General features: G+C 68.0%; 68 protein-coding genes and 1 tRNA gene (2 of these 69 cut by a window edge). 53 read left to right on the forward strand and 16 right to left on the reverse strand.

The features are described from left to right. The 7 genes in view from ACYVBS_RS13630 to ACYVBS_RS13660 are tightly spaced (at most 17 nt apart) and all read right to left on the reverse strand, a layout consistent with a single transcriptional unit that may run on beyond the window. Positions 1-523 carry the 5' portion of a hypothetical protein gene (locus tag ACYVBS_RS13630; RefSeq protein ID WP_460824273.1) on the reverse strand. It extends 170 nt beyond the left edge of the window, so the window shows 523 of its 693 coding nt (coding positions 1-523); the start codon lies at positions 521-523; the stop codon falls past the left edge of the window. Then, the gene (locus ACYVBS_RS13635) at positions 520-945 is read right to left on the reverse strand and encodes a DUF6378 domain-containing protein (protein WP_460824274.1); all 426 of its coding nucleotides are present in this window, start codon (positions 943-945) and stop codon (positions 520-522) included. The genes ACYVBS_RS13630 and ACYVBS_RS13635 overlap by 4 nt, the downstream gene beginning before the upstream one ends. Then, on the reverse strand, positions 945-1,202 hold the full coding sequence (locus ACYVBS_RS13640; RefSeq protein WP_460824275.1) for a hypothetical protein: 258 nt from the start codon (positions 1,200-1,202) through the stop codon (positions 945-947). Before ACYVBS_RS13640 ends, ACYVBS_RS13635 begins: the two co-directional genes overlap by 1 nt. Further along, positions 1,199-1,474, reverse strand: a complete 276-nt coding sequence (locus ACYVBS_RS13645) for a hypothetical protein (RefSeq protein WP_460824276.1) — start codon at positions 1,472-1,474, stop codon at positions 1,199-1,201. Before ACYVBS_RS13645 ends, ACYVBS_RS13640 begins: the two co-directional genes overlap by 4 nt. Positions 1,475-1,491: 17 nt before the next feature. Further along, positions 1,492-1,770 (reverse strand): hypothetical protein, encoded by a 279-nt coding sequence (locus tag ACYVBS_RS13650; RefSeq protein ID WP_460824277.1) that lies wholly within the window; start codon positions 1,768-1,770, stop codon positions 1,492-1,494. A 2-nt stretch (positions 1,771-1,772) separates the two neighbouring features. Beyond that, positions 1,773-1,967, reverse strand: a complete 195-nt coding sequence (locus ACYVBS_RS13655; RefSeq protein ID WP_460824278.1) for a hypothetical protein — start codon at positions 1,965-1,967, stop codon at positions 1,773-1,775. Beyond that, entirely contained in the window at positions 1,964-2,245 is a 282-nt protein-coding gene (locus ACYVBS_RS13660; RefSeq protein WP_460824279.1) for a hypothetical protein, read from the reverse strand. Before ACYVBS_RS13660 ends, ACYVBS_RS13655 begins: the two co-directional genes overlap by 4 nt. Positions 2,246-2,553: 308 nt before the next feature. Between ACYVBS_RS13660 and ACYVBS_RS13665 the strand changes: the two genes are divergently transcribed. Then, entirely contained in the window at positions 2,554-2,817 is a 264-nt protein-coding gene (locus ACYVBS_RS13665; RefSeq protein ID WP_460824280.1) for a superinfection immunity protein, read from the forward strand. Positions 2,818-2,832: 15 nt separating this feature from the next. Here the strand turns inward: ACYVBS_RS13665 and ACYVBS_RS13670 are convergent, their stop codons facing one another. After that, on the reverse strand, positions 2,833-3,534 hold the full coding sequence (locus ACYVBS_RS13670) for a S24 family peptidase (RefSeq protein WP_460824281.1): 702 nt from the start codon (positions 3,532-3,534) through the stop codon (positions 2,833-2,835). A 341-nt stretch (positions 3,535-3,875) separates the two neighbouring features. Then, positions 3,876-4,169, reverse strand: coding sequence for a hypothetical protein (locus ACYVBS_RS13675; RefSeq protein WP_460824282.1), 294 nt, complete (start codon positions 4,167-4,169; stop codon positions 3,876-3,878). Positions 4,170-4,253: 84 nt separating this feature from the next. Between ACYVBS_RS13675 and ACYVBS_RS13680 the strand changes: the two genes are divergently transcribed. The 34 genes from ACYVBS_RS13680 (at position 4,254) to ACYVBS_RS13845 (ending at position 31,114) form a co-directional block, all read left to right on the forward strand. Continuing rightward, the gene (locus ACYVBS_RS13680; protein WP_460824283.1) at positions 4,254-4,487 is read left to right on the forward strand and encodes a hypothetical protein; all 234 of its coding nucleotides are present in this window, start codon (positions 4,254-4,256) and stop codon (positions 4,485-4,487) included. Further along, positions 4,484-5,074, forward strand: coding sequence for a hypothetical protein (locus ACYVBS_RS13685; RefSeq protein ID WP_460824284.1), 591 nt, complete (start codon positions 4,484-4,486; stop codon positions 5,072-5,074). Before ACYVBS_RS13680 ends, ACYVBS_RS13685 begins: the two co-directional genes overlap by 4 nt. Then, the gene (locus tag ACYVBS_RS13690; RefSeq protein ID WP_460824285.1) at positions 5,067-5,273 is read left to right on the forward strand and encodes a hypothetical protein; all 207 of its coding nucleotides are present in this window, start codon (positions 5,067-5,069) and stop codon (positions 5,271-5,273) included. Before ACYVBS_RS13685 ends, ACYVBS_RS13690 begins: the two co-directional genes overlap by 8 nt. Further along, a complete protein-coding gene (locus ACYVBS_RS13695; RefSeq protein ID WP_460824286.1) occupies positions 5,263-5,493 on the forward strand; it encodes a TraR/DksA C4-type zinc finger protein in 231 nt (76 codons plus the stop codon). Before ACYVBS_RS13690 ends, ACYVBS_RS13695 begins: the two co-directional genes overlap by 11 nt. Continuing rightward, positions 5,493-5,720 carry a hypothetical protein gene (locus ACYVBS_RS13700; protein WP_460824287.1) on the forward strand — a complete coding sequence of 76 codons (228 nt, stop codon included), beginning with the start codon at positions 5,493-5,495 and terminating at the stop codon, positions 5,718-5,720. Before ACYVBS_RS13695 ends, ACYVBS_RS13700 begins: the two co-directional genes overlap by 1 nt. After that, positions 5,717-5,929, forward strand: a complete 213-nt coding sequence (locus tag ACYVBS_RS13705) for a hypothetical protein (protein ID WP_460824288.1) — start codon at positions 5,717-5,719, stop codon at positions 5,927-5,929. Before ACYVBS_RS13700 ends, ACYVBS_RS13705 begins: the two co-directional genes overlap by 4 nt. Further along, complete coding sequence (locus ACYVBS_RS13710; protein WP_460824289.1) at positions 5,926-6,975, forward strand: CHC2 zinc finger domain-containing protein; 1,050 nt, start codon at positions 5,926-5,928, stop codon at positions 6,973-6,975. Before ACYVBS_RS13705 ends, ACYVBS_RS13710 begins: the two co-directional genes overlap by 4 nt. A 5-nt stretch (positions 6,976-6,980) precedes the next feature. Continuing rightward, positions 6,981-8,369: a virulence-associated E family protein gene (locus tag ACYVBS_RS13715; protein ID WP_460824290.1), complete on the forward strand. Its 1,389-nt coding sequence runs from the start codon at positions 6,981-6,983 to the stop codon at positions 8,367-8,369. Positions 8,370-8,726: 357 nt separating this feature from the next. Further along, positions 8,727-9,290 (forward strand): hypothetical protein, encoded by a 564-nt coding sequence (locus tag ACYVBS_RS13720; RefSeq protein ID WP_460824291.1) that lies wholly within the window; start codon positions 8,727-8,729, stop codon positions 9,288-9,290. After that, positions 9,287-11,377 carry a phage terminase large subunit family protein gene (locus tag ACYVBS_RS13725; RefSeq protein WP_460824292.1) on the forward strand — a complete coding sequence of 697 codons (2,091 nt, stop codon included), beginning with the start codon at positions 9,287-9,289 and terminating at the stop codon, positions 11,375-11,377. The genes ACYVBS_RS13720 and ACYVBS_RS13725 overlap by 4 nt, the downstream gene beginning before the upstream one ends. Then, positions 11,362-11,688, forward strand: coding sequence for a hypothetical protein (locus tag ACYVBS_RS13730; RefSeq protein ID WP_460824293.1), 327 nt, complete (start codon positions 11,362-11,364; stop codon positions 11,686-11,688). The genes ACYVBS_RS13725 and ACYVBS_RS13730 overlap by 16 nt, the downstream gene beginning before the upstream one ends. Before the next feature lie 123 nt (positions 11,689-11,811). Next, positions 11,812-12,027, forward strand: a complete 216-nt coding sequence (locus ACYVBS_RS13735; protein WP_460824295.1) for a primosomal replication protein PriB/PriC domain protein — start codon at positions 11,812-11,814, stop codon at positions 12,025-12,027. A 74-nt stretch (positions 12,028-12,101) separates the two neighbouring features. Beyond that, positions 12,102-13,562, forward strand: coding sequence for a phage portal protein (locus ACYVBS_RS13740; protein WP_460824296.1), 1,461 nt, complete (start codon positions 12,102-12,104; stop codon positions 13,560-13,562). Next, the gene (locus ACYVBS_RS13745) at positions 13,559-15,778 is read left to right on the forward strand and encodes a ClpP-like prohead protease/major capsid protein fusion protein (RefSeq protein ID WP_460824297.1); all 2,220 of its coding nucleotides are present in this window, start codon (positions 13,559-13,561) and stop codon (positions 15,776-15,778) included. Before ACYVBS_RS13740 ends, ACYVBS_RS13745 begins: the two co-directional genes overlap by 4 nt. Before the next feature lie 80 nt (positions 15,779-15,858). Then, positions 15,859-16,185: a DUF2190 family protein gene (locus tag ACYVBS_RS13750; protein ID WP_460824298.1), complete on the forward strand. Its 327-nt coding sequence runs from the start codon at positions 15,859-15,861 to the stop codon at positions 16,183-16,185. Between the two features lie 3 nt (positions 16,186-16,188). Then, positions 16,189-16,602: a M15 family metallopeptidase gene (locus ACYVBS_RS13755; protein WP_460824299.1), complete on the forward strand. Its 414-nt coding sequence runs from the start codon at positions 16,189-16,191 to the stop codon at positions 16,600-16,602. Continuing rightward, entirely contained in the window at positions 16,602-16,967 is a 366-nt protein-coding gene (locus ACYVBS_RS13760) for a hypothetical protein (RefSeq protein ID WP_460824301.1), read from the forward strand. The genes ACYVBS_RS13755 and ACYVBS_RS13760 overlap by 1 nt, the downstream gene beginning before the upstream one ends. Continuing rightward, positions 16,967-17,251: a hypothetical protein gene (locus ACYVBS_RS13765; RefSeq protein WP_460824302.1), complete on the forward strand. Its 285-nt coding sequence runs from the start codon at positions 16,967-16,969 to the stop codon at positions 17,249-17,251. The genes ACYVBS_RS13760 and ACYVBS_RS13765 overlap by 1 nt, the downstream gene beginning before the upstream one ends. A gap of 11 nt (positions 17,252-17,262) precedes the next feature. Continuing rightward, on the forward strand, positions 17,263-17,676 hold the full coding sequence (locus tag ACYVBS_RS13770; RefSeq protein ID WP_460824303.1) for a hypothetical protein: 414 nt from the start codon (positions 17,263-17,265) through the stop codon (positions 17,674-17,676). Continuing rightward, positions 17,664-17,957, forward strand: a complete 294-nt coding sequence (locus ACYVBS_RS13775) for a hypothetical protein (protein WP_460824304.1) — start codon at positions 17,664-17,666, stop codon at positions 17,955-17,957. The genes ACYVBS_RS13770 and ACYVBS_RS13775 overlap by 13 nt, the downstream gene beginning before the upstream one ends. Next, entirely contained in the window at positions 17,954-18,253 is a 300-nt protein-coding gene (locus ACYVBS_RS13780; RefSeq protein WP_460824305.1) for a head-tail joining protein, read from the forward strand. The genes ACYVBS_RS13775 and ACYVBS_RS13780 overlap by 4 nt, the downstream gene beginning before the upstream one ends. Continuing rightward, positions 18,246-18,662 carry a hypothetical protein gene (locus ACYVBS_RS13785; protein WP_460824306.1) on the forward strand — a complete coding sequence of 139 codons (417 nt, stop codon included), beginning with the start codon at positions 18,246-18,248 and terminating at the stop codon, positions 18,660-18,662. Before ACYVBS_RS13780 ends, ACYVBS_RS13785 begins: the two co-directional genes overlap by 8 nt. Then, positions 18,659-19,309: a hypothetical protein gene (locus tag ACYVBS_RS13790; protein WP_460824307.1), complete on the forward strand. Its 651-nt coding sequence runs from the start codon at positions 18,659-18,661 to the stop codon at positions 19,307-19,309. The genes ACYVBS_RS13785 and ACYVBS_RS13790 overlap by 4 nt, the downstream gene beginning before the upstream one ends. Continuing rightward, positions 19,306-19,506 carry a hypothetical protein gene (locus ACYVBS_RS13795; RefSeq protein WP_460824308.1) on the forward strand — a complete coding sequence of 67 codons (201 nt, stop codon included), beginning with the start codon at positions 19,306-19,308 and terminating at the stop codon, positions 19,504-19,506. The genes ACYVBS_RS13790 and ACYVBS_RS13795 overlap by 4 nt, the downstream gene beginning before the upstream one ends. Before the next feature lie 50 nt (positions 19,507-19,556). Next, positions 19,557-20,315 carry a phage tail tube protein gene (locus tag ACYVBS_RS13800; protein ID WP_460824309.1) on the forward strand — a complete coding sequence of 253 codons (759 nt, stop codon included), beginning with the start codon at positions 19,557-19,559 and terminating at the stop codon, positions 20,313-20,315. Between the two features lie 4 nt (positions 20,316-20,319). Next, on the forward strand, positions 20,320-20,835 hold the full coding sequence (locus ACYVBS_RS13805) for a DUF6631 family protein (RefSeq protein ID WP_460824311.1): 516 nt from the start codon (positions 20,320-20,322) through the stop codon (positions 20,833-20,835). A 127-nt stretch (positions 20,836-20,962) separates the two neighbouring features. Beyond that, positions 20,963-23,527 (forward strand): hypothetical protein, encoded by a 2,565-nt coding sequence (locus tag ACYVBS_RS13810; protein WP_460824312.1) that lies wholly within the window; start codon positions 20,963-20,965, stop codon positions 23,525-23,527. 3 nt (positions 23,528-23,530) lie between these two features. Next, positions 23,531-24,730, forward strand: a complete 1,200-nt coding sequence (locus tag ACYVBS_RS13815) for a hypothetical protein (RefSeq protein ID WP_460824313.1) — start codon at positions 23,531-23,533, stop codon at positions 24,728-24,730. Next, on the forward strand, positions 24,723-25,577 hold the full coding sequence (locus tag ACYVBS_RS13820; protein ID WP_460824314.1) for a phage BR0599 family protein: 855 nt from the start codon (positions 24,723-24,725) through the stop codon (positions 25,575-25,577). The genes ACYVBS_RS13815 and ACYVBS_RS13820 overlap by 8 nt, the downstream gene beginning before the upstream one ends. After that, positions 25,568-25,996: a hypothetical protein gene (locus ACYVBS_RS13825; protein WP_460824315.1), complete on the forward strand. Its 429-nt coding sequence runs from the start codon at positions 25,568-25,570 to the stop codon at positions 25,994-25,996. The genes ACYVBS_RS13820 and ACYVBS_RS13825 overlap by 10 nt, the downstream gene beginning before the upstream one ends. Next, positions 25,993-26,232, forward strand: coding sequence for a hypothetical protein (locus ACYVBS_RS13830; protein ID WP_460824316.1), 240 nt, complete (start codon positions 25,993-25,995; stop codon positions 26,230-26,232). The genes ACYVBS_RS13825 and ACYVBS_RS13830 overlap by 4 nt, the downstream gene beginning before the upstream one ends. Further along, the gene (locus ACYVBS_RS13835; protein ID WP_460824317.1) at positions 26,222-28,828 is read left to right on the forward strand and encodes a phage tail protein; all 2,607 of its coding nucleotides are present in this window, start codon (positions 26,222-26,224) and stop codon (positions 28,826-28,828) included. Before ACYVBS_RS13830 ends, ACYVBS_RS13835 begins: the two co-directional genes overlap by 11 nt. Before the next feature lie 4 nt (positions 28,829-28,832). Next, positions 28,833-30,482, forward strand: coding sequence for a hypothetical protein (locus ACYVBS_RS13840; RefSeq protein ID WP_460824318.1), 1,650 nt, complete (start codon positions 28,833-28,835; stop codon positions 30,480-30,482). Next, entirely contained in the window at positions 30,482-31,114 is a 633-nt protein-coding gene (locus tag ACYVBS_RS13845) for an SPRY domain-containing protein (RefSeq protein WP_460824319.1), read from the forward strand. The genes ACYVBS_RS13840 and ACYVBS_RS13845 overlap by 1 nt, the downstream gene beginning before the upstream one ends. 3 nt (positions 31,115-31,117) lie before the next feature. Here ACYVBS_RS13845 and ACYVBS_RS13850 read toward each other — a convergent pair whose 3' ends face one another. Both ACYVBS_RS13850 and ACYVBS_RS13855 read right to left on the reverse strand, forming a co-directional pair. Further along, positions 31,118-31,831: a class I SAM-dependent methyltransferase gene (locus tag ACYVBS_RS13850; protein ID WP_460824320.1), complete on the reverse strand. Its 714-nt coding sequence runs from the start codon at positions 31,829-31,831 to the stop codon at positions 31,118-31,120. Between the two features lie 473 nt (positions 31,832-32,304). Beyond that, on the reverse strand, positions 32,305-33,390 hold the full coding sequence (locus ACYVBS_RS13855) for a tyrosine-type recombinase/integrase (protein WP_460824321.1): 1,086 nt from the start codon (positions 33,388-33,390) through the stop codon (positions 32,305-32,307). A 93-nt stretch (positions 33,391-33,483) separates the two neighbouring features. Between ACYVBS_RS13855 and dusA the strand changes: the two genes are divergently transcribed. The 5 genes from dusA (at position 33,484) to ACYVBS_RS13880 (ending at position 38,259) form a co-directional block, all read left to right on the forward strand. Then, positions 33,484-34,500, forward strand: a complete 1,017-nt coding sequence (gene dusA, locus ACYVBS_RS13860) for a tRNA dihydrouridine(20/20a) synthase DusA (protein WP_460824322.1) — start codon at positions 33,484-33,486, stop codon at positions 34,498-34,500. A 55-nt stretch (positions 34,501-34,555) separates the two neighbouring features. Next, positions 34,556-35,494: an arginine deiminase-related protein gene (locus ACYVBS_RS13865; protein ID WP_460824324.1), complete on the forward strand. Its 939-nt coding sequence runs from the start codon at positions 34,556-34,558 to the stop codon at positions 35,492-35,494. 168 nt (positions 35,495-35,662) lie between these two features. Beyond that, entirely contained in the window at positions 35,663-36,031 is a 369-nt protein-coding gene (locus tag ACYVBS_RS13870; protein WP_460824325.1) for a PepSY domain-containing protein, read from the forward strand. Between the two features lie 85 nt (positions 36,032-36,116). Further along, complete coding sequence (locus ACYVBS_RS13875; protein WP_460824326.1) at positions 36,117-36,800, forward strand: response regulator transcription factor; 684 nt, start codon at positions 36,117-36,119, stop codon at positions 36,798-36,800. 67 nt (positions 36,801-36,867) lie between these two features. Further along, positions 36,868-38,259 (forward strand): ATP-binding protein, encoded by a 1,392-nt coding sequence (locus ACYVBS_RS13880; RefSeq protein WP_460824327.1) that lies wholly within the window; start codon positions 36,868-36,870, stop codon positions 38,257-38,259. 187 nt (positions 38,260-38,446) lie between these two features. Here the strand turns inward: ACYVBS_RS13880 and ACYVBS_RS13885 are convergent, their stop codons facing one another. Together ACYVBS_RS13885 and ACYVBS_RS13890 are read right to left on the reverse strand one after the other, a co-directional pair. Next, a complete protein-coding gene (locus ACYVBS_RS13885; protein WP_460824329.1) occupies positions 38,447-39,196 on the reverse strand; it encodes a M90 family metallopeptidase in 750 nt (249 codons plus the stop codon). 40 nt (positions 39,197-39,236) lie between these two features. Next, positions 39,237-39,485 carry a hypothetical protein gene (locus ACYVBS_RS13890; protein ID WP_460824330.1) on the reverse strand — a complete coding sequence of 83 codons (249 nt, stop codon included), beginning with the start codon at positions 39,483-39,485 and terminating at the stop codon, positions 39,237-39,239. A gap of 100 nt (positions 39,486-39,585) precedes the next feature. On the opposite strand from ACYVBS_RS13890, the gene ACYVBS_RS13895 reads away from it, so the two are divergent. The 10 genes from ACYVBS_RS13895 (at position 39,586) to ACYVBS_RS13940 (ending at position 46,885) form a co-directional block, all read left to right on the forward strand. After that, positions 39,586-41,457, forward strand: a complete 1,872-nt coding sequence (locus tag ACYVBS_RS13895) for a DegV family protein (RefSeq protein ID WP_460824331.1) — start codon at positions 39,586-39,588, stop codon at positions 41,455-41,457. 21 nt (positions 41,458-41,478) lie between these two features. Beyond that, positions 41,479-42,141 (forward strand): glycerol-3-phosphate 1-O-acyltransferase PlsY, encoded by a 663-nt coding sequence (plsY, locus tag ACYVBS_RS13900; RefSeq protein WP_460824332.1) that lies wholly within the window; start codon positions 41,479-41,481, stop codon positions 42,139-42,141. Continuing rightward, on the forward strand, positions 42,141-43,130 hold the full coding sequence (locus ACYVBS_RS13905) for a biotin--[acetyl-CoA-carboxylase] ligase (protein ID WP_460824334.1): 990 nt from the start codon (positions 42,141-42,143) through the stop codon (positions 43,128-43,130). The genes plsY and ACYVBS_RS13905 overlap by 1 nt, the downstream gene beginning before the upstream one ends. A gap of 10 nt (positions 43,131-43,140) precedes the next feature. After that, positions 43,141-43,887, forward strand: coding sequence for a type III pantothenate kinase (locus ACYVBS_RS13910; protein WP_460824335.1), 747 nt, complete (start codon positions 43,141-43,143; stop codon positions 43,885-43,887). A gap of 27 nt (positions 43,888-43,914) precedes the next feature. After that, positions 43,915-44,661: an SPOR domain-containing protein gene (locus tag ACYVBS_RS13915; RefSeq protein WP_460824336.1), complete on the forward strand. Its 747-nt coding sequence runs from the start codon at positions 43,915-43,917 to the stop codon at positions 44,659-44,661. A gap of 39 nt (positions 44,662-44,700) precedes the next feature. After that, positions 44,701-44,776, forward strand: a tRNA-Thr gene (locus tag ACYVBS_RS13920). 43 nt (positions 44,777-44,819) lie between these two features. Continuing rightward, positions 44,820-45,743 (forward strand): arginase, encoded by a 924-nt coding sequence (rocF, locus tag ACYVBS_RS13925; protein ID WP_460824338.1) that lies wholly within the window; start codon positions 44,820-44,822, stop codon positions 45,741-45,743. A 38-nt stretch (positions 45,744-45,781) separates the two neighbouring features. Further along, positions 45,782-45,916: an entericidin A/B family lipoprotein gene (locus ACYVBS_RS13930; RefSeq protein ID WP_460824339.1), complete on the forward strand. Its 135-nt coding sequence runs from the start codon at positions 45,782-45,784 to the stop codon at positions 45,914-45,916. A gap of 305 nt (positions 45,917-46,221) precedes the next feature. Then, positions 46,222-46,374 (forward strand): entericidin A/B family lipoprotein, encoded by a 153-nt coding sequence (locus ACYVBS_RS13935; RefSeq protein ID WP_460824341.1) that lies wholly within the window; start codon positions 46,222-46,224, stop codon positions 46,372-46,374. A 310-nt stretch (positions 46,375-46,684) separates the two neighbouring features. Then, positions 46,685-46,885, forward strand: coding sequence for a CsbD family protein (locus ACYVBS_RS13940; protein ID WP_460824342.1), 201 nt, complete (start codon positions 46,685-46,687; stop codon positions 46,883-46,885). A 161-nt stretch (positions 46,886-47,046) separates the two neighbouring features. On the opposite strand, the gene ACYVBS_RS13945 is transcribed toward ACYVBS_RS13940, so the two are convergent. Continuing rightward, the gene (locus tag ACYVBS_RS13945; RefSeq protein WP_460824343.1) at positions 47,047-47,826 is read right to left on the reverse strand and encodes a hypothetical protein; all 780 of its coding nucleotides are present in this window, start codon (positions 47,824-47,826) and stop codon (positions 47,047-47,049) included. 107 nt (positions 47,827-47,933) lie between these two features. On the opposite strand from ACYVBS_RS13945, the gene ACYVBS_RS13950 reads away from it, so the two are divergent. Together ACYVBS_RS13950 and ACYVBS_RS13955 are read left to right on the forward strand one after the other, a co-directional pair. Next, entirely contained in the window at positions 47,934-49,265 is a 1,332-nt protein-coding gene (locus tag ACYVBS_RS13950; protein ID WP_460824344.1) for a tryptophan--tRNA ligase, read from the forward strand. A gap of 124 nt (positions 49,266-49,389) precedes the next feature. Next, positions 49,390-50,355, forward strand: a complete 966-nt coding sequence (locus tag ACYVBS_RS13955) for an MBL fold metallo-hydrolase (RefSeq protein ID WP_460824346.1) — start codon at positions 49,390-49,392, stop codon at positions 50,353-50,355. Positions 50,356-50,497: 142 nt separating this feature from the next. On the opposite strand, the gene ACYVBS_RS13960 is transcribed toward ACYVBS_RS13955, so the two are convergent. Next, positions 50,498-50,884: a VOC family protein gene (locus tag ACYVBS_RS13960; protein WP_460824347.1), complete on the reverse strand. Its 387-nt coding sequence runs from the start codon at positions 50,882-50,884 to the stop codon at positions 50,498-50,500. A gap of 10 nt (positions 50,885-50,894) precedes the next feature. Beyond that, positions 50,895-51,539, reverse strand: coding sequence for an HTH-type transcriptional repressor FabR (gene fabR / locus ACYVBS_RS13965; RefSeq protein WP_460824348.1), 645 nt, complete (start codon positions 51,537-51,539; stop codon positions 50,895-50,897). 94 nt (positions 51,540-51,633) lie between these two features. Between fabR and ACYVBS_RS13970 the strand changes: the two genes are divergently transcribed. Further along, positions 51,634-52,396 carry the 5' portion of a ferredoxin reductase gene (locus ACYVBS_RS13970; protein WP_460824349.1) on the forward strand. The gene runs 344 nt beyond the window's last position, so 763 of the gene's 1,107 nt are visible here — the first part of the coding sequence; it begins with the start codon at positions 51,634-51,636; its stop codon lies off the right edge, out of view.

A 52,396-nucleotide genomic window follows, 5' to 3' on the forward strand; every position in this document is an offset into this window, starting at 1 on the left:
CCTCGAAGGCCGCCACGTCGGCAGCCAGCGCCTCACGCATCGGCCGGCGCGCTTCCACTTCGTTGCGCATGTAGCAGCTGTTTAGCCCCGTCCGGCGCGGCTGCGGTTCGGCGTGACGCCCGACTGCCGCCTTGATGGCCGCGGTGCGGTCCCCCAGCACGGCCGCAACCGCCCGGCGCTTCCGGCTGTCGTCGCGCTTGATGTGGGTCGCCACCGCCACCGGGTCGGCATAGCCCGAGCTGGGGCGCTTGCGGCGAGCCTTGCCGCCCGGCACCTGGTTGGCCGCCACGCGCCCATCCACTAGCGCGGTGGCCGTGGCCCTGAAGTGCGTCACGCCCTCGCGCACCACGCGCACCACCTTGCCCTGCTTCTCCAGCGTGCTCAGCGTGCCGGTCATGTTGTTGGGCTTGCAGCCCGGCTCCAGCGCCACGATCAGCCCGCGTAGGGTCACGCCCTTGGGGTGCTTGGCCAGGTGCTCGTGCACGCGTTGGGAGCGGCCGTTGTAGCGTTCGTGCATGGTCATGCCTTCGCCCGCTCCGCCGCTTCGCCGGCCAGCGCCGCGTACGCGGCGCGGTCGGTGTGATCGTCCAGGTGGTGCCCGCCGGCCGTGGCCCGCGCCAGCTTCAGCAGCTCCATGAAGTGCCAGCCTTGCACCTCGGTCAGCGCGTGCCCGGTGATCGCGTTGAAGGCGGTCACGCAGCGGCCCATGGACCGCTCACCCTGCGGGCAGTCGCGCAGCGCAGCGCGGTTGTCGATGGCTTGGGCGGCGTCGCGCAGAATGGCCGGCGCGGTGACTGTGTCGAAGCGGTTGGCGTCGCGGATCTCTTCCATTTGCTCGTCGGTGAGGAATTCGTCGGGGTTGCGTTCCACGTAGGCGCTACCGTGGTGCATGTGGACGGGCTCCACGGGCTTGGGGCGTGGGTAGATGGGCGCGGTGTCGGCCATCAAATGGCCCTCCCGTGCACGTGCCAGAACAGGTCGGCCAGCTCACGCGGGATGTCCGCGAGGCTCTTCGCCGCCAGATAGGCGCGCTCGATGATGTAGTCCTCGCGCTGGCCGGTCGGTGCTCGGCCAACGCCCAGGCGGTCCCGCAGCTTATGCAGGTCGGCCTCGTCGGCGCTCTTGATGATGGTCTCGATGTCCACGTCGACGTCGGCATCGATGTAGACGCGCTCGGACACGCTCACTGTGATGGTGCTCACGCCGCACCAGCCTTCGCCGCCTCAGCGTCGACCAGCTGCTCAGCCGCCGCCACGCCCTTCGCCGTCAGCGAAATGGCCGTGGGGAACATCGGCTGGTCAAACGCGACCAGTCCGTCGCATTCCAGCGTGTTCGCCATGCGCGACGTCACCACGCCGGCCTCAGGCTGGCCCTTGCGGCCAAAGCCGCCGCGCACGCGCACTAGCTCACCGCCGGGCGCGTTGATGGCGAGGCACAGCGCCTCGCGGTACTTCGGTGTCAGAGGGGTGCTCATGCGATCCTCGGGCGGACTCAAGCCGCGTTGATGGTGGCCAGCGCCGCACGCACACGGCCCAGGGCGGAAAGGGGGATGCGGGTGTGCGCATCGCGCCAGCGCAGCTCAGCGATGGCACGGCTGATGTGCGGCACCGTGGCCACGCCGCAGCGCGTGCACTCCACGTGCCAGTTGCTGGGGCAGGGCAGGCCCACCCGGTGGCCCGTGGGCGCGCCACGGGTCTCCACCAGCTGCGGGCGATGCTTCGGGGCGCACACCGGCACGTCGGCCGGCAGAGGACGGCTGATCTGGAACATGCTCAGGACTCCGTGGTGCCGTGCAGGCGCGTGCGGCCGGTGCGGCGCAGGATGGCCGCGCGGATCTCGTCGGCCGTGCGCGTGCACGGGCGGGTTTCGTCGTTCACCGGCACCTGCCCCGGCGCGAACCCGCGCGGGTCGGCCGGGTCACGCGGCGCCGGGATGGTGGCGAGGTTGGGCAGCTGGTCCAGCTTCACGCCGCGCCACCGTGCGCATAGCGCTCCGACAGCGGCTTGCCGGCCACGTCACGGCAGCCCTGGTGGATGGCCCAGCCGCTGGAAGCGCCCCGGTCCAGTTCGCCGAAGGCGACGGCCAACGCATGGCGGCGGCGCTCATCAGTGGCGCCCAGCACGCGGGCCCGCTCATTGATGGCGCTGCGCACCGTGCACAGCAGCTGCGGCCTGGGCAGGCGGACGATCGTCGCGGCTTGGGCCGCGGCGCTGGTCTGGGAGTGGCCTCGGGTGAATCCGAACATGGATGCGCCTCCGTGTGATCAGGAGGGCGGCCGGGCCAGCGCAGGGGAGGACGCTGGCCCGGCTTACCGCTGGCCGGTCCAGGGGAGGAGACCGGGGCGGGTGCCCTGCCGGCAAGGGAGAGCCGGCGAGGGGTATAGTTAGGCATGCCTTATGCGCCTGTCAATAGGCGCGCCTAATTTTCTGGTGGGGGTGGAAGTAGATGCACCTTCCGGGTAAGGTCCGGAGTCTGAGTAGCGGGGACTGCTGCCAGGCTCAATGCACGTCGCCGGTGCTTCGGGGAGCGCGGCGCACTTCTGGACGGGTCTAGATGGATGGCATTTCGATTGTCGCGCTGCTGATGGTTATCGCAGCGGTGTTTCTGTATCTGCTGCCATGGGTTGTCGCTGCACAGAGAGGACGCGAAGGACACGTTCTCATCGGCGTCCTCAACATCCTGCTGGGCTGGACGGTTCTAGGCTGGCTCGCACTGCTCATCATCGCCTTCACCGGCGAGAGCGAGGGGCGTAAGCATCAGCGCGACGAAGAACTGCGATTGCTGCGCCAGATGGCAGCAAAGAATCAGGAATCCTGATGCCGTGCGGCGGCGTCAGCCGCCTTGCCGGTAGACGAATTGTCCCTTGATCTGCAGCAGGTCCGCTTGGTGGGGCAGTACCCGCTCCTCTGGGTAGCGGCTCTTATCCGGGTTCAAGCTCTCTAGTACCCAGCTGCCTTCAATATCTCGGCGCATGCGCTTGATCTTCAGCCCATCAGGGTGCGAGATCAGGAAGATCGCGCCTGATTTCGGCTCAGTCTTCGACTTGTCGAAGATCACGATGTCCCCATCCACGATGTAGTCGGCCATGCTGTCGCCGTCCGCGAATACCGCGAACAGGTCATCTGGCCGGACCTTGTAGCGCGCGAACCAGCTAGGTTCCTTGATGAGCGGGGGTCGGTCCTCAAGTTCCCAGGTAAGTGCGCCGCCGCCGCAAGAGCCTCGCGCGTCGACCAGATCGATCGCGACCCCAGTCGAGTACTCGCCGCCCGCCTCGCGCACGGCGTAGGCGGGCTGGGACGCGGTTCCGCTTGGACGCATGGGACCGCGGCCGGTGTCTAGCCATGTGGGATTGACGTTCAGCGCACTGGCGACGGCCAACAGGCTCTTCCCGCGCAGGGACTTGGTCTGACCAGAAAACCAATCGCTTACAGACGGCGGCTTCACACCGGCGAGGCGCGCCAGATCGGCCTGACTGGGTGGGTTCGCCATCGCCGCTAGGGCCGATTCAAGGCGCTCTTTTAGGGTCGTTGCCATTAGGACAGCCTAATTTTCATGAAGGTAGGTTTGCCTATTGCAATTGCCGTTAGGTGTGCCTATCCTCTGCTTCCATATGAACGACTCCGAGATCATCGACCGCCTCGGCGGCACGGTCCAAGTAGCCCGGCTCTGCCGGGTTCGCCCGCCGTCTGTGAGCGAATGGCGGACGCGTGGAATCCCAGCAGCACGCCGTCAGTTCCTTGAGCTGCTGCGCCCTGATGCGTTCAAGGATCCCGAACCCGCGCGCCGAACCACGGCCGCGCCCAAGGGGGGCGACGCGGCCCAGACAGCTGAAGTTCCGGTTCAACCGATAGACGAGGCCGCCTGAGATGCGCCTATCAGTGTTGGCCCTCGATCTCCCGCCGAGCCGCCTCTGCCCCGAAGGCGGTAAGTGCCTCGGTGTCGACGTTTCGGCCAGTGGCGTTGCACCAGGCGACAAATTCGCCGGAACGCACCTTTGCCTTGATGGCCCGGAAGCCTTGGTCACGCAGGCGTTTGAGGTTTTGCTCCGCTGCGGCTTCCCATTCGCCGAACGTCCGGTGCCAGCTTCGGTTGGGAAGGACGGCCTTGAATGACTCGTAGTCGTCGGCTTCAAACCACGGGTGGCCAACGGCCTGAATCTGTTGCTGCATTGCCGGTCTCCGGTGTTGTTGGGTGGGTTGCACTCCCAGCCTACACCGGGGCCCGGCACCCACTCGTGCGGGAGGCCGCCTGACATGGCCTCACCGGGGGAGCGGGCGCTGCACATCGTTGTCATCCTTGGCTGGCTGGTCACGTGGGCCCTGGTGCTGCACGTGGTGGCCGGCATCGTCCGGGCGCACCGCGAACAGCACGGCCACAACACCCAGCGCACCGGCCTCCACGTGGAAGGCCCGAAGGCTGGTCATCTGCAAGCGCGTTCTCGTCTCCATGGCCGCGACTGTGCCGGGCAGCGTGGGGTGCGCGCATGAAGGCTGCGACGCAATTCCTGCCACTTCGCTCACAGGTGATCTACCGCCACACGCGCACCATGCTCGACCAGTCGGCGCTGTGTGTGCGCAAGTTCGCCATGCGTGTGGCCGAGCAGTACATGCAACAGGTCGCGCCCGACCAGCGCCAGTGCAAGTTCCGCTGGGGCGTCACGCTCGATGACCTGGTCAAGGCCGAGGTCCACAACGCGCAGATCCTCAGCCGCTATATGGACGGCACCGTCAAGGTGCTGCCCGCTGACCTCGAGGATGCGTGGGTCTGCGCGCTGCCCGAGCCCTACCGCAGCGAGTGCGAGCGCGACCTTGCACGCCGCCGCGGCACGCTGGCCGTCAAGCTGGCCGCCCCCGGTGAAGCCGGGCAGGCCGTGAGCCTGGGCCAGCTGATGATGCAGGTGGGCGAGCTGTGCGAAGCCCTCGCCCCGGCACTGGCCGATGGCCAGATCACCGATGCCGACCTGCCGCACGCCCGCCGCATCCTCAACGAATCCGATGACGTGATCGCCGCAGTGCTCGCGCTGCGCCGCCAGATCACCGACCTGCTGCCCGAGGGTGAGCGCCGCAATGGCTGAGCGCGCCACCGCATGGGTCAGCAAACCGAGCGCCACGTGGCGAGTGCTCATCCGCACCGCCTTCGCCATCGCGCACCAATTTCCACACCGCCTGCCCACGGTCGAAGAGCTGCAGGACGCGCACGGCATGTCGCGCGCCACGGCCTACCGCTGGCTAGCGGATTTGAAGCAGGCAAGGGGAGGGAGCCATGCCGGATGAGCTGGATCGTCTGCAGGACATGACCGAGCGCCACATGGTCGACGCGCTCAAGCACCACGCCGAGCGGCCGCAGCGCCCGGGCCTGACACACTGCGAGATGATGGACTGCGGCGAGCCAATCAGCGCACAGCGTCAGCAGATGGGCGCCCGCCTGTGCGTGACCTGCCAGACGGCAGAGGAAGCACAGGCAGCCCACTTCCGTACCTGGAGCCGCCGGTGATGGCCGCGCGTCCGCGCCTGCCGCAGGGTGTGCGTGCAAGCGATCGCCCCGCGTGCCCCAACGCCCACGCGCAGGCCGGCCTTGCCCGCGCACGTGCGGCGCTACTGACCACCGACCCCGCCGTCGTCACCGACCTCGATGCGATGGCGCAGCGCGAGCAGTGGCGTCGCGACGATGAGGCGCGCCGCACTGCCCAGCGTGAGCTGGCGTTGGAGGTTGGCCGGTGAGCGCCAGCCGTTGCATGCACCACGCGCTGCGCATCGCCGCCACGCCCGTCGACTCGTGGCCTGAGCAGATCAAGACCATCCCGGAAGCGTGCTCATGCCCGGAGTATTGCGGCCAGCCGCACGGCTGCCGTGAGCGCAATGCCGACTACCTGCGGATGCAGTGGCGAATCAAGCGCACGCGCCAGCAGGCAAAGGCGGGGGGGGCATGACGCAGACCAGCTTCAACGTCGAATCCATCAAGGCCGGCGCCGATCTGGTGGCGGTCGTCGGCCGGTATGTGCAGCTCAAGCGCGCCGGCAAGGAATTCACCGGCCTGTGCCCGTTCCATAACGAGAGCTCGCCCAGCTTCACCGTGATCCAGGCCAAGGGCTTCGTGCACTGCTTCGGCTGCGGCGCCCACCATGACGTCATCGGCTTCGTCCAGGCCATCACCGGCTGCGACTTCGTCGAGGCCTGTCGCCAGTTGGGCGGCGGCGACTTTTCCACGGCCCGCGCCGATGTGCGCCAGGACGTGGAAGAGCCCCTCGATGTCACGTGGGTGCCGCTGATGCCTGTCCCCGACGATGCGCCAGACCTGATGGGCGGCGGTGAGTGGACCGTTCCGATCTGGAACGTGAAGCGCGGCAAGCTGCGGCGCATGAAGCCCTCGCGCGTCGACGCCTACCGCGACGCGCAGGGCCGTCTGCTGGGCTACGTCCTGCGCGCTGACATCGTCGACCGCGACACCGGAAAGGTGACCAAGTGGACGCCGCAGGTCACGTGGTGCGTGGGCCCGGATGGCAAGCGCCAGTGGTGCCTGCAGCACTTCCAGACGCCGCGCCCACTGATGGGGCTCGATGCGCTGGCCGATAAGCCGGCTGCTCCCGTCCTGGTGGTGGAGGGCGAAAAGTGCCGCGCGGCTGGCGCTGGCGCGTGGCAGCAATACGCGGTGGTCACGTGGCCGGGTGGCAGCAACGGCATCGGCAAGGTCGACTGGTCGCCCCTCGAAGGCCGCGACGTGGTGCTGTGGCCGGATGCGGACGCCGCAGGCGCGAAAGCGATGCTGGGCTGGAGCAATGACGCGGGCATGTACACGCCGGGCGTGGCGCAGCTCGCAGCGCGCGTGGGTGCGCGTTCGATTCGCATGATCGACACAGCTGGTCGTCCCAAGGGCTGGGACGTGGCCGATGCCCTGCAGGTCGACGGGTGGACAGCGCGACAACTGGCGGCATGGGCCGCCAACCGTGTCATCGACGTCACGGTAATGCGGGGATGAGCCAAGTGAGCCGAAAGGGGATCACCGTCATTGACGGCGGCAAGAAAGGCACCACGCCACCGGGTGGCGGGGCCGATACGGATGAGTGGAAAGGCAAGCTCACGCGCAACCGCGACGGCTACGTCGAGGGCACGCTGCACAACATGATGCTGATCATGGAGCACGACGACCGGCTGGCCGGCCTGTGGTGGCTCAATGAATCCAGCAACCAGGTGGTGCTCAGCCGCGACCCGCCGTGGAAAGGCGGCAACCGCGAAGAGTTCACCGACTCAGACAGCTGCGAGCTTGCGGCTTGGCTGCAGGACCCCGACACGTACTGGGCGAAATGCAGCGACGACACCGTACTGAAGGCCGTAATCGCCGTCGCGCGGCGCCACCGCCGGCACCCCATCCGCGAATACCTCAGCGCCCTGAAGTGGGACGGCACGCCCCGCGTGGAGCGCATGCTGGTCGACCTCTTCGGAGCGCCCGACAACGCCTACAGCCGGCGCGCAGCGCTGTGCTTCGCGGTAAGTGCCGTGGCCAGAATCCTGTGGTTTGATCCCAAGCAGCCGTTCGTCGGCGCCCAGGTCGACTTCATGCTGGTGTTGGAAGGTGAGCAGGGCAAGCGCAAGTCCAGCGCCCTGCGCGCCCTGTTCGGCAGCAACTGGTTCGTCGAAACGTCCGAGTCGCCAAGCGGCAAGGACTTCTATCAGGTGATCCAAGGCTGCTGGGGCGTCGAGATCGGCGAGATGGACAGCTTCAGCAAGGCGGACGTTACCAGCGTCAAGACCGCCATCACCCGTCGTGTCGACAAGTTCCGTGCCCCGTATGACCGCGTCCCGCGCTCCTACCGCCGCGAATGCGTGTTCTCCGGCACGACCAACGAGCACCAGTACTTGCGCGACCCCACGGGCGGCAGGCGCTTCCTGCCGGTGCGCTCAGACGGTGAAGTCCAGATTGCTCAGATCGAGGCCCTGCGCGAACAGCTATGGGCCGAAGCGGTGCACCTGTTCGGTGAGGGCTTCGAGTGGTGGGAGTTGCCCGCCGAGGCGGCTGAGGAGCAGGCCGCTCGCTACATCGGCGACAGCTGGGAGGGCCGGGTGGAGCGCTGGCTCGACTTCAAGATGGATGAAGACAAGTACCCGTCGAGGCTGAAGTTCAACGCGGGTGGACCGGAGTGGGCCACCACTGACGAGATCCTCACCTATGCCATTGGCGCCGATCCGACCAAGCACGGCAGGCCAGAGCAGATGCGCATTGCCGCGATCATGAAGACCCTGGGGTGGGAGAGCCATCGACGGCGGTGGCCGGGCGGTGGCAGGGAGCCGCGCTGGTTTCGCGCCAGCGTGTCGATCGATGAGTGGCTGGGCCAAGCGGCCAGCAAGGGGGTGGGTGATGCGCCACCGTTCTGACCACACCTCACCGCCATTGTCCGGACCTGTCCAGACCTCTGTCCACACCTCGGGCCAAGCGCGGCGGGGCCGTCCACACCGTCCACACCTTTTGCGCGCACGTACGCGAGGGGAGGCCGCCGTCTCCCCTTGCTCAAATATCTCCATTAGGTGTGGACAGTGTGGACAGTGTGGACAAGCTAAGCAGGTCAATGGGTTCAGCCGTCCACACCTAGCCGACGTGGTGCGGACGGTCTGGACGGCGGCGGGTCACGGGTCCTCCCCAGCCCGCTCAACCACGGGCTGCAGGGCGCGCAATTTCGCGCAAGTGTCAGGCGCGGAACTTTGGTTCCGTGGGGTTCCGGCTGGGGTTGCGGCATGACGGAACTGGTCTTTGCCAACACCACGGAGTTTGCCGAGCTGCTGGGCGTCTCGGACTCCTACGTTCGCCGACTCAAGCGCGACGGCAAACTGGTCCTGGACGGGGAGCGCATCGTTGTCGCCGCGTCCATTGCCAAGCTCGGGCGTGTGCTCGATCCCGCCAGGGGCGGTGACCGGACTGGGAAGGCCGCGGCGAGCTCGCCGCCGGCGGACGGAGCGACTGGCGCGCTGCCGCTTCGCCCGTCGGGTCCGGGCATCGACTACAACGTCGAGGCTGCACGCGAGCGCCGGGCCAAGGCGCAGCTCGCTGAGCTGGAGCTGATGCAGCAGACCGGGCAGCTGGTCGTGGCCGCGGCAGTCGATGCCCGGGTATTCGGCATGGCGCGAGCTGGGCGCGAGGCGATCATGGCGCTGCCGGACCGCCTGGCCACCCTGCTGGCCGCGGAGTCCGATGCGGTGAAGGTGCACGCGATGCTGACGGCCGAGTGCCGCAAGGTCTGCGAGCACCTGGCGAACGCCGACCTGGCTCGCGACGTGGCGCCGCTGGAGGCCGCGGCGTGACGCTGGACGTTGGCAACTTCGATCACCCGCTTGCCGACCTGGCCGTCGTCGTTGGCGCGTCGTGGCAGCGCGGCTGGGCGCTGCCTGAGCCGCTGATGGTCAGCGAGTGGGCCGACCGGCACCGCATGCTGACGCGCGAGGGTGCGGCCGAGCCTGGCCTTTGGTCGACCGACCGCACCCCGTACCTGCGCGAGATCATGGACGTCCTGTCCGACGAGCACCCCTGCAAGAAGGCGGTGCTGGTGAAGTGCACGCAGGTGGGCGGCACTGAGGTGCTGAACAACTTCGCCGGCTACATCGTGCACCACACGCCCGGCCCGACCATGGTGGTGATGCCCACGGAAAAGCTGGCGCAGCGCTGGTCCAAGCAGCGGCTGGCGCCGATGATCTCGGCGAGCCCCGCGCTCAACGGACTCATCGCCTCGGCGAAGTCCCGCGATGGCGGCAACACCACCCTGATGAAGGAATTCCCGGGCGGGCTGCTGGTAATCGCTGGCGCCAATTCCGCCTCGGACCTGCGGTCGATGCCGGCGCGCAGGATCCTTGCCGACGAAGTCGACGAGTATCCGGATGACCTGGACGACCAGGGCGAGCCGCTTGAGCTGGCGGAGCGCCGTGCCTCGACGTTCGTGCGCCGCAAGGTGTTCGTCTGCAGCTCACCCAAGCTGAAGGCCACGTCCGTGGTGTGGCGCGAGTACATGCTCAGCGACCAGCGGCGATACCACGTGCCGTGCCCGCACTGCGAACAGCGCCAGGCGCTGGTGATCGACCAGCTGACGGATGACGGCCGCTACGTGTGCGTCGGGTGCGGCCAGTTCATTGAAGAGCACCACAAGCCCATGCTGCTGGCATTGGGTAAGTGGGTAGCCGAGAACCCGGGCAGCGAGATCCCGGGATTCCACATCAATGCGATGTATGCCCCGATCGGCCTCGGCTACACGTGGCTGGAAATCGCCCAGATGCGTGCGGCGGCTGAGCGTGACCCGGCCAAGCAGGTGTCGTTCACCAACACCATCCTCGGTCTGCCTTTCGAAGGTGAGCGGATCCAGCAGGACCCGACTGAGGTGCAGCGCAGGGCCGAACCTGGCGTCATGGTTGGTGTGGTGCCGCACGGGGGCTACATCCTCACCATCGGCGTCGACTGCCAGCATGATCGTTTTGAGGCTGTGGTTGTGGCGTGGGGGCGTGGTCAGCGCGCCTGGGTAGTCGACTACGCCGTGATCGAGGGTGATCCGTCAAAGCCAGACGGCTACGGCGAGCTCGACGCGTGGTTGCAGCGCGCCTATGCCAAGCACAGCGGTGCACTGATGGTTGCGCGGGCGGTGGCCATCGACGGCGGCAACTGGACCGAGCAGGTAGCGCAGTTCATCCGCGCCAAGGTGCAGCGCTCCGGCGCGGCGCGGATGGTCAAGGTGGGGGGCGGCTTCCAGCAGCAGTTCATGTACGTCGTGCGCGGTCGCTCGTCGGACTCTGACCGCGTGGTCTATAAGCCCCGCAAGACCGAGGTCAACGCCCGTGAGAAGACCATCGCGCGCAGCGTCGGTGTGTGGGGTGTCGGTACCGACGTGGCTAAGCACATCCTGTTCGGCCGCATCGCTGCCGACGGCAAGCTGGCGGAGGAGAGCTCCCGTGTGGGCGAGGAGCCCTACGCCCAAGCCGCTGAGTTCATGATCCGGTTCCCGGGCGGAACCGGCGACGCGCCGGAGCCGGGCAAGCCCACGTCGGGCGCGCTCGACGCGGCGTACTACGAGGGGCTGACCTGCGAGTACTTCGACCTGGTGGCCAAGCGCTGGATCAAGCCAAAGAACAAGCGCAACGAGCCAGTGGACACGCTGGTCTATGCGTACTGGGCGGCGCTGTGCCCCGCGGTGAAGATCGACCTTGTCCGCGACCACGAGTGGGCCGCGCTTGAGGCTTCACTAGAGCCGGTGGTCGCCGACCTGTTCGCCGCACCGGCCCAGCCTGTGGGTTCACGTGAAACGCCAGCAGCACCGCCGCCCGAGACAGGGCGCAATGATTCCCGTGAAACAAATCAGCGCCGAGAAGGCGGGCGCGGCATCGTGGAGGGCGAATGGATCATTCGGTAACGAAGGACACCGACCGGACAGAGGCGCTACGCCTGGAGCTGGTGCGAGCGGTGGTAGAGGGAACAGGACTGAGTGAGCAGATGGCAATGCCGTATGCCAACAGCATCCTGACGTACCTGCAGCGCGAGCACCCAGGCGAACGCTTGTACGTGCCGGCGCCTGCGCGCCAGTACGACGTCCTGCAGATTCAAGCAGCGCTGCAGCGAGGCGCATCTGTGGCCAAGGTGTGTCGGGACTACGGGGTCTCGCGAGCGACCCTGCATCGTCTCTTTCCGGGCGGGCTGCCAGTTCGGGCCGATGAAGCGGCGTGATGTCTCACGTTTTGGCAAAACGTGAGACAACGGATTCTGTGGCCCTTGCTGTGCAAGGCTTCTAGAAGCGACTGTCTCAGACTTTGCCTAAACTTGAGACAGTGACGTCGCCAAAGTGGTCATGTGGCGACCGTCAACGAACAACGTCTTACCAACTACCTGGCTGCCGAGCAGAAGATCCTGCTCGGGCAGTCATACCGTATGGGTGACCGCGAGGTGCGCCGCGCTGACCTCGCCGAGATTCGTGCAGAGATCGCGCGGCTTCAGTCACTGGTCGCCCGCGAGAAAGCTCAAGCCGCCGGCGGCGGCAGTGGCTTCAGGCAGGCCAACTTCGGATGACTGAGAAGGCCGCCCGCCCGGGAATCATTGACCGCGCCATCAACGCGGTCGCGCCCGTTTGGGGCGCCCGCCGTATGCGGGCCCGTGCCCAGATCGAAACCCTGGCCGGTGTGCATGAGGCCACGAAGCAATCGCGCAGCCGCAAGATTGCCCGCGATGGCGGTAACGGCAATGCGATTGCGGGTCAGGATGCGGCGACGTTGCGTGACCAGGCGCGTCATCTTGAGCGCGACCTGGACCTTGCCCGCGGTGTCCTCAACACGCTGGTGCAGAACATCGTCGGCACGGGCATCGACGTGGAGCCGGCGCCGCGCCTCCCGGGCCAGCCGATCAATGAGGAACTGGCCCAGCAGCTGGACCATCTGTTTGTCGACTGGTGGGAGCGCCCGGAGGTCACGTTCCGCCACGATGCTGGCGGCATGCAGCGCCTCCTGGCGCGCAGCTGGCTCCGTGACGGCGAGGCGTTGTTCCAGCACGTGCAGGGCTACAGCGCCAGCTTGGACCATGGCAGCGTGGTGCCGTACTCGGTCGAGATGATCGAGGCGGACATGCTGCCGCTGACGATGCGCGATGCCGCGCGCAACATCGTGCAGGGTATCGAGCTGAATGCCTGGGGCCGACCGCTGGCCTACCACGTCTACAAGAGCCACCCCTCGGACGCCTACGCCTACGGGCGCCCGGAGACCAAGCGGCTGCCGGCTGACCGCGTTGAGCACATTGCGCTGGTGGACCGCATTGGCCAGCTGCGCGGCTTGAGCATCTTGGCGTCCGCGATGAACCGCCTCGAGGACATCAAGGACTACGAGGACAGCGAGCGGATCGCGGCCAAGGTGGCGGCGTCCCTGACAGCCTTCATCAAGAAGGGCCAGCCGGGCGAGTACGCCGACGGTAGCGGGGCGGCGAGCGGCCTGCTCACTCCTGGCGGCAATCGCCAGTACCGCGACATGCGCATGGTGCCTGGTTTGATCATGGACGACCTGCTGCCGGGTGAAGACATCGGTCTCATCGACAGCAAGCGCCCGAACCCCAACGCCGCCACCTTCCGCGAAGGTCAGCTGCGCGCTGTGTCGCGTGGTGTCAGCACCACCTTCAGCAGCCTCGCCGGCAACTACAACGGCACCTATTCCGCGCAGCGGCAGGAACTCATCGAGCAGTGGGCGGCCTATGCCGTGCTGGGCGAATGGTTCATTGCCCAGGCGGTGCGCCCGATGTGGCGCAAGTTTGTCGAGTCCGCCTACATGGCGGGCTTGATCAAACTGCCGCGCGGCTGGACCGACCTGCGCTACCTGTCGGCGGCGACCTTCGTGCGCCCGGCAATGCCCTGGATCAACCCACTGCACGAGGTGCAGGCGCTGGAGGTCCAGGAGGACCGCGTCTGGCTGCCGACCTCCGAGATCATCCGCCGCCGTGGCGGTGATCCACGCGATGTGCTGCAGCAGCAGGCGGCATGGCTGCGCCAGCGCGAAGCCGCAGGCCTGCCAGCCTCGCCGGCCACTCCGCTGCGCGTCGACACCGAAACTGAGGGAACCGCATGAACCCAACCACTCTTTCCACCGCGCTGGTGATGGCGATGGCCACGGCGGGTGCCGTGTTCGCTGGTGGCTCCATCGTCAGCGTCCGCGCCGCTGCCGGCGGTACCGTCGGCGAGCTTCGCATCTACGGCCCCATCGGCGAGTCGTTCTGGGGCGACTCGGTCACTGCCGCCAGCGTTGTGGAGCAGTTGGACCAGCTCAACGTCGCCACGGTGAACGTGCGCATCAACAGCCCGGGCGGCTCGGTCACCGATGGCCTCGCCATCTACAACGCCCTGGTCCGCCACCCCGCCAAGATCATTGTCACGGTCGACGGTCAGGCCGCGTCTATCGCGTCGCTGATTGCCATGGCCGGTGATGACGTGGTCATGCCGGCCAACTCGCTGCTGATGGTGCACGCCCCATACCTGTATGCCGGCGGCAATGCCAACGACATGCGCGACTTCGCTGAGCGCCTGGACACGCATGCCGCCGCGATGGCTGAGAGCTACATCGCCAAGACCGGCAAGCGCGAGGACGTCGAGGCCATGTTGTCGGACGGCCGTGACCATTGGTTCACCGCGGCGGAGGCCATCGAGTTCGGCTTTGCCGACCGGACCGAAGAGACCGCAGCCGAAGCACCCGACGACGCCGCGGCTGCAGCCGCGCTGGTCGGCTACCTGAGCGCCATCGCCAAGGCGCCGACGCCCATCCATTCGCAGCTGCGCGGCCACATCCAGGCGGCCGCCAGCGAGCGCGTCTTTACCTCGCTTGCCGAGGCAACCCAGCGGGCGGTTGTCGCCCATATCGAGGATCCACAAATGAAGCAGCGTTTCGAAGCCATCATCATGGCGAACGCCGCCGGCGGCGCTGCCGCCCCGGCAGCCACGCCCGTCGCCGCCGCGCCTGCGCCTGCCGCAGCGGCCCCGGCGGCCCCGGCGGCCACGCCGACCGCCGCGGATACCCGCGTCGCCATCATCGCAGCGCAGCGCGATCGGAACACCGCGATCCTGGCGGCGTCTCGTGCGCACGCCACCAACCCGCAGATCGTTGCGCTGCGCGACGAAGCCCTGACGGATCCGGACTTCACCGTCGACATGTTCAACGCTCGCGCGATGGCGATCCTGGGCAGCCAGGCCACGCCGGCGGCCGCCACGCCCAGCGCGTCGGCTGGCACCGACGAGCGCGACCAGCGCCGCACCGCGATGGCGCAGGCCATCGATGCCCGCCTGGGCCAGACGCAGGCGGACTCCGCCAACCCGTTCCGCGGCTTCGCGCTGCGCGAGATCGCCCGCGAATGCGCGGCGGCGGCCGGCGTGAACGTGCGCGGCATGGACCCGATGGAGATGGTGCAGGCCGCCATCACGCACAGCACCAGCGACTTCCCCTACCTGCTGGGCAACACGGTGCGCCGTGCGGTCATGGCCGGCTATGAGGAAGTGCCAGAGGTTTTCCCGCAGTTCACCCGCGCCATCTCGGTGCCGGACTTCCGCAAGACCAGCCTGGCTGGCCTGGGCAACTTCATCGGCATCACCGAGGTTGGCGAGAACGGCGAGTACAAGTACGGCAAGTTCAGCGATCGCGGCGCCGAGGTCCAGCTCAAGAAGCTGGGCGGCATCTTCTCGATCAGCCACGAGGCCATCGTCAACGATGACCTGAACCTGCTGAGCAACGTGCCGCGCAAGATGGGTGCCGCCGCCAAGCGCGCCCTGGGTGACCGCGTGTTCGCGCTGCTGACCGGCAACCCGAAGCTGGCCGACAACGTCGACCTGTTCCACGCTGACCACAAGAACCTGGCCACCGCGGCCGCGTTGTCCACCGCCACCGTCGACGGCCTGCGTGCGCTGATGGCCAAGCAGATCGTGGACGGCGCCTCGGTGCACGTGCCGCTGAAGTACCTGCTGGTGCCGGTGGGCCTGGGCGGCCTGGCGCGCCAGATCCTCGCCTCCGAGTTCGAGATCGGTGGCGGCAAGAACCTGACCGCGCCGAACTACATGCGCGGCCGCTTCGAAGTCCTCGAGGACCCGCGCCTCGACATCGCCAGTGCCACCGCCTTCTACGGCGTTGCCGACCCGGCGGTCGCCGACTCCATCGTCATCGCGTACCGCGACGGCGTGCAGGAGCCGAGCGTGTCGCAGAAGGAAGGCTGGAACGTGGACGGCATCGAATTCAAGGTCCGCCTCGAAGCCGCCGCCGCCATCGCCGACCACCTCGGTCTGGCCAAGAACCCCGGCGCGTGACGGGAAGGGTGGGTGGCTGACTAGCGCAGCCACCCACCGCTCGCGCAACCCCTTCCTTATCGCCAACCCGGAGAACGATCATGGCGAAGAATTACATCCAGCCCGGCGAGGTCCTCGACCACGTCGCAGCCGCCGCCCTCACCAGCGGCGTCCCCTTCCTGCTCGGAAAGCGCCTGGCAGTTCCGTTGGCCGATGCGGCCATCGGCGAAACCGTCGCCGTCCAGGTCAAGGGCGTCTTCAGCCTCACCAAGGTCACCGCCGACGTGGTTGCCCAGGGCGCCGTACTGTACTGGGACGACACCGCCAAGAAGCTGACCACCACCGTGGGTACCAACACGCTGGCCGGTTACGCGGCAGCCGCGGCGTCGGGCACCGAGACCACCGTCAACCTCGCGCTCAACGCCTGAGCCATGCAGCTCAGCGCCCGCGACCTGAAGCGGCTTGAAGGTGTCCACCCGGACTTGGTCCGGGTGGTCACCCGCGCCGCGCAGGTGACCGATATCCCCTTCATGGTGATTGAAGGGCTCCGCACGCGTGAACGCCAGGCGGAGCTGCTGCGGGCGCGCAAGAGCACCACGATGAACAGCCGCCACCTGACCGGTCACGCCGTAGACCTGGTCCCGCTGGCGGACACCGATGGCGATGGTGACATCGAAATCTCATGGCGTTGGCACGACTACTTCCGGCTGGCCCCGGTGATCAAGTCCGTCGCGATCGAGCTGGGTGTTCAGCTGGAGTGGGGCGGCGACTGGCGTGACTTCAAGGACGGCCCCCACTGGCAGCTGCCGTGGAAGGCCTATCCCGCAGCCCTGGGGGGGCACTGATGCGAGACGAAGCGATCCAGACCGTGGCGCAGTACACGCCGGCAGCGGCAGGTGCAGCGGGCATGGTGGTGCTCGGGGTGCCTCAGGGGATGCTGATCGCGGCATTCCTGGGGGCGGCCCTGAGCTTCTACTTCCAACGTGGCGAGCGCGAGACCCGTATCCCGTGGATTGTGTTCGGAGTGATCGCGATCGCGTTCGCCGGCGCCTGGGTTGCAGTCGCCATTCCGCACCTTGACGTGATGAACATCGGTGACACCGCCGGCAAGGTCGATGCGCGTGCGCGGGCCGGGTTGTCCGCGCTGGCATTCCAGTCGCTGTGGAACTTCTGGCACCGGTGGGGCGACCGCAAGGTGGAGGGTTCCTGATGCTTCTATTGCTGCTGAAGCTGCTGAATCTGGCAGCCTGTGCGCTGGTGTGCGCCGTCGCGCTGTTCTTCTACCTGCGGCATGCGCGCCCTGCCTGCCTGCGCCACCACCTCAACCAGATCGGGCTGCTGGCCATTTCCGTTGGTGCATTTGCATCGGCGGTGGCCACCCTGCGCGGCATCACGCCGGACTGGCCTTCGGTGGCGCTGCACTTGGGCGTGGCCATGTTCGCCGGCAAGTCCATCTGGGATTGGCGCGTGGCGCGCCGGGTGCGGCTGCCATGAGTCTAGACCCCATGAAGCCCTACGCAGACCTGGCGCGGGCCATTGCCCTCGCGGTGGTGGTGATGCTGGTCGCGGCGATGCTCTTCATCGGCGGCGTGTCGGCGGGCAAGGGACAGGCGGCAAAAGCGCTCGCTGCAACCGTGCACGAGGTGGCTGCTAAGGACGTGGCATTAGGCGCGGCCGCCGCCGCGTTGCGTGGCGCGGCCAATGTCCTGCGCGATGTGGAGCGCCAGGCCCAAGCCCGCATTGCCCGTGAGCGTGATGCCAAGCGCGATGCCGAGCGTGCAGGCATCGCCGCCGCCGCGGCTGAGCACGCGGCCAAGGCCAAGCTGGCCGAGTACCAGCGCCGCGAGCATGCCGCCCGGCGCAATCCCGGCTGTGCCGAGTTGCTGGATACCGACGTGGTGGCCGTATGCGGACTCTGACCCTCACCGCCACCGTCATGGCACTGGCGGCCTGCCAGACCACCCCGAAGCTGCCGCAGGTGCCTGAGCAGGTCACCGTGGTAGTGGAGCGCTACAAGCCGCTACCGAGCTGGGCCACTGAGCAGCTGGTCAAGCCGCTCGCCGCCAGCGGTAAGGTGGGCGACCGCCTGGAGAACGAAGAGGCCCGTGGCGGCGTGATCGACGTGGCCAACTGCCACCGCCGTCTGCTGGCCCGGCTGGACATGGGCGAGGCGGTCGACAAGAAGGAATGCGAACGGTGAGCCAGGCCGATGCTGCCTTCGCCGACATGGACGACGTGCTGTTCGACGAGTTCGGCGAAGCCGTCACGGTAGCGCGGGGCGCGACTACGGCGCCGGTGCGCGTGGTGCTTACCCGTGGCGTGGAAAGGCTAGGCGACTACGGCCAAGTGGTTGCGCGGGTGACCACCGCGATGTTCATCAACAGCGAGTGGCAGCCGGCGCAGGGCGACCTGCTTCACCTTGCCACGGGTGACCGGAAGATCGAGAGCGTCATTGACGACGATGGTCTTGTCACCACGGTGGTGCTGCATGGCTGAGACCGCGCGCAGCTGGGCGGTCCTCCAGGCGCTGCAGGCCCGTCTGCAGGGCATTACGGTGGACGCCGGCTACCGCACCGATGCCGGTGCCGATGTGCGGCTTGAGCCATCCCAGCTCGACGCCGGCGCGCCGCGCATCACGCTGTACAGCGGCGGCACGGTCCGCGGCGAACAGGCTTCTGAGCGCGAATTCACGCTCGTGGCCGAAGCGATGGTCCCGACCGACCTGGACGACGCGCACGCCCTGGTGGTCGCCATCGCCGAGGACATCGAGCAGGCGCTCGACGCCTACACGCCGATGCCGCAGGCGTTGCCGCTGCGGTTCCAGGAGTCGCTGTTCCTCGATCGTCCCGAAGGCATTCCGGCGATGGTCGCGCAGCTCATGTTCATCACGAGGTATCGGCGATGAGCGGGATCAGTGTGGGCGGAGCATTCGGTGGAGCCAGCCGCGCCAATCCCGCGGTGAGCTTCGACTTGGCAGGTGCACTCGCTGTCTCGCGCAACCTCGGGCTGCTCGAGTCGTCCTTGGGCAAGTTCGAGCAGCGGGCGCTCGGCACCGCGCAGCGCCGCCTAGGGCCACAGGCGCGAAGGGACATCCAGGGCGAGTACAACATCAAGGCCGCGCGGGTCACCAAGGATCTGCGAGTGAGTGCCCCACGCTTGGGCGATCTGCGCATCACCGGCTACTTCCGCGGTATCGGCATGCGCAACTTCGGCGCACGGCAGACCGGCAAGGGCGTGACCGGCTCGATCTTCAAGGGCAAACGCAGCCTGATCAATGGCGCGTTCTACGCCCCGCTGCTGGGCGGGGGTGACAACCGCCACGTCGTCGAACGCTTCGGCCCAAAACGCAAGATGACCGCGGGCAACTACATCGGGCAGCGCCGGCAACCGCTGGTGGTCGAGTACGGCCCCACCGTGGCGCAGATGCTGCGCAAGGAAGGCCGGCCGCAACGTCTGGCCGATTACGCCATCGGGCTACTGGGTGCCGAGATGGCGCGGCAGGTCGATTCGCACCTGCGCCACCAGGCCGCTCGCAACGGGAGTTCCGCATGAAGGTTCGCATCTACCGCCCGCACACCCACCAGCGTGTGGCCTATGAGCCCGGCCCGGACGGCATCGTTTTGGAGGTATCGGCCACGGATGCGGCATTCCTGAATCGGCTGGGCACGCTCGATCCGCCTCGCCGCGCAGCCCGCCCCGTTGTTGAGCAGCAACCCGAGTCGCCCACCAGCGATCCATCCGACGCGTGACGCCCCGGCGCTGACGCACTTCCACCACGGTCTACCCAAAGGATATTCCAATGAAAGATTTCAGTTTCCAGGGCAAGGTTTACGTCGGCACCCGCTTGGCGGGCGGCATCGCGGGCGCGCTGCGTTGGGTCGGCGACGCGCCGAAGTGCGACGTCTCGCTGACCACCGAGTCGGAGAACCGGAAGGAGAGCTATTCCGGCCAACGCCTCACCAGCGCCCGCCTGCGCAAGGGCAATGAGGCGACGATCGCCATGACGCTCAACTGGGCCGATGCCGACAACCTCGCGCTGGGCCTGTACGGCACCACCGCGGCGGTCGCCGCCGGCACCGTCACCGCCGAAACCCTGCCCACGGGCTTGGCCGCGGGCGACGTCGTGGTGCTGGACCATGGCGGTGTCAGCTCCCTGGTGATCACCGACAGCGCCGGCACGCCGGCCACCCTGGTGGCCGGTACCGACTATGCCCTCGACTCTGCCAACGGTGGCGTGGTCTCCATCAAGAACGTCGGCAGCTACGTTCAGCCGTTCAAGGCCGCCTACAGCCACACCGCCAGCAGCGACGTGAGCATGTTCACCGCGGCGCCGCCGGAGCGTTACCTGCTGCTGGACGGCGTCAACACCGTCGACGACTCGCCGGTGCGCCTGCGGCTGTACCGCGTGCAGTTCGACCCGGCCGCCACCCTGCCGCTGATCAACGAGGGCTTCGGCTCGATCGAGCTGTCCGGCGCGGTGCTGTACGACTCCGAGGCGGCGGCCGATGCCACCCTGGGTGGCTTCGGCAAGATCGAGCTGCCGACGGCGGTGGCCTAAGCCTATGGCGCGCAAGGCACCCAAAGCCGCGCCTGATGCCGTCGAGCCCAGCTCGGCGGCATCGGACCTGTCGGCGCTGCAGCCAGACGTAGCCATCACCATCGCCGGCCGCAAGCTCACGATCCGCGAGTACGCCTTCTTCGAGGGTCTGGAAGTCGCCGATCGAGCGGCGGCGTTCATCACGGACATGCATGCCCAGTGCGCTGACGGGTCGTTGACGTACGCGCGGGTCCGGCGTCTGTTTGGCAAGCACCAGACGGCAGTGGTCGCGATTGCGGCCCAGGCGGCCGACGTCGAGCTCGAGTGGTTGCAGGGGCTGTCGCCCAGCGACGCGGAACTGTTCATGTCGACCTGGTTCGCGGTGAACAGCGGTTTTTTCGTGCACGAGCTCGTCGTCGAGATGCAGGTGCAGCGCCGCAGCGCCCAGCCAAGTTCGACTGGTTTGGCGTCTTCGCCCGCCTCTCCGCCGCCGGGCTCGGCGACTTCGACCGACTCTCCCGATTCACCGAACGCCAGCTGATCGGCTTCACCGCAGCGCTTGACCGCTTGGACCGCAATCGTCGTGCCGACCTGATCGGGGACGTCGGAATGGCGGTGTGGGGTGGCAAGGAAACGAGCAACCGCGTCCGTGCACTTAGGAAACCCTGATGGCAAGCAATCGTGACTTCAACCTCAACCTGAAGATGCGTGCCGAGTTCGCGCAGGCTCAGGCTGCGTTGAAGGCCGCCCAGGGCAACATCGGGAAGATTGGCTCCGAGCTGGACAAGGTCAACAAGTCGGGTGCCGTTGCGCGCTCGGTGATGCTGGGGGTTGGCGCTGCGGCCGCCGCGGTGGCTGCAGCCGGTGTGGCGGCGATGGGCAAGTACATCGCCAACACCATCGAGGCTGAGAAGGTGCAGGTGCAGCTGGCCTCCCGCATCCGCGATACCGCCGGCGTCGCCGGGCGATCGTTGGCCCAGCTCAACGCCGAGGCGGAGAAGCTCCAAGGGCAGACCATCTTTGACGACGAAGCGATCGGCAGCGTCCAGGCGATGTTGCTGACGTTCAAGAACATTCAGGGCGTCCGCTTCGACCAGGCCACGGCTGCGGTCTTGGATCTGTCAACGGCGATGGGGCAGGACGCGCAGTCCGCTGCGGTGATGCTGGGCAAGGCCCTGAATGACCCGGTAAAGGGCGTAGTGGCGCTGAGCAAGGCGGGGGTCCAATTCACCACGGACCAGAAGGAGGTGATCAAGCAGTTGGTGGCCACTGGCGACATGGCCAGTGCGCAGAAGGTCATTCTGGACGAGCTGGCGGGCCAGATGGGCACGGCCGCTGAAGCCGCGCGAGACACGCTGGGTGGTGCCCTACAGGCGCTGGGCAACAGCTTCGACAACCTGCTGGAAGGGGACGCTGGAAGCGGCGGCATGCACGATGCCCGGGAGGCCGTGGAGGCCTTCAATCGGGCGCTGAACGACCCTGACATCAAGCGTGGTGTGGACAGCACCGTGGCTGGCATTTTCACGATCGCCAACGCGGCAGTTCAGCTGATCGCCAAGCTGGGCGATGCTGGCAGTGCGCTGGCGGAGTTCTTCGCCGACAACGAAGACAAGAGCCGGGCCTCCCTGCAGAACCTCCTGAACGAAAAGGAAAGCCAGCTGTTCGCCATCGAACGGCAGAATCGCGGCTCGCTCCCGTTCCTGCGCCGGGACACGGGGGCGCTGAAAGCTGAGATTGCGGACCTGGCGCGATTGCTCGACCTGCGCGACCGAGAGGCACGTGCGGCGGGCAGGCCTGGAGTTGAGGTCACCGGCCGCACCAGCACGCCCGGCACTGGCCGATGGGCCAACGTCAATACTGACCCCAGTTCTACAGTAGTTGTCCCCCCGAGGAAGCCGAAAGGCCCAAAGGCTACCGACCCTGACGAAGCTGGCAGGCGCCGCCTTGAGAGCCTGCGCGAGGAACTGGCGCTGCTCAGCTCGCTGGAGGCAGGCGAGACCAAGGCCACCGACGCGGCCAAGCTGCGCTATGACCTCGCCGAAGGTGAACTGGCCAAGGTCAGCCCGGCGCTAAAGCAGCAGCTGCTCGACCAGCAGGCGCTCGTCGACAAGAAGCAGGCCGAGATCGCCGCCGCTGAAGAGCACCGTAAGAAGCTCGAGGACCTGGGTGAGGCCTACCAGGACCTGCGGGCGGAGCTGCGCACGCCGACCGAGGTCGCACTCGACGAGGCGATCGCCAAGGTCAACACGCTCAACGAGGCGCTGAAGGCGGGCGTGGCCACGGCCGACGGCTATGGACAGTCGCTGGATCGGGTTATTTCTGGCGCATTCGAGAAGGCCCCCAAGTTCGGCGGGCTTTCGCCGGAGGTAGGTGGGGCCTTCAGTGAGCTGACCCGCCTGGATACGGCTCGTGCCGATCTGGAGAAGTGGTACGCCGAACAGCTGGATCTGCTGACCCAGTTCCGCACGAAGAAGGTCGGTGTGCAGCAACAGTGGGATGCGCAGGAACTGCAGATCCATGCGCAGCACCAGGCAGCCCTGCAGCAGTTGGAAGCCGCCAACGCGCAAGTCATGCTGGCGGGCACGGCGGCGACGTTTGGGCAGCTGGCCGACATCGCCAAGGCGTACGGCGGCGAGCAAAGCAAGACCTATCGGGTGCTGTTTGCCCTAAGCAAGGGCTTTGCCGTGGCGCAGGCCGCCGTCGCACTGGCGCAGAACGTGGCGGAGGCCAGCAAGGCCGGTTTCCCGCAGAACATCGGCTTCATCGCCGGAGCGCTTGCCCAAGGCGCAACGATCGCGTCGCTGCTATCCCAGGCGAACTACTCGGGCGGCGGCGGGTTCGCCGAGGGCGGCTACACAGGCCCAGGTTCCAAGTGGCAGCCCGCCGGCGTCGTGCACGCCGAGGAGTTCGTGGCACGCCGCGAGGTGGTGAGGCAGCCTGGCGCCCGGGCGTTCCTGGAGGACTTCAACGACCGCGGAATGGCGGCGCTCTACGGTTGGGCCAACAGCGGCTATGCGGAAGGCGGTTTCGTGGGTGCGCCATCGGTCGTGCCCGAGCCGGACTGGGGTGCCACCGGTGGCGGCATGCAGGCCAGCGTCAACAACCGCATGCGCATCTACCTGCTGAACGACACCGACCAGCTGATGGAGCGCTTGGCCAATCACCCGCGCTTCGAGAAGGCCGTCGTTGCGCACGCCGGTGCCAACGGTAACGCCATCCGGGCGGACTGGTAACCGATGCCGTACGCAGCCGCTACCGACAAGATCTGGCCGGTCCCGCCCGACTGGCGCTCCGGCGTGCAGGAGCGGCTGTCGTGGCTCACGGACCTGATGCAGGCCAACGCCACGGCGGTGAGCCAGCACCGGGGCGTGCGCACCGGCCCGCGCCGCCGCTTCACGTTCGAGGTGTTGGCGGACGGCCAGGCGCGGCGGGTGGCGGACATGCTGCTGGCGGGCCACCGGGGGGCATGGCAGCTGCCCATCTGGCCGGACGTGCAGTGGCTGGGCGCGCCGCTGGCGGCCGGGGCGGTGGCGATCCCGTGCGAGACGGCGGGCTATGACTTCGTCGTTGGCGGCCGGGCGCTGCTGTACTCGTCGGTCAACCGCTGGGAGCTGGTGCAGATCGATACGATCGCCGCCGACCACATCACGCTGAGCGCGCCCACGACGCTCGCCTATGGCCGCGGTGACCGGTTGTACCCGGTGCGCCGGGCGTGGGCGCAGGACGGCGCGGAGGAGACTCTGCACAACGATGAGCTGGGGCGGCGCAGCCTGGCCTTCGACATCGACGAACCGTGCGACTGGCCGGTGCTGAGCAGCCCGACCGAGTACCTGACGCATCCGGTGCTGGATGTCCGCCCCGACGAAAGTGACGACCCCAGCAGCAGCGCTTCGCGGCTGGTGCAGACGGTGGACTACGCGAGCGGCCTGCCGTTCCGCCACGACCTAGCCGGCCTGAGCCTGCGCGCCCAGCAGAGCCACTGGAAGCTGGTCGGCCGCGCCGAACACAGCTGGTACCGCTCGCTGCTGTACGCCCTGCGCGGTCGGCAAGTGCCGATCTGGGTGCCCAGCTGGGCCGCTGACCTCAAGCCGGTCTCGGCCATTGCCGGCGGCAGCATGGCGCTGTCCGTGGAGTGGGCGGGTTACACGCTGTTCGGCCTGGGCAAGCACAACCGCAAGGATCTGCGCATCGAACTCAACGACGGCACCGTGTACTACCGCCGCGTCACCAATGCGGTGGAGGCGGGCGGTACCGAGGCACTGACGCTCAACGCGACGCTATCCGGCAGCAGCATCGCTGCGGGCAGCATTCGCCAGGTCTCCTTCATGGCGCTGAGCACCTTGGCCAGCGACGAGATCGAGATCGAACACGAGACCGATGCCGACGGCATCGCCACGTCCACGACCGGCTGGCAGGCGGTGGTGCCCGATGTTTGAGACCTTCGAGCTCGGCCGCTTTACCGGCCGCCCGGTTCACCTATTCGTCTTCACTCGGCAGGGCCTGACGTGGCGCTATGCCAGCAGCGACCGCGACATCGTCATCGGCGGCAACACCTACCTCGCCGCGCAGATCGAACGCAGCGAGATCAAGGTCACCGCCGAGCGGGCCAAGGACCGGCTGACCATCAAGCTGGCCTACGTGCGCGACCCGGCCGCGCCTGAGTTCCCGGTCACCCAGCCGCTGGGCGACAACTGGCACCCGTACATCCCCAGCGACCCGGTGCACGTGGTGTGCCTGTCCACCCATGTGGGCGACACTGACCCGCCGGCGGTGGAGTGGATGGGCGTGGTCACCCAGCCCAAGTTCGGCGACGTGGAGTTGGAGCTGATCTGCGAGCCCACCAACGGCTACGCCCGCGCCCGCAACCAGGGGCCGAAGTGGCAGCGCGGCTGCTGGAAGACGGTCTACTCCGAGGGCCTGCGCGGCTGCAACCTCAGCCGCGATGCCTTCAAGGTGGATGGCACCCTGACCGCAGTCGCAGGCCTCACCGTCACCGCCGCCGCCTTTGCCACCGCGCCGCTGCCGCTGGTGGGCGGCTACCTGACCTGGACGCGCACTGACGGGCTGGAGGAGCGCCGCTCGATCATGGCGCACACCGGCGACACGGTGACGCTGCTGTACGGGGCGGCGGATCTAGCGGGCGGAATGGCCGTGACCGCGCGGCCCGGCTGCCCGCGTACATGGGCGGCCTGTGAGGCGCGCAGCAACACCGTCAACTACGGCGGCAGCGTCTACAAGCCGGTGAAAAACCCGATGGATGGAGTGTCGATGTCATGGGGCTGATCGCTCGCGCCGGGCGCCTGCGCTACGTGTGGTCGTGGCGCGCACGCTACTGGTGGCTGGACACACGGAGTGGCGAGGCCGCGCATTGGGTGTGCGTGTGCCTGGGCGCGCTGGTCAGCGTGGTGCAGGTTGCGCGCATGTTCATGGCCGCTGCTGTTCCACCGGCGGCCGGCGAGCCGGCCAAGGCCGTCTACTGGTGGGTGGTGCAGCTGATCATCGCCATCATCGCGGCGATCGTGGCGTACAAGATGCGCCCCAAGGTCGAGCCTGCCAAGCCCGCAAGCGGTACCCAGCCGACGGTGGAAGACGGCCAGTCGGTGAAGCACTACTTCGGTACCTGCTGGATCGAGGACGAATTCCTGCTGGCGTGGAAGCAGATGGGCACCATTCCGATCAAGACCAAGGGTGGAAAGAAGTGAGCGAAGTATTGATGGTGACCACCCGCCACCTGTTCACCATCCCCGGCTTCAGTCGGCGCAACGGCTTCTGCCGCAGTGGCGCCCGTGCGTGGTTCAAGCGGCACGGACTGGACTGGCAGGACTTCGTGCGCAACGGCATCCCAGCCACGACGTTGGAGGCCACAGGCGATGGCTTGGCGCTGGCGGCGGTGGCGTGGGCGCGCAAGTGCGAAGCGGGGGTGATCGGTGGGCGGTAAGAACAAGTCGCAGACCGTCGGCTACTGGTACAAGGTGCTGTACCACGCCGGCTTGGGTGCGGGGCCCATCGATGCCTTCCTCGAGTTCCGCGGCGGCGACAAGACCGCGTGGCGGGGTGAGCTCGCCAGCAGCGGCACCATCAGGATCTTCGCCCCTAACCTTTGGGGCGGTGAAAAGGACCAGGGAGGCATCTGGGGGGACGTCGACCTAATGTTCGGCGAGGCCACCCAATCGCCAAATCCGTACCTGCTGGAAAACCTTGGGAGCCAGGTGCCGGCGTGGCGAGGCTTGGCCACCCTGGTGTTCAAGGGCGGTCGGTATGGCGCCATGAACCCCTATCCCCAGAAGGCCAGCTACAAGATCCGGAAGATCAAGAAGGGGTGGGACAACGACGCCTGCTGGTATCCGGAGAAGGCTGAGATTCCCTACGGCAGCGGTGGTGATAGCACCGGCGGCTATTTCCTTGTTAGCGCCGGTTCGGAGGTGACGAACGTTGCAGGCGGCGAAACCGTCTACGGGACCGTGGCCGGAGATTTCGTCGGGACCGCAGACGAAATCGGGGCCTACTGCATCAATGTGCGCAACACCGCCGAAGCGGGGAGCTATACCCCTGAGGGATCGGTACTGGTTGGGATCCATCCCGATGATCCAAGCCAAGCCTACATTTCCGGATGGTCTGCCGAGGGTGGCCCGAACGTGGGCATCGCAGGTGTTCCGGTTACTGCCGTCTGTCCGCTCGGGTACGCCGTGTCCTATGTGGAGAATGGCGACGAGTCCAGCATTGGCGTCGACCGTCCCACGATCAATTGCACCCTGAGCTATGTCGGGGTTGGCATGAACCCGGCGCACGCGCTCTACTACGCGCGGACAAGCAGCGATATCGGGCGGGAGCCGACGGCTAACCTCAACGCGGCCAGCTATGCAGCGGCAGCAGACAAGCTGCACGCGGAAGGATTCGGGATCTGCACGGCCTATGATCCGGGTCAGGAAAGCCTGGAAGAGTTCGAGCAGCGCATCTGTCGTCTGATCGGTGGAAGTGTCAGCCAGAGCTTGGTGGATGGGCAGTGGTACCTGGAACTGGCGCGGGAAGACTATGTTCTGGCGGACCTACCGGTCTTGACCGATGAAGACATCTTGGCGTTCAGCGAGCAGCCCACCACGCTTGACGGCACCATCAACAGCCTGAGCGTCAGGTACTTTGACCCTGAAAGGAAGGAAGCTATTACCACGCCGCCTGCCCAGGCACTGGCGCTGGTTGATGCCTTCGGTGTTGTCCACCAAACCAACGACTATCCGGAGATCCCGAGCAGCGCCTTGGCCGCCCGCGTTGCAGAGCGCGACCTGCGAGCGGCTGTCACGCCCACGCGGGCGTTCGAGCTGACGACCACTCGCAAGGCGCACAGCTGGCGCAGTGGCCAATACTTCCGCCTGCAGAGTCCAAAGCGCGGTATTGCCGACATGGTGTGCATTGTCGGCGAAATGCAGACAGGGACGCTGCGCAGTGGCGCAATCAAACTCAAAGCGGCCCAGGACATCTACAGCCTGCCGACCGCTGGATTTGTCGAGGTGGAGCCCGGCGTCGACACTGGGCCGTCACCGATGCCGCAAGCGATCACTGCGCAAAGGGCCTTTGAGGCCCCCTACACCGAGGTCGTGCAGGCGCTGTCGAGGGCGGATCTGGATGCCCTCCCCAGTGATGTCGGGTTCCTGATGGCCGTGGCGGAAGATCCCGCCTCCAGCCGCGACTACAGCGTCAGCGTGGCTCAAGACGGCCTGGCCTATGCCACTGTGGCCAGCGCGGATTGGTCGCCCGCCACCACGATTCTGGGCGCCGCCGGGCGGCTCGAAACAGCGTTCTTCATTGCCAGCGGATCCAAGCTTGGCGAAGTCGTCGTTGGTTCGGCGGCGATTTGGGATGATGAAGTCGTGCGCGTCGACGCAATCGATGCCGTTGCCGGAACGATGAGTCTAGGCCGGGGATGTGCCGATACGGTTCCGCAGGAGCATTTGGCAGGGAGCCGCATTTGGTTCTATGGCGTCTCTGCTGCCGCAGATGTTACGGAGTACACCGCAGCGGAGACGATCAGCGTCAAGCTGCTGACGAACACGGGCAGCCAGCAGTTGGCGGAACCGCTTGCCACTACGATGACAGTCGACTTCGACTCGAGGGCAGCTCGGCCATACCCTCCCGCGGGGCTGAAGATCAATGGCGACGCCTATCCCGCCGCCGCTTACGGCGCGCTGACAGCCACCTGGGTGCACCGGGACCGCGTATTGCAGGCCGACCAGCTGCTGGATGCCACGCAGGCATCGGTCGGCCCTGAGCCGGGAACCACCTACACCGTCCGCTGGTACAGCCCAGCGGGCACTCTGCTGAGCACAGAGGCCGGCGTATCTGGAACCGCGTCGAGTCCTTATACGCCGCCAGCCTCAGGAACGGTACGCGTCACGGTTGAGTCTGTGCGCGACGGCCTGGGCAGCTGGCAGTTGGCCGAGCACACGCTCGCATGGGCGGGGACACCGCCAGACGTTCGGATCAGCGAATCCGGCGATCGACGAATCACTGAGGACGGCGACGTCCGCGTTACGGAGTAAACACGTGGCAGACATCAAGATTTCCGAATTGACTTCAGCCGGGACGCTCAGCGGGACCGAGTTGGTCGAGGTCGTACAGGGCGGGGCGAACAAAAAGGCCACGGTTCAAGCCATTGCCGACCTCGCGGGTGCCGGGCAGGGCTGGTTCAACGTGGACAGCTACGGCGCGATTGGGGACGCGGTACAGCGCAACGACGCTTCGGTTACCAGCGCTGACGCCACGCTGACCTCCGCTGGCGCCGCGTTCACCGCGGGCGACATTGGCAAGCCGATCCTGATCGCCAAGAGCGACTTCAGCGTCGTGCAGATCACCACGATCGCGTCCATCAACTCAGCCACGTCCATCGAACTGACGGCGGCGGCCACCTTCACCGGCACCGACAGTTACATGGTGTATGGCTCCGACGACACTACGGCGATCCAGTCAGCGATGGACGCAGCGGCGGCGGCCGGCGGGGGCACGGTCTATGCGCCGGGGCGCTACGTGGTGGCTGGCGCGCTGCAGGACACGACGCGTTCCAACGCCCAACTGCTGCTCCCGCGCATCGACGCGGTGGACAGCGAGCAGATCAGCATCGTGCTGCGCGGCGCCGAGCCGCCGCCGGTCGGGTTTAGTGTGGTCGGAGTGACCCCGTTGCCAAACAACCAGTCGGTGATTTATGGCCTGCTAAACACGGGAACTGGCGCATTGATAGGCGCCCACGGTCCGGTGGGTACTTCCGAGGACTTCACGAATCTGTCCCTGCAGGTGCGGAACCTGACAATCCGGATGCCACCGAACCCGGTACTAACCGCGTGCAACTTCTCAAAGGTTGCAACCATCGACATGGACCACTTCGTGGTGGACTGCGGGAGCTACCACATCCAAGGGCTTGCCGAGCCCACGACGGCAACCAGTTACGGAATCCGTTGCCCGTCGAACAATAACAGCGCTTTGACGCGGCTAGGTACGGTCAACGTCGCCGGGTTCTACAACGGCTACGAGTTCGCAGAACACGCAAACGGCTTCGGCACCCAGGCCGCTTGGGGCTGCAAGCGTGCTTTCGTCTTCGCAACTGGAACTAACCACGCCAGCCACTTCCAGCGGTTGATGACAGTCCACTGCCAGCGCGGCATCGTGGCTACCGGCACCCATTACGTGGACATCGCGCAGTTCAACATCGAGCACGCCGCGTCCGGCTGGTGGGTGACCGCGGCCGACGTGGACGACGCGAGCCACTACCTCAGCGGGTCGCTGGTGTGGCACGTGGTGCTGGCCGGCGTTGGCGTGGATACCACCTTCACCGTGAGCGGCGCGGCCAGGCTGGCCATCCGGCGAATCGGGTCCAATGGCATTCCGCAGTTCAGCCTGAGCGCGGCTACCACGCTGGACGCACGGCATGCCAACGCCCACGTCCTGCACCCGAGTGCAGACACCACCGCACGCACCTTCAATATCCCCGCCAACAGTGCGACGCCGTACCCTATCGGGACCGCCATCACCTTCGTCAACCAAAATGGCGCGGGCGTCGTCACCATTGCCATCATGACCGACACCATGCGACTGGCCGGCGCGGGCACCACCGGCAGCCGCACGCTGGCCGCAAACGGCATGGCGACAGCCGTCAAGGTCACTGCTACGGAATGGATCATTTCCGGCTCGGGCCTGACCTGATGAGCGCGATCCAGCAAATCCTGGCGGCGCTCCAGGCGGCCAGCAGTGGCGGGGCCGCCGTCACTTGGAATCCGTCCGATAAGGGTGGGAACATCACCCTATCCAGCGGCAACTTGACGGCCACGAAGGTCACGGCTGATGGCTATCAGTCCGTCCGCGCCACGGCGGGACGTGATGCTACCCATGCCGGCGGGTACTACTTCGAGGTGCAACTGAGCAGTGCTGGCGGCACGGCGCCGTATGCAACGATTGGCATCGGAACGTCCGCGTCCCCCAATGTGGCATCAGAGTACGTTGGACAGACAGCGACCTCGTACTCTTACTATCAGGAAACCGGGACAAAGATCACCAATGCCACAGGCACAGCCTACGGCGCTAGCTACACTACTGGCGACGTGATCGGCGTGCTGGTCAAGAACGGCAAGGTCTACTTCCGAAAGAACGGCACGTGGCAGAACAGCGGTGATCCGACTGCTGAAACGGGCTTTGCGTTCAGTGGGCTGACGGGCACCGTATACCCCGTGTTTTCGCCCTACCGCGCATCGGGTGGCGTCCCCCATGTGGGCGTCGGCCGCTTCAAGGCCACCGACATCAGTGGCAGCCTGCCCAGCGGAGTAGCGGCTTGGGAGTGATGGCTAGCCCTTCCGCGCCACTATCGCGTCCTGCCATGTGGTGTGCGGCGTCCGTCCGGACCAGCCGCCGAACAGCGGGGTGGAAGCCTCCAGTCCAGACTCAGCCAGCCACTGCATGGCATCGCTGACCTCAATGGCGATGGCGTGCTCGGGGGTCTCAAGGTTCCCGGTGTAGAAGCCGTCGAGCTCGTACGGGAACGCTTGCGCCGTGGTCGCCATGCGTGTGCGGGTGAAGTCGTCCACTAGGTAGTACGTGGCTAACAGTCGACCGCCTTGCTTAAGCACTCGCGCGATCTCCGTCAGGTAATGGCGGATGACCGCGGGGCGCATGTGCGTGAACACGGAGGTGAGGTACACCAGATCGAATGTGCCGTCGGCAAACGGCAGCCGATATCCGTCCGCCTCTCTTCCATTCTCGCGAATGTAGGCATTGGCCACGTCAGCGTGGTGGAAGGTGAAATTGGGGAATCGCGGGGTGATGCGTTCCCGCGACCACCGCACCCCGTCCTCCAGGATCTCCACCCCGTCATATGTGCCCGCGCGCAAAACGTCCGTCAGGGCCACCGCCACCCGTCCGTACCCTGACCCGATCTCCAGCACCTTGGACGATTCGGTTAGCCCTGCGTGCTGGATGAGGCAGTCGCGCAGTTCCCGGCCGATGGCGAGGTAATCGCCACCCCCGCCGATGGCCTTCTGGCACTCACGCGGCGGGACCATCGGATTCCTGTCTGGGCTCAGGGAGTCGATCAGGTCGAGCGCACGGTAGGCGGATCGGTTAAGCGCTTTCCGCACGCTTTTGGGCACTACGCGACGAACTAGGCCAGCCATGCCACACCCCTGAATTGTCCAGAAGCGCCAACACTAACCCAGCGGGCGCGGCTGAAACTGCCGGCGGCGTAGGAAAATTCCTACAGGCGGTCGCGGCGTGCGCTGAGTGTGCGGCCTGGCCCGCGGTGGCAGGCTATCCCTACCAGTAGCGCGGGCACCATGACGGTCATCCACCCCGCGTGGCCCTTCCGGGGACGGACGGGCCCGCTGGTCTCCGTAATTGAGTGGCGCGGCTCTAGTGGCCGCGCGTGTTCCACGGGGCGCCATCCGTAATTCCAGAGCGCCCAAGTGGCTGATAAGCCTGCTAGTGGGGAGTGACTTTTAATCGGTTGCGCATCCGCCGGTTCCACCGCGGCCAACACCTACCCTGCGTCGTCGTTGAACGTCGGTGCCCGATCGCGATGAAGCGATTCGGGCCGCAGCTGGGTGTAGCGCTTAAGCTCCTGCCAGCTCTCGTGGAGGGTGACGGCCGCGACCTGCTCGATGCTGTAACCCTGTTCGAACAGCCGTGACGTCGCTTCGTGCCGGAGGTCGTGGAAGTGCAAGTCCTCGATCTTCAGGGCGACGCAGGCGCGTCGGAACGCAGCGCCGATCGAATCTGACTTGTACGGGAAGATACGCGCCTCCTTGTCGGTCCGCGGCTGGCTTTGCACCAGCGCCCACATGTCGCCCAGCAACGGGAACCGCTTGTGGTTGCCATCCTTCGCGCGTGGGTGCTTCGCGTCGCGCAGGAGTGCCGTGCGATGGGGCTCGTCGAGGTCGGCCCACAGCAGTCGCGTGATCTCCTCCTGGCGCTTGGCGGTGCCCACCGCGAAGGCCACGATGTCGGCCATCGGCAGCTTCATGCGCCACGCATGGGCGCGGAAGTGGGCGGTGAGTCGGTCCAGTTCGTCCTGTGTCGGCCGCCGGGTACGCTTGGCGGACTTGGCCACCAGTTTGACCAGGCGCAGCGCAGGGCGCGCCTCGGCGACGGGATCGTGGGGCAGGGTGAGCTTGCCCATGGACTTGGCGACCTTGAGCATCTCCGAGAGGTAGCCGAGCTCCACGCTCATCGTCGCGCCGCTGCACGCGGGGATCTGCAGGCCCTCACCATTGACGTGCTCACCCTGGCGCCGGCGCCGCACGTGTTCGATCACGTCGGCGGCGGTGAGCCGGCTGGCGAACTTGGCGCCCAGCCCCTCCTTCACCCGGGTGAGGTTGCCCTTCTGGGTAGCGCTGATCCGCTTGAGCTTGCCGACGTAGCTGCGGTACCAGTCGACCAGGTCGGCGACCGTGGCGTCATCGAGCTCGGAGGCGCCGCGGGCCTCCTGTTCGGCGAGCTCGCGCTCCATGCGATCGGCCCACGTCTTGGCCGCCGTCTTGGTCGGGAACGTCCGGGACTTGGGCTTGAAGCCCTTTCGGCGGACAATGGCCCGCCACGTGTCGCCGCGCTGCTGGAAGGTCGCCATGTGTACCACCAATTCTTGGTACACCAATGGTACATGCGCAGCGGGAACGTACGGGATTTGTCGGGATTTTGCGGGATAACTTGGTGTGCCTAAGTGCTTGACGGAAACCACAACCTATTGAATCCGCAGGCAATCAGGCTATCGGTTGCGCCGATGATGGATTGGACGGATTCGCACTGCCGCGTGCTCCACCGCCTGCTCGCGCCGCATGCGCGCCTCTACAGCGAGATGGTGCACGCCAACGCCGTGATCCACGGTGACCGTGCGCGCCTGTTGGCGATGGACCCGGTGGAACACCCGGTGGCGTTGCAACTGGGGGGCAGCGAGCCGGACCTGCTGGCGCAGGCCGCGCGCATCGGCGCCGACGCCGGCTTCGACGAGATCAACCTCAACTGCGGCTGCCCCTCCGACCGCGTGCAGGCGGGGCGCTTTGGCGCGTGCCTGATGCGCGAGCCGGAGCTGGTGGCCGAGTCGGTGGCGGCGATGGTCGACGCGTGCGCCCCGTTGGGCCGGCACGTGCCGGTGACGGTGAAGTGCCGCCTGGGCGTGGACGACGACCACGACTACGACCGCTTCCGCGCCTTCATCGATCGCATTGCCGACGCCGGCTGCGGCATGTTCATCGTGCATGCGCGCAATGCGTGGCTGCAGGGCCTGTCGCCGAAGGAGAACCGCGAGGTGCCGCCGCTGCGCTACGACTGGGCCTACCGGCTCAAGCGCGAGCGGCCAGACCTGCAGATCATCGTCAACGGCGGCATCGCCGATGCCGACGAGGCCACCGCGCACCTGCAGCACACCGACGGCGCCATGCTCGGCCGCGCCGCGTACCACGACCCCTACCTGCTGCACCGGCTGGACGTGGCGTGGTTCGGTGGCGAGATGCAAACCCGCGCCGAACTGCTGCGCGCGCTGCGTCCCTACGTGGAGGCGCAACTGGCGCGCGGCGTGTTCCTCAAGCACATCACACGGCATCTGCTCGGTCTGTTTGCCGGCGAGCGCGGGGGGCGCGCGTTCCGCCAGATCCTCAGCGAAGGCGCGCACAAGCCCGGTGCCGACTGGTCGCTGGTGGAGCAGGCCATCGCCATCACCGAGTCGTTTGCACACGCCTAGTAACGCGCCGCGCCTCCCACGCATCACGCCGCACACAGCACGCACAGGACTGCCCATGCTCACCCGCGACCCCGCCGCCTTCCTCGCCTTCGCCCGCGCCACCGCGCCGGATTTCGGCCCCGCCACCGCGCGCGCCGCGTTCCTGGTCGCCCCCGACGGCTTCACCCTGGCCGAGCAGTCGGCGCAGGACAACCGCTACATGGCCGCCGCCGAGGCCTTCGACGCCACCCGCGCTTCCGCCCAGCACCGCGACCTGCACCGCGCCTTCGCCGGGGTGCTGCCCACGGTGTGCTTCGCTGGCAACCCCGACACCCCCGACGCGCTGTTCCCCAACAACGTGTTCGCCACCGGCCGTCCGGACGCCGCCGCCGACCCGCACGGTGCGCCGCGCTACGTGGTCGGCCGGATGCGCCATGCGGTGCGTCAGCGCGAGGCCCACCGCCCCGACATTCGCGGCTTCTTCGCCACGATGGGTTACCGCGAAGTCGACCTCTCCACCCAGCCGCACCCGGCCGAGCTGACCGGCGCGCTGGTCATCGACCGCGCGCGCGGGCTGGGCTTTGCCGGCCTGTCCGAGCGCTGCGATGCCGAGGGCGCACGCCTGATGCACGAGGCGCTGGGCCTGCGCGCCACCCTGCTGTTCGACCTGGCCGAAGGCGAGTACCACACCAACGTGGTGCTCGCGGTGCTGGCCGGCCGGGCCGCGGTGATCTGCCCCAAGGGCTTCGCCGACCCCGCGGTGGTCGACGCCATCGCCGCCCTGTACGCCCCGCACGCGGTGGTGTGCACGCCGGAGGAGCACGCCGCCTTCGTCGGCAACTGCATCGCCCTGACCCCGGACCGGGTGTGGATGAGCGCCCATGCGGGCCACGCCCTGACCCCGCCGCACCGGGCCCAGCTCGCGGCCGCCGGCTTCGAGGTGGGCACGGTCGAGCTGGACGCCATCGAGGCCGGGGGTGGCTCCCTGCGCTGCTGCGTCGGCGAGATTTTCTGAGCCCCGCCCCGCCCCAGGGACTGGCGCCGGCGGCCAACGCAGGTCATCCTGAATGGAGGCCCGCGCGTGAAGGAAAAGTTCAGACCGGATTCACCGCCTCATTCCAAGAATGGCGTCAATCCGGTTGATCCGGCCCCGCGCCAACCGCCCTCAGGTTCTGGAAGTGCCATGACCCGCCCCGCCGTCCGCCTCGCCTCGATCGCCCTGTCCCTTGCCGCCCTTGTGGGCGCGGGCGATGCCATGGCGCAGCTGCGGGGCGTGCTGCCCGAGCGCAACGGGGCGCAGGACCTGGGCCACGGCCCCCAACGCGACGATGACCGCCCGGCGCGCGGCCATGACCGCCGCGGCGGCAATGCTGCGTTGGCCGAAGCGGTGCGCCGCGTGGAACGCCGCACCGGCGGCCAGGTCCTGAGTGCCGAGCGCGTGCCCTACGATGGCCGCGACGTCAGCCGGGTCAAGGTCGTCGATGCCAGCGGTCGCGTCCGCGTGTATATGGAAGACCAGCCCGAGCCACGTACACGTGGCGACGACGATTGACGCCCCACAGTAGCGCTTTGGCGGACCCCGGGCGTGTACCGGCGGGCCGCCGCAACCGATAGCCGGACAGGAAACAGGAGTTCCCATGCGCATATTGCTGGTCGAAGACGAAGCCCCCCTCCGCGAGACCCTTGCTGCGCGCCTCAAGCGCGAAGGCTTCGCGGTGGACGCGGCCCAGGATGGCGAGGAAGGCCTGTACATGGGCCGCGAGGTGCCGTTCGACATCGGCATCATCGACCTGGGCCTGCCCAAGATGTCGGGCATGGAGCTGATCCAGGCCCTGCGCGCCGAAGGCAAGAAGTTCCCGGTGCTGATCCTGACCGCGCGCTCCAGCTGGCAGGACAAGGTCGAGGGCCTCAAGCAGGGCGCCGACGACTACCTGGTCAAGCCGTTCCACGTCGAGGAGCTGCTGGCGCGCATCAACGCGCTGGTGCGCCGCGCCGCCGGCTGGAGCAAGCCGACGCTGGAATGCGGCCCAGTGGTGCTGGACCTGGCCGCGCAGACGGTCACCGTCAGCGGCGCCAACGTCGACCTCACCAGCTACGAGTACAAGGTGCTGGAGTACCTGATGATGCACGCTGGCGAGCTGGTCTCGAAGGCCGACCTGACCGAGCACATCTACCAGCAGGACTTCGATCGCGACTCCAACGTGCTGGAGGTCTTCATCGGCCGCCTACGCAAGAAGCTGGACCCGGATGGCGCGATGAAGCCGATCGAGACCGTGCGTGGCCGCGGCTATCGCTTCGCGATTCCGCGCTCGGGTGATTGAAAGCGCAACGCGCCGGCCGCCGGCGCCGTAGCGCCGACGGGGTGACGAGGGGTTCTGGGGGCACGGATTGAGCTGGAGGCAACCGCTTTCCCTACAGGCGCGCCAGGTGCTGGTAGCCAGTCTTGGACTGGTCGCCTTCCTCGCGTTGGCCGGCTATGCGCTCGACCGTGCCTTCCTCGAGACCGCCAAGGGCAACCTGCGCGAGCGCATGCGCAGCTACGCGCTGGCCTTCGCCGACAGCGACTTCGCCCGCGACGGCTCCTTCATTCCGCCGTACGACCTGCCCGACCCGCGTTTCGAGCGGCCGGGCAGCGGCCTGTATGCCGAGGTGGTGTTCCCCAGCGGGCACTGGGACTCGCCGTCGGCCATCGGTCCCGAACTGCCGGAGGGCCGCCTGCTCAAGGGGCAGGAGGAACTCTTCGAAGGCCCGCTGCAGATCACCGAGATCAGTGGCGCCAAGGGCGAAGCCTACCGCTACGGGCGCGGGCTGATCTGGAGCATGGAAGGCAGCAAGGCGGAGTTTGCCTACACCGTCTACGTCTATGAGGACACCACAGCGCTGAGCCGCCAGGTGCAGGTGTTCCGGCAGGAGTTGTGGCGCTACCTGGGTGGCGCCGGCCTCATCCTGCTGCTGCTGCAGACCGTCATCCTGCGCTGGAGCCTGCTGCCGCTGCGGCGCGTGATCCACGAACTCAAGCGGGTGCAGCGCGGCGCCGCCTCGCGCATGAGCGAGCGCCACCCGCGCGAGCTGGAGCCGCTGGCCGAAAGCATCAACGCGTTCATCGAGAGCGAACGCGAGAACCTCGACCGCCAGCGCAACACGCTCGCCGACCTGGCGCACAGCTTGAAGACGCCGCTGGCCGTGCTGCGCGCACGGGTGGACAGCGAAGCGACGCAGGACGAATTGCGCGAAGAGGTCAATGCGCAGGTCGCGAAGATGAGCAACCTGGTCTCGTACCAGCTGTCACGCGCCGCGCGCTCGGGCCATGCGTTGTTCGCCGCCCCGATCGCGATCGAACCGCATGCCGAAGAGATCGTGCGCGGTTTGGAGAAGGTGTATGCCAGCAAGGGCGTGCTGTGCGAGTTCGACCTGGCCGAGGGCGTGCAGTTCTACGGCGAGCCGGGCGACCTGCAGGAACTGCTGGGCAACCTGCTGGAGAACGCCTTCAAGTGGGCGCGCTCGCGCGTGCTGTTGACCGTGCACGTGGGCGAGACGGCGCCGGGCCGGCGCCCGGGGTTGCTGATCGCGGTGGACGACGATGGGCCGGGCATTCCGGCCGATAAGGTGGCGCTGGTCCTGCAGCGTGGCGTACGCGGTGACGAGCGCGTGCAGGGGCATGGTATTGGCTTGTCGATCGTGCAGGATCTGGTGAACGGCTATCGCGGCACATTGGATGTGCGCAAGTCCGAGGAGCTGGGTGGGGCGCGGTTTGAGGTGGTGTTGCCGCCGGGGTTGTGAGGTGTGGTCGCACGGAGCGTGGCGGCCTGTGTGCTGCTCCAGCGCTCCGTCGCGGCATCCTGCCGCGAGTCGCGCCGCGCGCCATCCATGGCGCGCTTTTTCGCAGCACGCAGGCTGCCACACTCCTGACCAGGCGCTTGGGGTGCGGAGAAGCAAGAGCAACAGCAACTGCAACAGCAATTGCGTTTCAGGCAAACGGCGCGGGGCCGTAGAAGCGCGTGAGGTGGTCGGCGACGGCGGGCATCGCTGCGCGCAGCGTAGCGGGGTCGCTGAAGTGGTATTCGGTGGCGACGGCGAAGAACTCTTCGGGCGATTCGCTGGCGTAGCCGTCGATGGCGGTGTCGCGGTCCGCGTCGACCTCGGTGCACAGTGCGTCGTAGGCGGCCTGGAAATCGCGCGCCCACTCGCGCTGCCAGTCGCGCGGCAGCGCGGGGGTTCCATCGAGCACGCCGTCCAGTACGTCGAGTTTGTGCGCGATCTCGTGCACAGCCACGCAGTAGCCGGCGCGGGGGTCTTCGCAGTCGGCCTGGATGTCGGCCCAGGACAGGATCACCGGGCCGGCATCCCAGGCTTCACCGATCAATTCGTCGTCCCATTCGTGCATCACGCCGGCGGCGTCGACGTGGCTGCGGTTCACGCGGAAGGCGTCGGGATAGACGATCAGTTGCGACCAGCCATGCAGGCCTTCGGCGCCAAACTCCAGCAGCGGCAGGCAGCACAACGCCGCGAGCATGCAGCGCTGGTGCTCGTCCAGCGTCAGGCCATCGACCGGGGTGATGGTCTTCTCATGCAGGAAGCGGGCGGCGAGGGTGGCCAGTGCGGCCTGGCGTTCGCTCGGCAAGGCCCGCACCCACGGCAGGCGATCAATGCTCGCTCGCCACAGGGCATCCGGAAGGGGCGCAGGACCGCCGCGGAGGCGGCGCAGGAAACCGATCATCAGGCTACGGCGTCGGCGTTGCGGGACGCCGTCGGTTCCGTCAGCGGAACATGCCCGGCAGGAAGCTGTGCCAGCGCGGCGACTGCATCCGCGAGGGCGCGTCGCCGTGCACGCTGGGACGCGGCTTGGCCGGCTTGGCGGCCGCCGGGTAACGCGTCGACTCGGGCGTGGCCGCGCGTTCCTCGTCTTGGCTGCTGCAGGCACCATTGGCGTCGGCATGCTTCACGTCGCGGGCGGCAACCGTCGCACTCACCAGGACAAGCAGCAGTAGCAGGCTGGAACGGAGCATGCGATCGGCCCTCGGCCGGAGGATGGAGACGGGGTAACTCCGCGACTATAACGTGAAATCGCGCCGGGGGTGGGACACGGCCGGATTGCTGCAATGCCGCATGGTTCAGCCGAAGACCTGCTTCACACTGGGCGCCATGCCAGCACCATCCTTGGCCGTACGGCCTTCCGATCTCGAACTGCTCACCGCCCCCACACTGCGCCGCGCCCTCATTGCCGGGGCGCGCCGGGTCATGGCCGACCGGGACCACCTCAACCGGATCAACGTGTTCCCGGTGGCCGACGGTGACACCGGCAACAACCTCGCCCAGACCGTGGGCAGCCTGCTCAACGGCGCACTGCGGCGGCGCAGCCGCCACGTGGGCGAGCTGCTGCAACGCATCGGTCACGACGCCATCGATGGGGCGCGCGGCAACTCGGGGGCCATCCTCGCCCAGTTCTTCTTCGGCGCGGCCGAACAGGCGCGGGAATGGGCCTCGATGGACGCGTCCGACCTGGCGGCGGCGGCACGGCGCGGCGCCGACAGTGCGCGGGCCGCGCTGGCGCACCCGGTCGAGGGCACCATCCTCAGCGTGATCACTGCGTTTGCCGACGCGCTGGAAGAGGCGGCACGTCGCGATGGCGCGTTGGCGCCCCGAAGGGGCTTCGCGGCTGCGCTGGTGCGCGCGCGGCAGGCCTTGGCGGACACGCCCCGGCAGATGGCGGCCTTGCAGAAGGCCGGGGTGGTGGACGCGGGCGCCAAAGGCTTCGTCGACCTGCTCGAGGGCATGGCCGATTACCTCGAGGGCGGTCCGCGTGCCGCCCGCGCCCGCGCCGAGGCGGTCCATGACGAGGACCATGCCGGCTGTGGCGACGCGCATCCCGCGCACGACGCGGTGGACCCCGCCCGACGCTGGTGCGGCGAGTGCCTGGTGCTGGGCACCGCGATCGACCGCGATGCCCTGCGCAACGCGCTGGAAGCCATCGGCGCCGACTCGCTGGTGCTGGCCGGTGGCGCCACGCGGATGCGCGTGCACGCGCACGTGGGCCAGCCGCAGGCGTTGTTCGACGCGTGCGCGGCGCACGGCCAGGTCGAGGCCATGAAGGCCGACGACATGCTCCGCCAGCAGCACAGCAGCGACGCGAACCGCCGCGTGGCCGTGGTCACCGACAGTGCCGCCGACCTGCCCGACGTGCTGGCCGAGCGGTTCGACATCCACCTCGTGCCCGTCCGGGTCAATGTCGATGGCCGTGACTACCTCGACAAGGTCGGGCTGGCCACGGCCGATTTCTACCGGCGCATGGCGGAGGCGCGCGACGTGCCGCGCACCAGCCAGCCGCCGCCGGGCGATTTCCGCCGACCGTTCGAGTTCCTGCTGTCGCACCACGAAGCGGTGCTGTACGTGGGCCTGTCGCGCGCCGTGTCCGGCACGCTGCAGTCGGCCGAACATGCCGCGGCACGCGTCGGCCAGGGGCGCGTGCAGGTGGTCGACAGCATCAACGCCGCCGGTGGCCAAGGGCTGCTGGCGTGGCGCGCGGCGGAACTCGCCGCGGCAGGCCAGGGGCCGGACGCCATCGTGGCTGAGGTCGAGCGTCTGCGTCCGCTGACTTTGACGTGGGCCATGGCCCGCGACATCCGCCACGCGGTGCGCGGCGGACGGATCCCCCGCTGGGCCGCACCCGTGGTGCGACTGACCGGACTGACACCGGTGGCGCGCATCCAGGACGGTCGGCTCAAGGTCGCAGGCGGGCTGCTGGCCCGCGGCCATGCGCCGGAAGCCTTCGCCCGCCATGTTGCCAAGCGCTTGCCCACGGGCGTGCGCTGGCGCGCGATCGTGGGCCATTGCGACGCCGAGGCCGATGGCGCGCGACTGCTGCAGGCCCTGCGCAAGCGCGTGGACGTGGCCGAGTCGCACCTGGTGGAAACCGGCCCGGCCATTGGCGCGCATGCCGGACGCGGCGCATTGGTGGTGTCGCTGCAACCGGCGCCTTGAGCGCTCGCGCATAATTCCGCCATGCCCGTCTATGACCTGTTCCCGTCGCCTGCCACCGCCGCGCTCCTCGCGTTGACGGCCTATCTGTTGGGATCGCTGTCCGGCAGCCTGTTGCTCGGCCGCCTGCGGGGCGTCGACATCCGCACGCAGGGCAGTGGCAACGCCGGCGGCACCAATGCCTTCCGCACTCAAGGGGCGAAGTTCGCGCTGGGCGTGGTGCTGGTCGATATCGGCAAGGGCGCGTTGGCGGCGTGGCTGGGCCTGCGCTTCGCGCCGGTAGGCGTGCCGCTGGCCGTGCCGGCGCACGCTTATCTGGCGGCCCTCGCCGCGGTGCTGGGCCACGTCTGGCCGGTGTGGCACGGCTTCCGCGGTGGCAAAGGGGCCGCGACGCTGGTGGGCGCGCTGGCCGTACTGTGGCCGTGGGCGTTGGGCGCCATCGTGCCCGCGTGGTTGCTGGTCATCATCACCACCGGCTATGTCGGCCTGGCGACGGTGCTGGCGGTGTTGCTGTTGCCGTTGATGGCGTGGTGGGGTGGGGCGGAAGCGCCGCGCATGGTGTTCGCGCTGGGCGCGGCGGCGCTGGTGGTCTTCACCCATCGCGCCAACCTGCAGCGGTTGGCGGCGGGTACCGAGTCGCGGTTTGCCCAGGCGCGGCTGTTCCACCGCCTGCGCCGGGGCGGCTGATGGACGACCGCCTGCTGCTGGAGCAACTCATCGCAGGCCCGGCGACGGGCGACGCGCTCGCGCGGCAGGCTGGCCTCACCCGCGCGGCCGTCTGGAAGCGCATCGAGGCGCTGCGCGACGCCGGCGTGCCGATCGAAGCCAAGCCGGGGCGCGGCTACCTGCTGGCCGCGCCGATGCAACTGTTGGCCGCGGACGCGATCGAGGACCGGCTGTCGGCGGCCACGCGCGCGCGCCTGACAGCGCTGGAGGTGGCGTGGTCGGTGGATTCCACCAACACGCGGCTGCTGGCCCGCGACGTACCGGACGATGGGCTTGCCGTTGCGCTGCTGGCCGAGCGCCAGACCGGCGGGCGCGGGCGGCGCGGGCGCTCGTGGGCGTCGCCCCTGGGCGCGCACGTGTACCTTTCGCTCGCACGGGGCTTTGCCGGCGGTCTGGGGCGGCTGGGCGGCTTGAGCCTGGTGGCCGGCATCGCGGCCGCCGAGGCGCTGCACACGCTGGGCGCCACCGCGGTGCGGTTGAAATGGCCCAATGACCTCGTGGTACCCATCGACGGGGGCCTGCACAAGCTGGGCGGTCTGCTGGTGGAAGGCGCCGGCGAACACGCCGGGCCCGCGCGCGCGGTGGTGGGCCTGGGCATCAACGTACGCATGCCGGAGGCCCATGCCGCGCGGATCGACCAGCCCTGGTGCGATCTGTCCGCACTGACGGACGGCGCGGATCGCAACCATGTCGCGGCGGCGGTGCTGGACCGCCTCGTGCCCGCGTTGGACGAGTTCGACATCCACGGACTTGCGCCCTTCCTGCCCCGCTACGCCGCACTGGATGCGCTGGCCGGGCAGCCCGTGGTGCTGATCGGGGCCGAGGGCCACCGCGAAGCCACGGCGCTGGGCCTGGCCGAAGACGGCGCGTTGCGCGTGCGGTGGCCAGACGGCCGCGAGACGCACGTGCATTCGGGCGAGGTCAGCGTGCGTCGCGGCGCAGCCCCATGAGGACGCGCGCATGAGTGTGTGGCTGTTCGACCTGGGCAACACCCGCCTCAAATGCGCTCCGCTGTTGCCGGATGGCCGCCTCGGGGCGGTGGTTGCCGTGCCGCACGCCGATCCGGCGTTCGAAGCACGCTTGGAGCAGGCCCTGCCACCGCGCTTCGACGTGGCGCACCTTGCCAGCGTGACGCCGCCCGCGTTGACGGTGCGCGTGCTGGAGGTGCTGGGCCGTCGCTGTTCGCGGATCTCGCTTGCACGCACGCAGCGTGCCTTGGCGGGCGTGCGCATCGCCTATCCCGAGCCCCGGCGCCTGGGCGTGGACCGCTTCCTGGGGCTGCTGGCGACGCATGCCGAAGGGCAGGGCGCAGCCCTCTTGGTGGGGGTGGGCACGGCAATCACCGTCGACCTGCTCGATGCGACCGGCCTGCACCACGGCGGCCGCATCGCGCCCTCACCCACGCTGATGCGCGAAGCCTTGCACGCCCGAGCACCGCATCTGCCCCAAGAGGGTGGCCACTACACCGCGTTTGCCCGCGACACCGATGACGCGTTGGCGTCCGGGTGTGAGGGGGCCGCGCTCGCATTGGTGGAGCAGAGCCTGCACGAAGCCGTCGCGCGATTGGGCGCGCCCCCGCGGCTGCTGGTGCACGGTGGCGGCGCCGCCGGCCTGATGCCGCACTGGCCCCGGGCGCAGGCCGTCCCCGACCTGGTGTTGCGCGGGCTGGCGGTCTGGGCCAGGAGCGAGACGCCGGTCGACGCCTGAGGCGCCACCGATGCATACAATCGGCGCATGCTGATCCGCGCCTTCATCGTCCTCCTGCTGATGTTGAACCTGGGTGTCGCGGCGTGGTGGCATTGGTCCCCGCCGGCGCCCACGCAGGCGATCGTGGACGTGCCTGCGAACGTGGCCCGCCTGCAACTGGTGCGCGAGCGTGCCGCAGCCGCGCAGGCGCCGGCCTCGCCGACGGCGCCCGTGCCCAATGCCGTCGCAACCGCTCCTGCACTTGCGCCTGCAGCCGCAGCGACCGATCCCGCGGCAAGCCTCACGCCCCCCGCGCAACCTCCGGTCGATGGCGCGGCCCGCTGCTTCAGTCTCGGGCCGTTCGCCGACGAAGCCGCCCTCGTGGCCGCCCAGTCCACCCTCAAGCCGCTGGCCGAGGCGGTGGCGGTCCGCCGCGTCCCACCGCGCCGGGGCCGGGGCTGGCGTGTGTACGTGCCGCCGTTGGCCACCGCCGAAGACGCTGACGCAGTGGCGGGGCGCATTGCCGCCGCGGGTTACCGCGATTACTTCATCGTGCGCGACGGGCCGGAGGCCCACTCCGTCGCGCTGGGCCGGTTCGCCACCGAACCTGCCGCGCGTCGCCACGCGGAGGCGTTGAACGCCGCGGGCTTCGCCGCCCGCGCCGAGCCGTTGGGCGGGGCGACGGGCACGGCATGGCTGGACGTGCGCGTAGCTGCGGGGTTTGACCTGGCCGGCGCGCGCGCGCAACTGGGCGCCAGCGAGCAGCGCCCCTTGGACTGCGCCGCACTGCGCTGAGGCGTTCGCCCGTGGCTCGGGTAAACTGTACGGCCAGATGCCGGCATAGCTCAGTTGGTAGAGCAACCGCCTTGTAAGCGGTAGGTCGTCCGTTCAAATCGGACTGTCGGCACCATCGAAAGGAAGCCCCCGCAAGGGACCACTGGAGCCGTTCCCGCATGAGCCGCCGTTATCCCCCCGTGTCCCTGATTGGCGCGCCCACCGACATCGGTGCGGGCCACCGCGGCGCGCGGCTCGGGCCGGAAGCGCTGCGCATCGCCGGCTTGGGCGAAGCCCTCGTCGCGCGCGGCGTGGACGTGATGGACCGCGGCAACCTCGACGGCCCGCGCAATCCGTGGCAGAAGCCGGTGGAGGGCTACCGCCACCTGCCGGAAGTGGTGGAGTGGAACCGCCTGGTCATGGAGGCCGTGCTGGCCGAACTGCGCGGCGGACGCATGCCGATCATGCTCGGCGGCGACCACTGCCTGGGCCTGGGCTCAATCACCGCCGTCGCCCGCCACTGCCGCGAGACCGGCAAGCAGCTGCGCGTGCTGTGGCTGGACGCCCACGCCGACTTCAACACCAGCCAGGTCACGCCTTCGGGCAACATCCACGGCATGCCGGTGGCCTGTCTGTGCGGCATGGGCCCGCGCGAGCTCACCCACCTGGGCGGCGACGCGCCGGCCATCACGCCTGACGTGGTGCGCCAGATCGGCATCCGCTCGGTGGACGAGGGCGAGAAGCGCCTGGTCAAGGAATACGGCCTCGACGTCTACGACATGCGCTACATCGACGAAGTCGGCATGAAGCGCGCGATGGAAGAAGCGCTGGAAGGCGTGGACGACAACACGCACCTGCACGTCAGCTTCGACGTCGACTTCCTCGACCCGAGCATCGCGCCGGGCGTGGGCACCACCGTGCCCGGCGGCCCCAACTACCGCGAGGCGCAGCTGGTGATGGAGATGATTGCCGACACCGGGCGCATGGCCTCGCTGGACATCGTCGAGCTCAACCCGATCATCGACAAGCGCAACCGCACCGGCAAGCTGGCGGTGGACCTGGTCGAAAGCCTGTTCGGCAAGTCCACGCTGATGCGTGACTGATCCTTCACCCTGCGTCCCAGAGATCCCCGGAGAGCCCCATGAAGCGTTCCATTCTCCTGCTGCTGCTCGCCCTCGCCGCGACCGCCGGCCTGACCGCCTGCAATACCGTCAAGGGCTTCGGCCAGGACTTGCAGAAGGTGGGCGAGAAGATGGAAGAGAAGGCCGACAAGTAAGGCCTTCCGCCCAGTGCATGTCCCCGAGGGGCCGGAGCGATCCGGCCCCTCGCCGTATGCGATCGGCTGTGGGCCGCGGCACGCCGGCCAGTCCTCGCCGCGGGCCGCGTTGTCGGCATCGGATGCGTGCCGTCGGAAGGACCGGACGGCGAGGGGGCCTTCAGCGTGAACAGGGCCTGATCGCAACGGAGCGCTCCATACACGGGTTTCACAACCCTACGCGTTAGATGCACACACGGGCGGTGTCGCGAGGCGACCTCCCCAGCGCACGGCGCGACCCATCCAATGATCGAAGGAGATGACCCATGAAGCGTATTGTTTCCCTGATGCTGCTGGCCGCGTTCTCGACGGGCGTTCTCACCGCCTGCAACACCATGGAAGGCGTGGGCGAGGACGTGCAGAAGGTTGGCGAGAAGGTGGAAGACAAGGCCGGCGACTGCAAGGACGGCAAGTGCTGAGCCAGCACGGACCAGCGTCAACGCATGGAATGCAGTGGAAGGGCCGGCGCTGACCGGCCCTTCTGTTTTTCAGTGCCTTCGCATGACTGAGCAGCGACGGATCGAAAAAGATTCATCGACGTTGCGACGTGCAGTTGGCCGTTTTCGACAATTGAGTCTTGTGCCCGGTCATGCATCTGAATGCGCTGCCATTCACCTGGCGCGAATGCGTACGTAACGCGACGGTGACCGAATGCGAATGTGTGCATTGCGATCCTGTGCGTGCGGCAACACAGCGCCGCATTCCCCCAGTAAGAAGAGGAATCACGTAATGAACAAGGACATCATCGCCGGCAAGTGGACGCAGCTGAAGGGCAAGGCCCAGGCCAAGTGGGGCGACCTGACCGATGACGTATTCGACGTTCGTGAGGGCAACTCCGAATACCTCGCTGGCAAGTTGCAGGAGCAGTACGGCTGGGATCGCGACCGCGCGCAGCGTGAGGTCCGTGACTTTGAGAAGTCGCTGCACTGATCGCCATCACGGGGCAGGTCGAGGCCGCGCACTGCCGTGACCCGAACGCCCACTGTTGAGGTTTGACACACGGGTCGGCAGCGCCGGCCCGTGTTTGTTGCCGGTGTATGGCGCCGGGCATGCGGCCTGCTGTGCACGGCCCCCTGTCCGTATCCGTTTGCTCAACGGGGAAACGGCGGGTCGGCGACAAAGCCCTCTGGAAACGCACTTGGCGCGCGCGGCGGCCAATGGCCATTCTGGGGCAGGATGCCGCGCGCCACCAGGTTGCGGTGTTCGTCATAGCGCACCTCGTGCACCTGCTGCGGGTGGCGCGAGGCGCGCACGAAATCGGTACGTGATACCGGTGACCATTCGCGTTCGCCATGGCCGGTGCCAATGCCCTGTGCCACGGCTTCGGCGCTGGCGGCATCGGCCTGCGCAGTCGCCGAAGGGACCTGCTTGCGTGCCGCGCCGGCCACCGGCGCGGGCGGGTACACCGGCCGCGGCAGCGGCACCGGCCGCGCTTCGGCAAACACCGCGATGCCAATCACACCGACGTTGTCCGGTCGCCCGGTGCGCGCGGCATAGCTGTCCGGCAGGTCGGTAAAGACGAACTGCGCCACGTCATCCAGCGACTTGCGCCAGCCATTGACCTCGGTGCTCTGCCAGGGCCCGAGCACGTAGCCGGCCTGCGATGGGTGGGCGGTCTGCCCCGTCACTGCGTTGACCCCGTCCACCGACAGCACCACCAGCACGCGTTCCCCGCTGGTGTTGGTCAGGCGCACGCTGTAGCGGTGGCCGGGCGTGCCGGCGATCCAGTCCTGACCGCGGTGGCGGACCGGGGCCAGCCAGTCGCCCTGGTCGCGATCGATGACGCTCAGTTCAACGCGCGGGCGGGCCGCGACAGGCAGGGCGCAGGCCGCGAGCAGGCTGGCGGCCAACAGCAGGGTGGAGCGCAACATGGGGATGTCTCCGCTTGGGGTGCAGGGTTGAACGCATGGGGGCGGCCGGCGGGGTTGGCCCGTGCCGGGTAAAATGCCGGCTCGTTCACCCCACGGTTGCCTTCTCGATGTCCCGTACCCGCGTCCTCACCGGCATCACCACCTCCGGCACCCCGCACCTGGGCAACTACGCCGGTGCGATCCGTCCGGCCGTGGCCGCCAGCCGCGCCGCCGACGTGGAGAGCTTCTACTTCCTCGCCGACTACCACGCGCTGATCAAGGTGCAGGACCCGGCGCGCGTGCAGCGTTCCACCCTTGAGATCGCCGCCACGTGGCTGGCGTGCGGGCTGGAACCGGACAAGGTGTGGTTCTACCGCCAGAGCGACATCCCCGAGACCACCGAACTGATGTGGCTGCTGACCTGCGTGGCCGGCAAGGGCATCCTCAACCGCGCGCATGCCTACAAGGCCGCGGTGGACAAGAACCGCGAAGCGGGCGAGGACGATGACGCGGCGGTGACTGCCGGTCTGTTCATGTACCCGGTGCTGATGGCGGCCGACATCCTGCTGTTCAACGCGAACAAGGTGCCGGTGGGCCGCGACCAGATCCAGCACATCGAGATGGCGCGCGACTTCGGCCAGCGTTTCAACCACCTGTACGGTGACGCGACGGGCCGCGAGTACTTCGTGCTGCCCGAGGCCCACATCGAGGAGCAGGTGGCGACGTTGCCCGGCCTGGACGGGCGCAAGATGAGCAAGAGCTACGACAACACCATCCCGCTGTTCGCCCCGCGCGAGCAGTTGCGCAAACTCATTGCCGGCATCGTCACCGACTCGCGCGCGCCGGGCGAGGCCAAGGAAGCCGACGGCTCGCACGTGTTCCAGCTGTACCAGGCGTTCTCCACCGAGGCCGAGGCCGCGGCGATGCGCCAGGCGTTTGCCGACGGCATCGGCTGGGGCGATGCGAAGCAGGCGCTGTTCGAGCGCATCGATGCCGAGATTGCGCCGCAGCGCGAGAAGTACGAGGCGCTGATGGCGCGCCCGGCCGACATCGAGGGCATCCTGCGCGACGGCGCGCAGCGCCTGCGCGCGCAGTACGCAACGCCGCTGATGGCGGAGCTGCGCGAGGCCGTGGGCCTGCGCAACCTCGCCAGCGTGCCGGTGGCCGCGGCCAAGACGGTCGAGAAAGCCGCATTGCCGGTGATCAAGCAATACCGCGAGGCGGACGGCCAGTTCTACTTCAAACTGGTCGATGGCGAGCGCGTATTGCTGCAGAGCACCGGGTTCGCCTCGCCGCGCGAGGCCGGCGAGCTGATCGGCGCGATGAAGGCCGGCACGCTCGCGGTGCACGCGATCGGCGAGCGCGCGTCGCTGGGCGATGGCGTGGCCGCCGATGAAGCGCAGGCGGCGCTGGATGCCATCGTGCAGGCGGCCAAGGACAAGGAAGCGGCCAAGGCCTGATGTAGCAGGTGGTGCCGCGGCGCTCGGCCGGTGCGCCCCTGCGGCCGGGCCAAGACCAAAGCCGCATCGTGGCTCAACGCCGCGCTGCCTAGACTGCGGGAACGACCAACAAAACGAGGCACGCATGGGCGCGACGCACGGCATCTTCACCATCGACACCGGTTTCCAGCGGCCACGCTTCGACGCCGCGTACCTGGTGGTGGAGCAGGGCCGCGCCGCGTTCATCGACTGCGGCACCAACCACAGCGTGCCGGCGATGCTGGCGGCACTCGCCGAGCAGGGGCTGGGCCCCGAGGCGGTGGACTGGCTGATCCTGACCCACGTGCACCTGGACCATGCCGGTGGCGCGGGCCTGCTGATGCAACACCTGCCCAACGCGTTGCTGGTGGTGCATCCGCGTGGAGCACCGCACATGATCGATCCCTCCCGCTTGGTCGCCGGTGCCACTGCGGTGTACGGCGAGGCGGAGATTGCGCGCAGTTACGGCGTGATCCAGGCGGTGCCCGCCGCGCGCGTGCGCGAGGCGGAGGACGGTGCGGTCATCGAGTTGGCCGGGCGCGCGCTGCGCTGCGTGGACACCCCGGGCCATGCGCGCCACCACTTCTGCGTGTGGGATGAACGCAGCTGCAGCTGGTTCACCGGCGACACGTTTGGCTTGTCCTATCGCGAGCTGGACGTGCAGGGACGCCCCTTCATCATTCCAACCACCTCGCCCGTGCAGTTCGAGCCGGAGCCGTTGAAGGCGTCAATCCGCACGCTGCTGTCCCAGCGACCGGAGGCCATGTATCTCACCCATTACGGTCGCGTCGAAGACGTCACGCGATTGGGCGATGACCTGCTGGAGCAGGTCGATGTGATGGTCGCGCTCGCGCATCGCGCGCATGATGCCGCGGGCGATGACGCCGGCCGCCACGTCAGCCTGGTCGATGCGTTGACCCGGTACTACGTGGCGCGCGCCGTGGCCCACGGGGTCGTCGATGCCGAATCCGTGGTGCCCGACGTGCTGGGCATGGACATCGAACTCAATGCCCAGGGCTTGGGCGTGTGGCTCGCGCGGCAGTCACCGGTGTCCGTCGCGACGACAGGTTGACCGGCGCAGCGTCCGCCGCGCCGCGTGCCATTGGCTTGCGTGGCGCACGGGTGCGTCGGTCAACCGACCCGGTCAGGCGCGAGCACGATGCCGCGAATCGGTGGCACTGACATGCCCCAGTAGCTGTTCCCGGCCCGCGGGTTTACGGCCAGTGGTTTGGCGGTTCGCGCCGCGAGTCTTCCCGCATGGGCACCACGCAGAAGCGCTGGCCCGTCGGCGCTTCCATCACCCACCAACGCTCACGCACGAAGGCGATCTTCTTCGCGCCGAGCGCTTCCAGTCGCGCGGCTTCGGCGTTGACGTCGTCCGCCTCGATGTCCAGATGCACGCGCGAGGGGTGCTCGACCTTCTGCACTTCCACGTGCAGACCGCCGGGGGCGTCGCCGAACTCGGCGTAGCGGCCGAGACCGCCCGAGTCGGGATCCGCCACATGCAGGCCCAGTGCCTGGCTCCAGAACGCGGCCGCGCCATCGAGGTCGTCGGTCTGGCAGTCGATGATGAAGCCGGCGAGGCGGCTGCGGTGGGCCATGGGCTTGTCCTCAGCGTTGCGGGCGCGCCATCGCCTGCGACCCGCGCAGGATCATGCGCACCATCTGGGTGAGCTGGTCGACCAGTTCCGCGTCGCGTTCGCGCGGCAGGTCCATCGCGGTGGTACCGATGGCGAACACCAGCCGGGTGATGGCCTTGGCCACCAGGGCGGGGTCCTGCAGCGGCAGGTCGTCGAGCGCCGCCAGCCGCACCAGGTCCGCCCGCAACTCCTCTTCGAAGAAGTCCAGCTGGCGGTCCACCGCCTGCTTGAACGCATCCGAGCCGACCGTGCCTTCGCGCAACAGGATGTGCAGCAGCTTGTCGTCGGCGCGCACCTGCTCGACGAACGCGCTGACCGAGCCGCGCACCACGCTGCGGCCACTGGTGGCGCGGCGGCGCGCCTTGCCCACGATTTCGCGCAGCGATTGGCCGGCCAGTTCGATCAGGGCGACGGCCAGTTCGTCGACGTCGCGGAAATGGCGGTAGAAGCTGTTGGGCGCGATGCCCGCTTCGCGCGCGACCTCGCGCAGGCTCAACGAGGAGACGCTGCGGTGCGGCCCGATCAGGCGCAGGGCGGCGGCAGTGAGGTCCTCGCGCGAGATGGTGGCCTTGCGCCCGGTATGGAAATCAGTGGCGACGTCGGAAGATGGGATCACGGGGCAGGCCGCTGGGCGTGGACGGCCATCATAGCCAAATGGTTAATATACACGTGTATATACATTTGTGTGTTCGCGTGTATAGTGGCGGGCCATGAGTGCTGTTCGTATCCCCCCCTCACGTCCCCGCGCTGGCCGTCTTCGACGATGGGCCCGCGCGTGGGTCTCGCCGGCCTTCATCGATTTCTGGGCGTCGCACCTAAACCCGGCGTGGTCGCTGGACCGGCCGCTGGCCCGCATCGTCGGCCGCCGCCAGGAGTCGCACGACGCGGTGACCCTGCTGCTGGCGCCCAACCGCCATTGGCGCGGCTTCGCCCCAGGCCAGCACCTGAGTCTGGGCGCCGAGGTCGAAGGCGTGTGCGTCAGCCGCAGCTACAGCCTGTCCGACGTGCCACGCGCCGACGGCCGGCTGTCGGTCACCGTGCGCCACGTCCCCGGCGGCAAGCTCAGCACCCACCTGTGCCACCACGCTCGCGTGGGCGACGTGCTCGAACTGGGCGCTGCGTTTGGCGAGATGACACTGCCGTCCGCACCGGCGACGCCGTTGCTGTTCCTCGCCGCGGGCAGTGGCATCACACCGTTGATGGCGCTGATCCGCGCCCAGGCCGCGCAGGGCATGCCCGCCCCATTGACGCTGGTGTACTCCGCGCGCACCCGTGCGGATCTGTGCTTTGTCGATGAGCTGCGCCGCCTGGCGACCGCCCATGCGGGGTTCACCGTGCACTTCGCACTGACCCGCGAAACCGCGTCCGCGAGCGACGAGTCCAGTGGCCGCATCGACGCGGCGCTGCTGGCCGCGCGCGTGCCCGCGCTGTCGTCGTGCAAGGTGTACGCGTGCGGGCCGGGCGAGTTCGTCG

It is taken from the genome of Lysobacter olei (assembly GCF_054777355.1).

What these genes read in the sequence shown, in the direction of transcription:
- ACYVBS_RS13635 (WP_460824274.1), bottom strand. Translation starts at nt 945, where the DNA reads ATGGCCGACACCGCGCCCATCTACCCACGCCCCAAGCCCGTGGAGCCC.
- ACYVBS_RS13645 (WP_460824276.1), bottom strand. Translation starts at nt 1,474, where the DNA reads ATGAGCACCCCTCTGACACCGAAGTACCGCGAGGCGCTGTGCCTCGCC.
- ACYVBS_RS13650 (WP_460824277.1), bottom strand. Translation starts at nt 1,770, where the DNA reads ATGTTCCAGATCAGCCGTCCTCTGCCGGCCGACGTGCCGGTGTGCGCC.
- ACYVBS_RS13660 (WP_460824279.1), bottom strand. Translation starts at nt 2,245, where the DNA reads ATGTTCGGATTCACCCGAGGCCACTCCCAGACCAGCGCCGCGGCCCAA.
- ACYVBS_RS13665 (WP_460824280.1), top strand. Translation starts at nt 2,554, where the DNA reads ATGGATGGCATTTCGATTGTCGCGCTGCTGATGGTTATCGCAGCGGTG.
- ACYVBS_RS13670 (WP_460824281.1), bottom strand. Translation starts at nt 3,534, where the DNA reads ATGGCAACGACCCTAAAAGAGCGCCTTGAATCGGCCCTAGCGGCGATG.
- ACYVBS_RS13675 (WP_460824282.1), bottom strand. Translation starts at nt 4,169, where the DNA reads ATGCAGCAACAGATTCAGGCCGTTGGCCACCCGTGGTTTGAAGCCGAC.
- ACYVBS_RS13680 (WP_460824283.1), top strand. Translation starts at nt 4,254, where the DNA reads ATGGCCTCACCGGGGGAGCGGGCGCTGCACATCGTTGTCATCCTTGGC.
- ACYVBS_RS13685 (WP_460824284.1), top strand. Translation starts at nt 4,484, where the DNA reads ATGAAGGCTGCGACGCAATTCCTGCCACTTCGCTCACAGGTGATCTAC.
- ACYVBS_RS13690 (WP_460824285.1), top strand. Translation starts at nt 5,067, where the DNA reads ATGGCTGAGCGCGCCACCGCATGGGTCAGCAAACCGAGCGCCACGTGG.
- ACYVBS_RS13695 (WP_460824286.1), top strand. Translation starts at nt 5,263, where the DNA reads ATGCCGGATGAGCTGGATCGTCTGCAGGACATGACCGAGCGCCACATG.
- ACYVBS_RS13700 (WP_460824287.1), top strand. Translation starts at nt 5,493, where the DNA reads ATGGCCGCGCGTCCGCGCCTGCCGCAGGGTGTGCGTGCAAGCGATCGC.
- ACYVBS_RS13710 (WP_460824289.1), top strand. Translation starts at nt 5,926, where the DNA reads ATGACGCAGACCAGCTTCAACGTCGAATCCATCAAGGCCGGCGCCGAT.
- ACYVBS_RS13720 (WP_460824291.1), top strand. Translation starts at nt 8,727, where the DNA reads ATGACGGAACTGGTCTTTGCCAACACCACGGAGTTTGCCGAGCTGCTG.
- ACYVBS_RS13730 (WP_460824293.1), top strand. Translation starts at nt 11,362, where the DNA reads ATGGATCATTCGGTAACGAAGGACACCGACCGGACAGAGGCGCTACGC.
- ACYVBS_RS13740 (WP_460824296.1), top strand. Translation starts at nt 12,102, where the DNA reads ATGCGGGCCCGTGCCCAGATCGAAACCCTGGCCGGTGTGCATGAGGCC.
- ACYVBS_RS13745 (WP_460824297.1), top strand. Translation starts at nt 13,559, where the DNA reads ATGAACCCAACCACTCTTTCCACCGCGCTGGTGATGGCGATGGCCACG.
- ACYVBS_RS13750 (WP_460824298.1), top strand. Translation starts at nt 15,859, where the DNA reads ATGGCGAAGAATTACATCCAGCCCGGCGAGGTCCTCGACCACGTCGCA.
- ACYVBS_RS13755 (WP_460824299.1), top strand. Translation starts at nt 16,189, where the DNA reads ATGCAGCTCAGCGCCCGCGACCTGAAGCGGCTTGAAGGTGTCCACCCG.
- ACYVBS_RS13760 (WP_460824301.1), top strand. Translation starts at nt 16,602, where the DNA reads ATGCGAGACGAAGCGATCCAGACCGTGGCGCAGTACACGCCGGCAGCG.
- ACYVBS_RS13765 (WP_460824302.1), top strand. Translation starts at nt 16,967, where the DNA reads ATGCTTCTATTGCTGCTGAAGCTGCTGAATCTGGCAGCCTGTGCGCTG.
- ACYVBS_RS13770 (WP_460824303.1), top strand. Translation starts at nt 17,263, where the DNA reads ATGAAGCCCTACGCAGACCTGGCGCGGGCCATTGCCCTCGCGGTGGTG.
- ACYVBS_RS13775 (WP_460824304.1), top strand. Translation starts at nt 17,664, where the DNA reads ATGCGGACTCTGACCCTCACCGCCACCGTCATGGCACTGGCGGCCTGC.
- ACYVBS_RS13785 (WP_460824306.1), top strand. Translation starts at nt 18,246, where the DNA reads ATGGCTGAGACCGCGCGCAGCTGGGCGGTCCTCCAGGCGCTGCAGGCC.
- ACYVBS_RS13790 (WP_460824307.1), top strand. Translation starts at nt 18,659, where the DNA reads ATGAGCGGGATCAGTGTGGGCGGAGCATTCGGTGGAGCCAGCCGCGCC.
- ACYVBS_RS13795 (WP_460824308.1), top strand. Translation starts at nt 19,306, where the DNA reads ATGAAGGTTCGCATCTACCGCCCGCACACCCACCAGCGTGTGGCCTAT.
- ACYVBS_RS13800 (WP_460824309.1), top strand. Translation starts at nt 19,557, where the DNA reads ATGAAAGATTTCAGTTTCCAGGGCAAGGTTTACGTCGGCACCCGCTTG.
- ACYVBS_RS13805 (WP_460824311.1), top strand. Translation starts at nt 20,320, where the DNA reads ATGGCGCGCAAGGCACCCAAAGCCGCGCCTGATGCCGTCGAGCCCAGC.
- ACYVBS_RS13810 (WP_460824312.1), top strand. Translation starts at nt 20,963, where the DNA reads ATGGCAAGCAATCGTGACTTCAACCTCAACCTGAAGATGCGTGCCGAG.
- ACYVBS_RS13815 (WP_460824313.1), top strand. Translation starts at nt 23,531, where the DNA reads ATGCCGTACGCAGCCGCTACCGACAAGATCTGGCCGGTCCCGCCCGAC.
- ACYVBS_RS13820 (WP_460824314.1), top strand. Translation starts at nt 24,723, where the DNA reads ATGTTTGAGACCTTCGAGCTCGGCCGCTTTACCGGCCGCCCGGTTCAC.
- ACYVBS_RS13825 (WP_460824315.1), top strand. Translation starts at nt 25,568, where the DNA reads ATGGGGCTGATCGCTCGCGCCGGGCGCCTGCGCTACGTGTGGTCGTGG.
- ACYVBS_RS13845 (WP_460824319.1), top strand. Translation starts at nt 30,482, where the DNA reads ATGAGCGCGATCCAGCAAATCCTGGCGGCGCTCCAGGCGGCCAGCAGT.
- ACYVBS_RS13850 (WP_460824320.1), bottom strand. Translation starts at nt 31,831, where the DNA reads ATGGTCCCGCCGCGTGAGTGCCAGAAGGCCATCGGCGGGGGTGGCGAT.
- ACYVBS_RS13855 (WP_460824321.1), bottom strand. Translation starts at nt 33,390, where the DNA reads ATGGCGACCTTCCAGCAGCGCGGCGACACGTGGCGGGCCATTGTCCGC.
- ACYVBS_RS13865 (WP_460824324.1), top strand. Translation starts at nt 34,556, where the DNA reads ATGCTCACCCGCGACCCCGCCGCCTTCCTCGCCTTCGCCCGCGCCACC.
- ACYVBS_RS13870 (WP_460824325.1), top strand. Translation starts at nt 35,663, where the DNA reads ATGACCCGCCCCGCCGTCCGCCTCGCCTCGATCGCCCTGTCCCTTGCC.
- ACYVBS_RS13875 (WP_460824326.1), top strand. Translation starts at nt 36,117, where the DNA reads ATGCGCATATTGCTGGTCGAAGACGAAGCCCCCCTCCGCGAGACCCTT.
- ACYVBS_RS13885 (WP_460824329.1), bottom strand. Translation starts at nt 39,196, where the DNA reads ATGATCGGTTTCCTGCGCCGCCTCCGCGGCGGTCCTGCGCCCCTTCCG.
- ACYVBS_RS13890 (WP_460824330.1), bottom strand. Translation starts at nt 39,485, where the DNA reads ATGCTCCGTTCCAGCCTGCTACTGCTGCTTGTCCTGGTGAGTGCGACG.
- ACYVBS_RS13895 (WP_460824331.1), top strand. Translation starts at nt 39,586, where the DNA reads ATGGTTCAGCCGAAGACCTGCTTCACACTGGGCGCCATGCCAGCACCA.
- plsY (WP_460824332.1), top strand. Translation starts at nt 41,479, where the DNA reads ATGCCCGTCTATGACCTGTTCCCGTCGCCTGCCACCGCCGCGCTCCTC.
- ACYVBS_RS13905 (WP_460824334.1), top strand. Translation starts at nt 42,141, where the DNA reads ATGGACGACCGCCTGCTGCTGGAGCAACTCATCGCAGGCCCGGCGACG.
- ACYVBS_RS13910 (WP_460824335.1), top strand. Translation starts at nt 43,141, where the DNA reads ATGAGTGTGTGGCTGTTCGACCTGGGCAACACCCGCCTCAAATGCGCT.
- ACYVBS_RS13915 (WP_460824336.1), top strand. Translation starts at nt 43,915, where the DNA reads ATGCTGATCCGCGCCTTCATCGTCCTCCTGCTGATGTTGAACCTGGGT.
- rocF (WP_460824338.1), top strand. Translation starts at nt 44,820, where the DNA reads ATGAGCCGCCGTTATCCCCCCGTGTCCCTGATTGGCGCGCCCACCGAC.
- ACYVBS_RS13930 (WP_460824339.1), top strand. Translation starts at nt 45,782, where the DNA reads ATGAAGCGTTCCATTCTCCTGCTGCTGCTCGCCCTCGCCGCGACCGCC.
- ACYVBS_RS13935 (WP_460824341.1), top strand. Translation starts at nt 46,222, where the DNA reads ATGAAGCGTATTGTTTCCCTGATGCTGCTGGCCGCGTTCTCGACGGGC.
- ACYVBS_RS13940 (WP_460824342.1), top strand. Translation starts at nt 46,685, where the DNA reads ATGAACAAGGACATCATCGCCGGCAAGTGGACGCAGCTGAAGGGCAAG.
- ACYVBS_RS13945 (WP_460824343.1), bottom strand. Translation starts at nt 47,826, where the DNA reads ATGTTGCGCTCCACCCTGCTGTTGGCCGCCAGCCTGCTCGCGGCCTGC.
- ACYVBS_RS13950 (WP_460824344.1), top strand. Translation starts at nt 47,934, where the DNA reads ATGTCCCGTACCCGCGTCCTCACCGGCATCACCACCTCCGGCACCCCG.
- ACYVBS_RS13955 (WP_460824346.1), top strand. Translation starts at nt 49,390, where the DNA reads ATGGGCGCGACGCACGGCATCTTCACCATCGACACCGGTTTCCAGCGG.
- ACYVBS_RS13960 (WP_460824347.1), bottom strand. Translation starts at nt 50,884, where the DNA reads ATGGCCCACCGCAGCCGCCTCGCCGGCTTCATCATCGACTGCCAGACC.